Origin of the sequence: Bradyrhizobium sp. Bra78 (assembly GCF_024519855.1) — a bacterium.
Taxonomy (GTDB): domain Bacteria; phylum Pseudomonadota; class Alphaproteobacteria; order Rhizobiales; family Xanthobacteraceae; genus Bradyrhizobium; species Bradyrhizobium japonicum_G.
On record NZ_JALJRE010000002.1, the window covers coordinates 103,665 to 159,738 of the forward strand.

General features: G+C 65.2%; 52 protein-coding genes and 2 pseudogenes (1 of these 54 running past the window's edge). 25 read left to right on the forward strand and 29 right to left on the reverse strand.

Going from position 1 to position 56,074, the window contains the following annotated elements:
* Window positions 1-635, forward strand: a pseudogene (locus OC450_RS04505) (DNA-binding response regulator); the annotation flags it as partial.
* A 50-nt stretch (window positions 636-685) separates the two neighbouring features.
* A pseudogene (locus OC450_RS04510) lies at window positions 686-804 on the forward strand (sulfite exporter TauE/SafE family protein); the annotation flags it as partial.
* Window positions 805-1,401: 597 nt separating this feature from the next.
* On the opposite strand, the gene OC450_RS04515 reads toward OC450_RS04510, so the two are convergent.
* Entirely contained in the window at window positions 1,402-2,874 is a 1,473-nt protein-coding gene (locus OC450_RS04515; protein ID WP_410050493.1) for a winged helix-turn-helix domain-containing protein, read from the reverse strand.
* A 192-nt stretch (window positions 2,875-3,066) separates the two neighbouring features.
* On the opposite strand from OC450_RS04515, the gene OC450_RS04520 reads away from it, so the two are divergent.
* Window positions 3,067-3,528, forward strand: coding sequence for a cupin domain-containing protein (locus tag OC450_RS04520; RefSeq protein ID WP_262047265.1), 462 nt, complete (start codon window positions 3,067-3,069; stop codon window positions 3,526-3,528).
* Between the two features lie 52 nt (window positions 3,529-3,580).
* Here the strand turns inward: OC450_RS04520 and OC450_RS04525 are convergent, their stop codons facing one another.
* Both OC450_RS04525 and OC450_RS04530 read right to left on the reverse strand, forming a co-directional pair.
* On the reverse strand, window positions 3,581-3,826 hold the full coding sequence (locus OC450_RS04525; RefSeq protein ID WP_315986373.1) for a DUF3551 domain-containing protein: 246 nt from the start codon (window positions 3,824-3,826) through the stop codon (window positions 3,581-3,583).
* A gap of 233 nt (window positions 3,827-4,059) precedes the next feature.
* Window positions 4,060-4,416 (reverse strand): hypothetical protein, encoded by a 357-nt coding sequence (locus OC450_RS04530; RefSeq protein ID WP_211386827.1) that lies wholly within the window; start codon window positions 4,414-4,416, stop codon window positions 4,060-4,062.
* Window positions 4,417-4,634: 218 nt separating this feature from the next.
* Here OC450_RS04530 and OC450_RS04535 point away from each other — a divergent pair, with 218 nt between their 5' ends.
* On the forward strand, window positions 4,635-4,970 hold the full coding sequence (locus OC450_RS04535) for a hypothetical protein (RefSeq protein WP_211386826.1): 336 nt from the start codon (window positions 4,635-4,637) through the stop codon (window positions 4,968-4,970).
* A 196-nt stretch (window positions 4,971-5,166) separates the two neighbouring features.
* Window positions 5,167-5,343, forward strand: coding sequence for a hypothetical protein (locus OC450_RS04540; protein ID WP_211386825.1), 177 nt, complete (start codon window positions 5,167-5,169; stop codon window positions 5,341-5,343).
* Window positions 5,344-5,561: 218 nt separating this feature from the next.
* On the opposite strand, the gene OC450_RS04545 is transcribed toward OC450_RS04540, so the two are convergent.
* From OC450_RS04545 to OC450_RS04570, 6 genes are all read right to left on the reverse strand, one after another.
* Window positions 5,562-5,774: a DUF2158 domain-containing protein gene (locus tag OC450_RS04545; protein ID WP_211386824.1), complete on the reverse strand. Its 213-nt coding sequence runs from the start codon at window positions 5,772-5,774 to the stop codon at window positions 5,562-5,564.
* A 366-nt stretch (window positions 5,775-6,140) separates the two neighbouring features.
* On the reverse strand, window positions 6,141-6,899 hold the full coding sequence (locus tag OC450_RS04550; protein ID WP_256807917.1) for an HAD family hydrolase: 759 nt from the start codon (window positions 6,897-6,899) through the stop codon (window positions 6,141-6,143).
* Window positions 6,890-7,777 carry an oxygen-dependent coproporphyrinogen oxidase gene (gene hemF, locus OC450_RS04555; protein WP_262047267.1) on the reverse strand — a complete coding sequence of 296 codons (888 nt, stop codon included), beginning with the start codon at window positions 7,775-7,777 and terminating at the stop codon, window positions 6,890-6,892. The genes OC450_RS04550 and hemF overlap by 10 nt, the downstream gene beginning before the upstream one ends.
* A gap of 8 nt (window positions 7,778-7,785) precedes the next feature.
* The gene (locus OC450_RS04560) at window positions 7,786-8,160 is read right to left on the reverse strand and encodes a 6-pyruvoyl trahydropterin synthase family protein (RefSeq protein WP_211386834.1); all 375 of its coding nucleotides are present in this window, start codon (window positions 8,158-8,160) and stop codon (window positions 7,786-7,788) included.
* Window positions 8,161-8,177: 17 nt separating this feature from the next.
* Complete coding sequence (queE, locus tag OC450_RS04565) at window positions 8,178-8,810, reverse strand: 7-carboxy-7-deazaguanine synthase (RefSeq protein WP_211386822.1); 633 nt, start codon at window positions 8,808-8,810, stop codon at window positions 8,178-8,180.
* Window positions 8,807-9,301, reverse strand: coding sequence for a tRNA (cytidine(34)-2'-O)-methyltransferase (locus OC450_RS04570; RefSeq protein WP_256807918.1), 495 nt, complete (start codon window positions 9,299-9,301; stop codon window positions 8,807-8,809). The genes queE and OC450_RS04570 overlap by 4 nt, the downstream gene beginning before the upstream one ends.
* Before the next feature lie 289 nt (window positions 9,302-9,590).
* Between OC450_RS04570 and petA the strand changes: the two genes are divergently transcribed.
* The 6 genes from petA to OC450_RS04600 all read left to right on the forward strand — a co-directional run bounded on the left by petA (window position 9,591) and on the right by OC450_RS04600 (window position 17,306).
* Complete coding sequence (petA, locus tag OC450_RS04575; protein ID WP_128924114.1) at window positions 9,591-10,121, forward strand: ubiquinol-cytochrome c reductase iron-sulfur subunit; 531 nt, start codon at window positions 9,591-9,593, stop codon at window positions 10,119-10,121.
* A 61-nt stretch (window positions 10,122-10,182) separates the two neighbouring features.
* Window positions 10,183-12,246, forward strand: coding sequence for a cytochrome b/c1 (gene fbcH, locus OC450_RS04580; RefSeq protein WP_262047268.1), 2,064 nt, complete (start codon window positions 10,183-10,185; stop codon window positions 12,244-12,246).
* Between the two features lie 149 nt (window positions 12,247-12,395).
* The gene (locus OC450_RS04585; protein ID WP_262047269.1) at window positions 12,396-13,070 is read left to right on the forward strand and encodes a dienelactone hydrolase family protein; all 675 of its coding nucleotides are present in this window, start codon (window positions 12,396-12,398) and stop codon (window positions 13,068-13,070) included.
* A gap of 137 nt (window positions 13,071-13,207) precedes the next feature.
* Window positions 13,208-14,341 (forward strand): DMP19 family protein, encoded by a 1,134-nt coding sequence (locus tag OC450_RS04590; RefSeq protein WP_262047270.1) that lies wholly within the window; start codon window positions 13,208-13,210, stop codon window positions 14,339-14,341.
* Between the two features lie 250 nt (window positions 14,342-14,591).
* Window positions 14,592-16,757 carry an anthranilate synthase component I gene (locus tag OC450_RS04595; protein ID WP_211386817.1) on the forward strand — a complete coding sequence of 722 codons (2,166 nt, stop codon included), beginning with the start codon at window positions 14,592-14,594 and terminating at the stop codon, window positions 16,755-16,757.
* Window positions 16,758-16,766: 9 nt separating this feature from the next.
* The gene (locus tag OC450_RS04600) at window positions 16,767-17,306 is read left to right on the forward strand and encodes an adenine phosphoribosyltransferase (protein WP_211386816.1); all 540 of its coding nucleotides are present in this window, start codon (window positions 16,767-16,769) and stop codon (window positions 17,304-17,306) included.
* Between the two features lie 5 nt (window positions 17,307-17,311).
* On the opposite strand, the gene OC450_RS04605 is transcribed toward OC450_RS04600, so the two are convergent.
* From OC450_RS04605 to OC450_RS04645, 9 genes are all read right to left on the reverse strand, one after another.
* Window positions 17,312-17,644, reverse strand: a complete 333-nt coding sequence (locus tag OC450_RS04605) for a GIY-YIG nuclease family protein (protein ID WP_211386815.1) — start codon at window positions 17,642-17,644, stop codon at window positions 17,312-17,314.
* 82 nt (window positions 17,645-17,726) lie between these two features.
* Entirely contained in the window at window positions 17,727-18,395 is a 669-nt protein-coding gene (locus OC450_RS04610; protein ID WP_211386814.1) for a hypothetical protein, read from the reverse strand.
* A gap of 60 nt (window positions 18,396-18,455) precedes the next feature.
* The gene (locus OC450_RS04615) at window positions 18,456-19,208 is read right to left on the reverse strand and encodes a hypothetical protein (RefSeq protein ID WP_211386813.1); all 753 of its coding nucleotides are present in this window, start codon (window positions 19,206-19,208) and stop codon (window positions 18,456-18,458) included.
* 206 nt (window positions 19,209-19,414) lie between these two features.
* Window positions 19,415-20,632: a M48 family metallopeptidase gene (locus OC450_RS04620; protein WP_211386812.1), complete on the reverse strand. Its 1,218-nt coding sequence runs from the start codon at window positions 20,630-20,632 to the stop codon at window positions 19,415-19,417.
* 32 nt (window positions 20,633-20,664) lie between these two features.
* Entirely contained in the window at window positions 20,665-21,225 is a 561-nt protein-coding gene (locus OC450_RS04625) for a LemA family protein (protein WP_211386811.1), read from the reverse strand.
* A 138-nt stretch (window positions 21,226-21,363) separates the two neighbouring features.
* Window positions 21,364-22,341, reverse strand: coding sequence for a small ribosomal subunit Rsm22 family protein (locus OC450_RS04630; RefSeq protein WP_262047271.1), 978 nt, complete (start codon window positions 22,339-22,341; stop codon window positions 21,364-21,366).
* A 32-nt stretch (window positions 22,342-22,373) separates the two neighbouring features.
* A complete protein-coding gene (locus tag OC450_RS04635; protein ID WP_211386809.1) occupies window positions 22,374-25,838 on the reverse strand; it encodes a chromosome segregation SMC family protein in 3,465 nt (1,154 codons plus the stop codon).
* A 218-nt stretch (window positions 25,839-26,056) separates the two neighbouring features.
* On the reverse strand, window positions 26,057-26,713 hold the full coding sequence (locus OC450_RS04640) for a DsbA family protein (RefSeq protein ID WP_256807929.1): 657 nt from the start codon (window positions 26,711-26,713) through the stop codon (window positions 26,057-26,059).
* A gap of 136 nt (window positions 26,714-26,849) precedes the next feature.
* Window positions 26,850-27,341 (reverse strand): DUF721 domain-containing protein, encoded by a 492-nt coding sequence (locus OC450_RS04645; protein ID WP_211386807.1) that lies wholly within the window; start codon window positions 27,339-27,341, stop codon window positions 26,850-26,852.
* A gap of 122 nt (window positions 27,342-27,463) precedes the next feature.
* Between OC450_RS04645 and mutY the strand changes: the two genes are divergently transcribed.
* On the forward strand, window positions 27,464-28,561 hold the full coding sequence (gene mutY / locus OC450_RS04650) for an A/G-specific adenine glycosylase (RefSeq protein ID WP_211386806.1): 1,098 nt from the start codon (window positions 27,464-27,466) through the stop codon (window positions 28,559-28,561).
* 6 nt (window positions 28,562-28,567) lie between these two features.
* On the opposite strand, the gene OC450_RS04655 is transcribed toward mutY, so the two are convergent.
* Window positions 28,568-30,313: a sensor domain-containing diguanylate cyclase gene (locus OC450_RS04655; protein ID WP_211386805.1), complete on the reverse strand. Its 1,746-nt coding sequence runs from the start codon at window positions 30,311-30,313 to the stop codon at window positions 28,568-28,570.
* Between the two features lie 244 nt (window positions 30,314-30,557).
* Between OC450_RS04655 and OC450_RS04660 the strand changes: the two genes are divergently transcribed.
* Window positions 30,558-30,977 carry a PaaI family thioesterase gene (locus OC450_RS04660; RefSeq protein ID WP_211386804.1) on the forward strand — a complete coding sequence of 140 codons (420 nt, stop codon included), beginning with the start codon at window positions 30,558-30,560 and terminating at the stop codon, window positions 30,975-30,977.
* 82 nt (window positions 30,978-31,059) lie between these two features.
* Here the strand turns inward: OC450_RS04660 and OC450_RS04665 are convergent, their stop codons facing one another.
* A complete protein-coding gene (locus OC450_RS04665) occupies window positions 31,060-32,340 on the reverse strand; it encodes a flavin-dependent oxidoreductase (protein WP_211386803.1) in 1,281 nt (426 codons plus the stop codon).
* A 128-nt stretch (window positions 32,341-32,468) separates the two neighbouring features.
* On the opposite strand from OC450_RS04665, the gene OC450_RS04670 reads away from it, so the two are divergent.
* Window positions 32,469-33,089, forward strand: a complete 621-nt coding sequence (locus OC450_RS04670; protein ID WP_211386802.1) for a glutathione S-transferase family protein — start codon at window positions 32,469-32,471, stop codon at window positions 33,087-33,089.
* Between the two features lie 83 nt (window positions 33,090-33,172).
* On the opposite strand, the gene OC450_RS04675 is transcribed toward OC450_RS04670, so the two are convergent.
* On the reverse strand, window positions 33,173-34,093 hold the full coding sequence (locus OC450_RS04675; RefSeq protein ID WP_262047272.1) for a LysR family transcriptional regulator: 921 nt from the start codon (window positions 34,091-34,093) through the stop codon (window positions 33,173-33,175).
* A gap of 93 nt (window positions 34,094-34,186) precedes the next feature.
* On the opposite strand from OC450_RS04675, the gene OC450_RS04680 reads away from it, so the two are divergent.
* The 4 genes from OC450_RS04680 to OC450_RS04695 all read left to right on the forward strand — a co-directional run bounded on the left by OC450_RS04680 (window position 34,187) and on the right by OC450_RS04695 (window position 40,250).
* Window positions 34,187-34,630 (forward strand): nuclear transport factor 2 family protein, encoded by a 444-nt coding sequence (locus tag OC450_RS04680; RefSeq protein WP_211386800.1) that lies wholly within the window; start codon window positions 34,187-34,189, stop codon window positions 34,628-34,630.
* 198 nt (window positions 34,631-34,828) lie between these two features.
* Entirely contained in the window at window positions 34,829-35,413 is a 585-nt protein-coding gene (locus tag OC450_RS04685) for a biliverdin-producing heme oxygenase (RefSeq protein WP_211386799.1), read from the forward strand.
* A complete protein-coding gene (locus OC450_RS04690) occupies window positions 35,410-37,956 on the forward strand; it encodes an HWE histidine kinase domain-containing protein (RefSeq protein ID WP_211386798.1) in 2,547 nt (848 codons plus the stop codon). The genes OC450_RS04685 and OC450_RS04690 overlap by 4 nt, the downstream gene beginning before the upstream one ends.
* Before the next feature lie 284 nt (window positions 37,957-38,240).
* Window positions 38,241-40,250 (forward strand): methyl-accepting chemotaxis protein, encoded by a 2,010-nt coding sequence (locus tag OC450_RS04695; RefSeq protein WP_262047273.1) that lies wholly within the window; start codon window positions 38,241-38,243, stop codon window positions 40,248-40,250.
* A 51-nt stretch (window positions 40,251-40,301) separates the two neighbouring features.
* Here OC450_RS04695 and OC450_RS04700 read toward each other — a convergent pair whose 3' ends face one another.
* From OC450_RS04700 to OC450_RS04710, 3 genes are all read right to left on the reverse strand, one after another.
* Complete coding sequence (locus OC450_RS04700) at window positions 40,302-40,988, reverse strand: glutathione S-transferase family protein (protein WP_262047274.1); 687 nt, start codon at window positions 40,986-40,988, stop codon at window positions 40,302-40,304.
* Between the two features lie 130 nt (window positions 40,989-41,118).
* Window positions 41,119-41,445, reverse strand: coding sequence for a hypothetical protein (locus OC450_RS04705; protein ID WP_211386795.1), 327 nt, complete (start codon window positions 41,443-41,445; stop codon window positions 41,119-41,121).
* A gap of 121 nt (window positions 41,446-41,566) precedes the next feature.
* Window positions 41,567-42,697, reverse strand: coding sequence for a site-specific DNA-methyltransferase (locus OC450_RS04710; RefSeq protein ID WP_283814105.1), 1,131 nt, complete (start codon window positions 42,695-42,697; stop codon window positions 41,567-41,569).
* Between the two features lie 409 nt (window positions 42,698-43,106).
* Between OC450_RS04710 and OC450_RS04715 the strand changes: the two genes are divergently transcribed.
* Both OC450_RS04715 and moaB read left to right on the forward strand, forming a co-directional pair.
* A complete protein-coding gene (locus OC450_RS04715; protein WP_211386793.1) occupies window positions 43,107-44,042 on the forward strand; it encodes a neutral zinc metallopeptidase in 936 nt (311 codons plus the stop codon).
* A gap of 191 nt (window positions 44,043-44,233) precedes the next feature.
* On the forward strand, window positions 44,234-44,797 hold the full coding sequence (gene moaB / locus OC450_RS04720; RefSeq protein WP_262047275.1) for a molybdenum cofactor biosynthesis protein B: 564 nt from the start codon (window positions 44,234-44,236) through the stop codon (window positions 44,795-44,797).
* A 192-nt stretch (window positions 44,798-44,989) separates the two neighbouring features.
* Here the strand turns inward: moaB and OC450_RS04725 are convergent, their stop codons facing one another.
* Together OC450_RS04725 and OC450_RS04730 are read right to left on the reverse strand one after the other, a co-directional pair.
* Complete coding sequence (locus tag OC450_RS04725; protein ID WP_262047276.1) at window positions 44,990-45,919, reverse strand: helix-turn-helix domain-containing GNAT family N-acetyltransferase; 930 nt, start codon at window positions 45,917-45,919, stop codon at window positions 44,990-44,992.
* A 62-nt stretch (window positions 45,920-45,981) separates the two neighbouring features.
* A complete protein-coding gene (locus OC450_RS04730) occupies window positions 45,982-46,557 on the reverse strand; it encodes a glycosyl transferase (RefSeq protein WP_262047277.1) in 576 nt (191 codons plus the stop codon).
* A 324-nt stretch (window positions 46,558-46,881) separates the two neighbouring features.
* Here OC450_RS04730 and OC450_RS04735 point away from each other — a divergent pair, with 324 nt between their 5' ends.
* Entirely contained in the window at window positions 46,882-47,721 is an 840-nt protein-coding gene (locus OC450_RS04735) for an RMD1 family protein (protein ID WP_211386789.1), read from the forward strand.
* On the opposite strand, the gene OC450_RS04740 is transcribed toward OC450_RS04735, so the two are convergent.
* Together OC450_RS04740 and OC450_RS04745 are read right to left on the reverse strand one after the other, a co-directional pair.
* Window positions 47,715-48,905 carry an acetate/propionate family kinase gene (locus OC450_RS04740; protein ID WP_262047278.1) on the reverse strand — a complete coding sequence of 397 codons (1,191 nt, stop codon included), beginning with the start codon at window positions 48,903-48,905 and terminating at the stop codon, window positions 47,715-47,717. The genes OC450_RS04735 and OC450_RS04740 overlap by 7 nt on opposite strands.
* A gap of 4 nt (window positions 48,906-48,909) precedes the next feature.
* Window positions 48,910-51,297, reverse strand: coding sequence for a phosphoketolase (locus tag OC450_RS04745; protein WP_262047555.1), 2,388 nt, complete (start codon window positions 51,295-51,297; stop codon window positions 48,910-48,912).
* Between the two features lie 210 nt (window positions 51,298-51,507).
* On the opposite strand from OC450_RS04745, the gene OC450_RS04750 reads away from it, so the two are divergent.
* The 4 genes from OC450_RS04750 to OC450_RS04765 all read left to right on the forward strand — a co-directional run bounded on the left by OC450_RS04750 (window position 51,508) and on the right by OC450_RS04765 (window position 55,585).
* Window positions 51,508-52,671 (forward strand): PA0069 family radical SAM protein, encoded by a 1,164-nt coding sequence (locus tag OC450_RS04750; protein WP_262047279.1) that lies wholly within the window; start codon window positions 51,508-51,510, stop codon window positions 52,669-52,671.
* Window positions 52,672-52,695: 24 nt separating this feature from the next.
* A complete protein-coding gene (locus tag OC450_RS04755; protein ID WP_262047280.1) occupies window positions 52,696-53,151 on the forward strand; it encodes a VOC family protein in 456 nt (151 codons plus the stop codon).
* A gap of 77 nt (window positions 53,152-53,228) precedes the next feature.
* Window positions 53,229-53,978: a ribonuclease HII gene (locus OC450_RS04760; protein ID WP_211386785.1), complete on the forward strand. Its 750-nt coding sequence runs from the start codon at window positions 53,229-53,231 to the stop codon at window positions 53,976-53,978.
* Between the two features lie 98 nt (window positions 53,979-54,076).
* The gene (locus tag OC450_RS04765) at window positions 54,077-55,585 is read left to right on the forward strand and encodes a glycosyltransferase family 39 protein (protein ID WP_262047281.1); all 1,509 of its coding nucleotides are present in this window, start codon (window positions 54,077-54,079) and stop codon (window positions 55,583-55,585) included.
* Window positions 55,586-55,637: 52 nt separating this feature from the next.
* Here OC450_RS04765 and OC450_RS04770 read toward each other — a convergent pair whose 3' ends face one another.
* Window positions 55,638-56,074, reverse strand: partial view of a uracil-DNA glycosylase family protein gene (locus tag OC450_RS04770; protein WP_262047282.1) — the 3' portion only. It continues 373 nt past the right edge of the window; the window shows 437 of its 810 coding nt (coding positions 374-810); its start codon lies off the right edge, out of view — the gene reads right to left on this strand; the stop codon is at window positions 55,638-55,640.

A 56,074-nucleotide genomic window follows, 5' to 3' on the forward strand; every position in this document is an offset into this window, starting at 1 on the left:
AAGGCGCCGAGAACCAAGCTGCGGCTTCGGACGCTGCGAGCGTGTCAGCGGCAGTGCAGGCGACAGAGCCGGCCGTCGTGGCGCACGGCAATTCGGGGCACGATTTATCCTCGACCTCAGCAAACGCATCGGAAGCAGCCGAGATCGTCCAACCGAGCGTCGCAACGGCCGACAGCGCGGGCCACGGTAACTCGGAGCACGCTTCGGAGCCAGGGTCTGCAAAGGCTGCAGCCACGGAGTCGGCTGAAGCTGATTCCGCACCGGGCAACGGCGTCGGCAAGGGCACCGAGAACCACGCTGCGGCTTCGGACACTGCGAGCGTGTCAGCGGCAGTGCAGACCACAGAGCCGGCCGTCGTGGCGCACGGCAATTCGGGGCACGATTTACCCTCGACCTCAGCAAACGCCGCGGATCAAGAACTGGTATTCCGCTTCGATAGCGAGGTAACTCCCTCCACTCCCGTCGCGGTAGCTGAGCCTGAAGAGCTGAATCATCCGCACGTTCCGCCCGGTCAGGAGAACCTCGAGGTCATCGTCAATATACTCCCCAATGCACTGGACGGACACGCGGCCGACCACGGCAATAGCGGTCTGCATCATGTCGTTATAGCTACGCCTCATGACTTGCTGATTTGAACTGTTGCATTGTCATTGACCGGAAATGGCAATTGTCAGTGACAATGCGCGCGTTCCTGGCAAAAGCTTTCGTCGGGCGAATGCCGGTGCATGTTCACTCCGCGATCCTCGACGTCGCCATGTCACCGGCGGGCTGGCGATAATCTCGGTGGCGGCGAGGCAACTCATCGCCTGGATGAGCCGGCTCCAATCGGAATTCGTGCCCCGGCCGCGGAGCGTCAACGCACCTGACAGATCGCCCCGAGGTCTTCTCTCGAAGGTATCGCCGACGAGATGTTGGTGATTTGCCGGCTACGGGCGTTCATGGGCTGAATACACTGTGGAGAAAGCGCTCCTTTTCGCCCGGCGCGTAACCCTGCGAAGCGCCAAAATACGGTTCACTTTGGCCTTGGTCGGGTGCGGGCCCGTAGTGTATCGGCGGCGCGGATTGTGCGTAGGCCGAACTCCAGGCGGGGTCCGAGGCGGGACGAACAACAACATGCGACCGGTGCGAATGGTGCACCGTGGCCGCGTTCGCAGCGCCCGCGAGGCTAATCAAAAGGCTCAACGCCAAAATAGAACGCATTGCTTCTTCTCCAATCGAGAGCCGCCCCCTGCCTAGATAGGAAACAGGTCACGTCGCTCCAGCGATGAGCGGGTTCACGATTGGTCACATCGTTGGCATCACGCGCGCGGGGTCCCATGCCAACCTTTGGCTGTCATCCCCTGGCTATTGGCGGATCGACCGGATTTTGCCTCCAAGCGGTCATCGCATTCCCACTTCACGTTACTCCGGGAGCCCGGCCGTCTTCAGCGCATCGCCAAGAGTTTCCGCAAGCGCCGGGGCACAGTTCACGCCCGCGAACTGGCGGCTGTAGCGAAAGGTCGGTTGAAGTTCGAGCACCCGCTCCGCGGCCGCCCTCGCTTCATCCAGCCGTCCGAGTTTGGCAAGCGCAGCGGCCAGTTGGACATAGGTGATGCTGTGTGCGGGATTGGCCTGAACGGACTTGTAGGCGGCGCGACAGGCCTCTTCGTAGCGGCCGCGCAGCAAATGACTCATCGCCTGCGCGTCGAATGCGGCGAAAGCCCACGGGTCGAACGGGCTGAGCCGCATGCCTCGCTCGCTCCACTCGATGGCGCGCTCGGGTTCTCCGCTCCATCCGAGAATGACGCTGCCGAGGATGTAGGTCAGCGCCGAGGAGGGGCTGACGGCAAGCGCGGCTTCGAATGCGGTGAAAGCCGCGTCGCGATCATGCCCATCCATGCCGATTGAAAAACCCGCAAGCGCCAGCGCAGTCGCGTCGTCCTGGCCGTGAAGGATCGCCGAACGGGCATGTCGGATCGAAGCGGCACGATTCGTCTCCCGCAAGCCGACGCGAAGGAAGAGGCAATGGTGGCACATCGCCGCGTTGCCATGTGCCAGCGCGTAGGTGGAATCGAGTTCAATGGCACGTTCGAGCAGCACGAGCGCTCGAGACACCTGCTCTGGCATCCCGGAATCGACGTCGAGCTGGGCCCGCAGAACGAGATCGTAGGCATCCAGGCTGTCGGGGCGCTTCCGCTTGACCCTGTCGATTTCGGCACGGCGCAAGCTCGGCGCAATCGCGCCCACCGCCGAGAGCGCAATCTCATCCTGGAGTGCGAAAATATCGTCGGAGCTGCGGTCGTAGCGCTCGGCCCATACATGAGCGCCGGTCGAGGCGTCGATCATCTGGCCCGTCACGCGCACGCTGCCTTCGGCCTTGCGCACGCTGCCTTCGAGAACGTAGCGCACGCCGAGCTCGCGGCCGACCTGCTTCACGTCCACGGCACGGTCCCTGTAGGTCAAGGTCGAGTTTCGCGCAATGACGAACAACCACTTGATGCGGGCCAGGCCGGTGATGATGTCTTCGACCATCCCGTCGGCGAAGTAGTCCTGCTGGGGATCGCCGCTCAAGTTCGAAAACGGCAGAACCGCGACGGACGGCTTGTCGGGCAACGTCGGTGCGTACGCCGCACGGGCGGCAGGTGACGCATCCGGACCATGGGTGGCGACGGGCGGTCCGACATAGCGATAGCCGCGGCGCGGCAGCGTTTCGATCCAGCTATCGGCCTTCTCGTCGGCGAGCACCCGGCGGAGGGCGGCGATCTGCACCGTGAGATTGTTGTCGGCAACGGCCAGTCCGCCCCAGCCGGCCTCGACCAGCGCATCCTTGGAAACCGGTACGCCCGCGTTCTCCAGCAGCAGCCGCAGCAGCGCGACGGCGCGCTGCCCGAGCATGGTGGGCCTGGCCCCATGGTAGAGAATGCCCGCCTCCGGGTCGAGGCGGAACGGGCCGAACTGGTAGAGATCCGCCGTTGCCATTCGATGCTTTTAGCAAATTTTTGGGAACTGTTTCACGACTTCCGACACAGATGGGCGATGTTGCTTCAGTGCCCGTGGGAGCACGCACCTGGACGATGGAGGAATGTCATGAGCGCCGATGCTGTCATTCGTATGCCTGACGAGAAGAAGGGCGTCATGCTCCGTGGTCATCCCATGGTTTTCCTCGTCACTGGCGAGGATACCAAATACACGAGCATGTTCGACTGGACGATCCCGGCGGGCTTCGCCACCGGGCTGCATGTTCATCGGGTGCATGAGGAGACCTTCTATCTACTCGAGGGGGAGTGTGAGTGGCATGTTGGCGACAAGACGCTGCGCGCAAGCCCGGGGACCTATTTGTTCATCCCGCCGGGGGTCCCTCACAACATCACCAATGTCAGTGACAAACCGGCCCGCGTGCTGATGACCGTCTCCCCGCCCGGCCACGAGCACTATTTCCAACAGCTTGCGAAACTCGCGGCGCAGGGTGCGCCGGATCCAGGGGTTCTCTCCGACCTCCGCGACCGTTACGACACCGATCAGTTGTCGACTTTGACAACACGGGCGTAAGCCTTGGTCGCTTGAGTTCGGCCGTGCTCAGCGCGTCGCGGCGTTCGTGTGATCAGCGCGCCCGGGGCGGAGCCGGCGGTCTGAACCTCACGCGCGGGTTCACAGCGCAAGAGGTGTTCCACCGCCCGGATGCCGAGGCCATGCACTGTTCTCGGGTCTCATACATGCACTCGCCGGAAGCGCCGAGCTCTCCGCCAAAGACGCACCAGGGGTAGTCGCGCTCGGCGTGTGCCGCGGGAGCAAGCCCCGCCACCATGAAGGCAACCAGCACGGCGATTCGCATGAGATACTCCATCATGTCAGCCGAACGGCGCCGGAAAAAGCTGGCGCCTGGAAAAGGGAGCCGGTCGCTGAATGGCTAGCGAATTGCTGCCCCAACGGCAAGCACCAATCCGGCATTGCGCGATATCGTTCCTATCGTATTGCAGAAGTTTGTCATCAGCTCCTGGGAGGTCCGAGTGACCCGAAGCGGGCATACGGCTTGCCCCGCCTTCCCGCGTCGTTCGGTTGCCGCTGCCTGTTCTATCACTGCTATTCAATCGTTGCGTTCACCGTCATGACCGATCTGCCCGAGCCGTACGGACCTTTTCCTTCGCCATATATGGCAAAGGTGTCGTTGCCCCTGTATCCGGATGTCGCCGTGTATCTGAACGTCGTTACGTTAAGCTGCCTCAGCGTCCCGTGTGCAGGCTTGCGGGAAACGCCCGAGCTATTCATCACGCCTGGAATTCGCATCGGGAAATTGCACGTTTCGCCCGTCTTGACCGCGACGTAGGCAGTCATGTCGACACCGAACGCTGATGGATGGCCTGTGACCCGGCAGTCAGAGACGGCAAAAGCCGAAACCGGCGTAAAGCTCAGCGCAGCCGCTATGACCCGCAACCACATGTGACTCTCCCGTCCGGGTGACATCGCCAGCAGTTGACTTCGAAGCGGTTGGACAACAATTGATTTGAATCAACATGCCGACCTGCGTCGGCGAAACGGTCGGAGGACGAATCGGCTTGGTTCCGCCCGTGGGCTCGTCGCGTCGGTGAAGAATTACGGCGAGAGTGCCGCGTCATTGCGGGGCGGTTGTTTCAGGGTTGCAGCCGTGAGAGCAGACGTTGTCGATCCTGATCGCGACGTCGCTGATCTATGCGCATCCGTTCAAGTTCGCCTTCTGCTTTGGTTGTCTCCTGGTTCTGGCGCTTCATCTCGATAATCAGCGCCTCTTGCTCTGCGAGTCGCCGTTCTCCTTCGACGACATCGCGCTCTATCTGGCTCAGCTCATCGTATATCGCAGTCGTGTACATCACGATCCTCGTGCGGCGGTGCCGCGCACGCTGGAGAGCATATTCCGCCCCTTGCTGGACCTCGACCAGGCCCGCGCGGTGCGGCCTTGTCCGGAGTGCGAGGCGCATGACTTTCAACTCAGCGAGCTTCTTGAACGTTCCTGTTGATGCCATTTTTTCCCGAGCTTTGATCGAGAGGCTATCTTGGTGACCGGAACTATCTTGGCACTATCTTGACGAAAGCGGCCCGCCTGACACGGCGACAGCCGTCACTGCCCCGGAACGAACCTCGTCAACCGAACGGACCCGTTGCTGACGACCTGTACAACGCGTACCGTCGCCGATGCCGATGCAAGGAACCCCAATGACTGATCGAGAAAAGATTCTAATTGCCCTGCGCGAAAAGCCTCTGAAGACTTTCGAAATCATGAAGCGTGTGAACATAAAAAATCAAGACGACTGTCAATCGCTCCTGCTGAAGATGCGTGACGACGGCGCCGTGAAGTTCGATATTCACAAGGGGCATTGGCGCGTTGCGTGACGACGTTCGCTTCGTCGCCAGCGGCCGGTGGAAATGCTTCCAGTTCCTTTCAGTGGAGAGAACGACTGGCTGTCTCCGGGCCGTATTTTCCTTCGGCGGTAACTTCCGTGGGGGGTGGCCGATGTCCGCTATCGCGCCGTTCTCGGCGGATAAGCGGACATCGCGCGTCGGAGGTAGTACTCCGTTTCGATCCAATCAGGACGCGGCGTTAGGCGTGCCTACTCCTCGTCTTCATCGTCCTCGTCTTCATCCTCGTCGTCTTCGTCCAGTTCTTCCAGTCGCTCGAGCACGGCGAGCGGCAGCGTCTCGCGAAACAAGTCGCCTTCGACGCCCATCCAGAGGCAGATGACGTCGTCGCCTTTGACGTCCGCGACGGTCAGCGGCTGGCCGCCGGATTTCAGCATGACGATATCGCCGGCTTTCAGTTCCATGGATGGTCCTTTCGGGTTGATTGACTTAAGAAGCTAGCAGGCCGGCATGACACGCCGATCACGGATCGCCGGATCAGTCGATGTGCTGCGGCAGCGCGCATCCGCCACCAGACTGCTGAAACGCCGATGATGGAGCCTCAGGCCGGGAGCGGGACCATGACGGAGACAAGGTACCTGCTCGATGGGTTGCGCAGGGGCTTTTCCGTCCCATGCGCCGCGATGATGGCATCATGCGCCTGTTTTGCCCGACGGGTCAAATGATTTCGCAAAATCCGCAATCTGCCGCGTTTGCGGCAAGCCGTTGATTTTGCAGCAGCCGGCTACTGTGCATGGGGTTGTTTTCGAAATTGTTTCTTCGCGCACCAGTTAGAGCCGGTCCGGCACCAGCTCGGTCAGCGAGCGGATGATGCGGTCGGGCTTGACGGTCGAGCCTTCGGGCAGGCCGTCGCCGTGCACGTCGATCCAGATCGAGTAGATGCCGAGGCGCTGCGGCGTCACGACCTCCCACTCCAGATTGTCGCCGATCATCCAGGTGTCCTGGGCGGTGACGCCGAGCGCCTCCATCGCGTGCAGATAGGCGCGCTCCTCGGGCTTGCCGAAACCGTGCTCGCCCTCGATCTGGATGTGATGGAAGCGGTGCGCCAGCTCGAAGCGCTCGACCTTGGCGCGCTGGGTGTCGGCGGCGCCGTTGGTCACCAGCGCGAGCTTGATGCCGAGCGCCTTCAATTGGTCGATCGCCTCATGCGCGCCGGGGAAGACGAACATCTCCTCCTCACGATAGGTGGTGAAGCGGTCGGCGAGGCGAATGGCGAGGTCGTCGGGCAGGGCGCGGTGGCCGGCCGCCGCGAGCGCGGCGAAGCCGCCCTTGACGGTGATGTGCCGGGCCTCGGCAAGCTTCAGCCGCCACGCAGCTTCCGCATTGGCCCAGAAGTTTCGCGCGAAGGCCAGCACCGCGGTGGCGACCTGATGCGGCGGCAGCGGCGCGAGCTCCTCGGCGAACTCGGCCGTGATCGTATTCCACGCGATCTCGGGCCGGCCATAGGCCGACAGGATGGTGTCGTCCATGTCGATCAGCATGGCGCGCGGCAGCGGCGTCATGGCGGGCTTCATCGCGGTCATGGCCATTTCACCTCCGGCGGCAGCGACGACAGGATCGAATCGACATTGCCGCCGGTCTTGAGCCCGAAGATGGTGCCGCGGTCGTAGAGCAGGTTGAATTCGACATAGCGTCCGCGCCGGACCAGTTGCTCCTCGCGGTCATCAGCGGTCCAGGCGCTCGCGAAATTGCGCCGCACGATCTCGGGGTAGATCTTCCGGAAAGCACGGCCGACGTCCTGGGTGAAAGCGAGGTCGGCGTCCCAGTCGCCGCTGTCGTGCCAGTCGTAGAAGATGCCGCCGATGCCGCGCGCCTCTTTGCGGTGCGGCAGATGGAAATACTCGTCGCACCATTTTTTGTACTTGTCGTAATCGGCGATGCCGTTCGGTTGCGCGCAGGCCTGTTTCATCGCGGCGTGGAAGGCGATGCTGTCGGCGTCGTCCTGCGTGCGCCGGCGGTCGAGCACCGGCGTCAGATCGGCGCCGCCGCCGAACCATGCTTTCGTGGTGACGACGAAGCGCGTGTTCATGTGCACGGCGGGGACGTGCGGATTGCGCAAGTGGGCGATCAGTGAGATGCCGGAGGCCCAGAACCTCGGGTCTTCCGCCGCGCCCGGAATCTGCGCGCGAAACTCGGGCGCGAACTCGCCGTGCACCGTCGAGCAATGCACGCCGACCTTCTCGAACAGGCGGCCATGCATCATCGACATCACACCGCCGCCGCCGGCCGCGCCGGTGTGATCGGTGCGCTGCCAGGGTGTCCGCAGGAAGCGGCCGGCCTTGCCCGGATAAAGGCTTTGCGGCGCGTCATCCTCCAGCCGCTCGAAGCTCGCGCAGATGTCGTCGCGCAAGGCTTCGAACCATGTTCGTGCGCGGCTCTTGCGGTCTTCGATCAAATTGGGGTCCATTGCAGATGTCATCGCGTCAACCCTTGCGGACCGTAATAGCTGCAGCTCTCGTTGCAACTGTCGCGATGGATGCTGACTCGGGTGAGCTTGCCGATATGGGCCAGCCGCTCCCAGACGAAGCGCGACAGATTCTCCAGCGTCGGCGTGCCCAGCGCCTCGATCTTGTTGAGGTACTTGTGGTCGAGCGTCAGCCTGACGTCCTCGATCGCGCGCTGGACGAGACCGAGATCGACCACCATCCCGGTTTTGGGATCGGGCGTGCCGCGCACCGTCACCTCGGCGCGGAAGGAGTGGCCGTGGATCTCTTCGCTGGCGGCGCCGAACGTCGTTCCCGACAGTGAGTGCGCCGCCTCGAAGCGGAACGATTTCGTCAATTCCCACATCTGTTCGAAAACCAATCCTATCTGATGCCGAGCGATTTATGCGTCTGCACGCTCAGCCGCCATTGCGGATGATTGAGGCAGTAATCGATCGCGCGCGCGGTGTTCTCGGTGACCTCCGGTCCGTCCATCGGCTGCAGCGAGAAGCGCTCGAAGGCGAGATCCTCGAAAGTCTCCGGCGCGGCGAGGGCCTGCGGATAGACCAGCTTCAGCTCGTGGCCGCGCCGGATCACCAGATCGCTGCCGCCCTTGGGGCTGACGCAGATCCAGTCGAGCCCCGCGGGCGGGGCGATCGTGCCATTGGTCTCGACGCCGATCTCGAAGCCATTGGCGTGGAGTGCGTCGATCAGCGCGTCGTCGACCTGGAGCAGCGGCTCGCCGCCGGTGAGCACCACGTAGCGGTTGGCGGTGGAGGCCGTCCATTGCGCGGCGATGGTGTCGGCAAGTTCCACGGCCGAGGCATAGCGCCCGCCGAGCGTTCCGTCGGTGCCGACGAAATCCGTATCGCAGAATTTGCAGGTGGCATCCATACGGTCGGCCTCGCGCCCGCTCCAGAGATTGCAGCCGGCAAAACGGCAAAACACCGACGCGCGCCCGGCATGGGCGCCTTCGCCTTGCAGGGTCAGGAAGATTTCCTTGACCGCGTAACTCAACCGTCTCTCCTCAATCCTGTGGGCCCTTCCTGTGGGCCCTTGGGGTTCCGGAGCTGCCGCAGCGCTTCGCCGGCGGCCATGGCCGCGGACATTGCGACATTGAGCGACCGCAGCCCGGCCGTGATCGGGATCACCAGCCGCGCATCGGCGGCCTCGACCACCGCGTCGGTGACGCCGGCGCTCTCGCGCCCGAATAGCAGGATGTCCGCCGTCTGGTAACGGAAATCGCGATAGTCGGTGGCCCCTTTGGTGGTGAACAGCAGCAGGCGGCAGCCCTGGGCCGCACGCCACGCCTCGAATTTCGACCAGGAATCGTGGCGGGTGATGCTGACCTGATCGAGGTAATCCATTCCCGCCCGGCGGAAATGCCGGTCGGAGACCGGGAAGCCTGCCGGTTCGATGATATGGGCGGCCACGCCCAGACAGGCACAGAGCCTGAGAATCGTGCCGGTGTTCTGGGGGATGTCGGGTTGGAAAAGCGCTATCTGCATGGGCTGTGCTTAGGCTGTATCGGGGTCGGTGCGGGCCGGAAATGTCTCAATAAAACATCGCTAGCGCGGGAATTCGTGCATTGCACGCTTCCCCGCCGTTAGCGGGCTTGCGCTCGCCCGGCAAGGGTGCCAATAGAACGATTCTGGACTGCTGTTTTCGCCTTGTTTTGGCGGGGACGAGTGAAGTTCTGCCGCCGCGGGGGGCCGCGGGCGCCGGCAGGCTGTTCTGGGGACCTTGGGGGCTCCCGGAGCGGTTCCGCCGGCAGCATAAGAAGAAAGGGTTGGAATCGTGACGACAGCGTCTTCGGCGGACCATCCGACACGCCGTGATTTCTTATTCGTTGCAACGGGGGCGGCTGCAGCAGTAGGGGGCGCAGCTGCGCTCTGGCCCTTCATCTCCCAGATGAATCCTGATGCGTCGACCATCGCCGCCGGTGCGCCGATCGAGGTCGATCTCAGCCCGGTCGCCGAGGGACAGGACATCAAGGTGTTCTGGCGCGGCAAGCCGATCTACATCAGCCACCGCACCAAGAAGCAGATCGACGAGGCGCGCGCCGTCAACGTGGCGAGCCTGCCCGATCCGCAGACCGACGAGGCTCGGGTCAAGTCCGGCCATGAGCAATGGCTGGTCGTGATCGGCATCTGCACCCATCTCGGCTGCATCCCGATCGCTCATGAGGGCAATTACGACGGGTTCTTCTGCCCCTGTCATGGTTCGCAGTACGATTCGTCCGGCCGCATCCGCCAGGGGCCCGCGCCCGCGAACCTGCCGGTGCCGCCGTACCAGTTCGTTTCCGACACCAAAATCCAGATCGGCTGAGCTTCGGACCGCCGTCCGAAGCTTCGCGCCGTCTCGCCGTACATTTCCTCAGGATCGCATCATGAGCGGACCATCCGACTACCAGCCGAGCAATCCGGCCCTGCAATGGATCGAGCGGCGTCTGCCGATCCTCGGCCTCATGCACTCCTCTTTCGTCGTCTACCCCACCCCGCGCAATCTGAACTACTGGTGGACGTTCGGCGCCATCCTCTCCTTCATGCTGGGGATGCAGATCCTGACCGGCGTGATCCTGGCGATGCACTACACGCCGCATGCCGATCTCGCCTTCAAGTCGGTCGAGCTTCTGGTCCGTGACGTCAATTACGGCTGGCTGCTGCGCAACATGCACGCCTGCGGCGCGTCGATGTTCTTCTTCGCGGTCTACGTCCACATGCTGCGCGGCCTCTATTACGGCTCCTACAAGGAGCCGCGCGAGGTGCTGTGGATCCTCGGCGTCATCATCTACCTCTTGATGATGGCGACCGGCTTCATGGGCTACGTGCTGCCGTGGGGCCAGATGAGCTTCTGGGGCGCCACCGTCATCACCAACCTGTTCTCCGCCATTCCCTATGTCGGCGAGAGCATCGTGACGCTGCTGTGGGGCGGCTATTCGGTCGGCAATCCGACGCTGAACCGCTTCTTCTCGCTGCACTATCTGCTGCCGTTCCTGATCGCGGGCGTTGTCGTGCTGCACGTCTGGGCGCTGCATGTCGCCGGCCAGAACAATCCTGACGGCGTCGAGCCGAAGACGGAAAAGGACACGGTCCCGTTCACGCCCCACGCGACCATCAAGGACGGCTTCGGCGTCGCCTGCTTCCTGCTGCTCTATGCCTGGTTCATCTTCTACATGCCGAACTATCTCGGCGACGCCGACAACTACATTCCGGCGAACCCGGGCGTGACGCCGCCGCACATCGTGCCGGAATGGTATTACCTGCCGTTCTACGCGATCCTGCGCTCGATCCCGAACAAGCTCGCGGGCGTGATCGGGATGTTCTCGGCGATCATCATCCTGTGCTTCCTGCCCTGGCTCGATGCCGCCAAGACCAAATCGTCGAAGTACCGGCCGCTGGCAAAACAGTTCTTCTGGATCTTCGTCGCGGTCTGCATCCTGCTCGGCTATCTCGGCGCGCAGCCGCCGGAAGGCATCTACGTGATCGCCGGCCGGGTCCTGACGGTCTGCTACTTCGCCTACTTCCTGATCGTGCTGCCGCTGCTCGCGCGCATCGAGAAGCCGCGGCCGGTGCCGAATTCGATCTCGGAGGCGATCCTCGCCAAGAGCGGCAAGGCGGTGGCCTCCGTCGCCATCGCGCTCGTCGCCGCCGGTGCGCTGTTCCTCGGCAGCCTGCAGGATGCGCGCGCCTCCGAAGGCAGCGACAAGCCGCCGGGCAACAAATGGTCGTTTGCCGGTCCCTTCGGCAAGTACGATCGCGGCGCATTGCAGCGCGGCCTGAAGGTCTACAAGGAAGTCTGTTCCAACTGCCACGGCCTGTCCTACGTCGCCTTCCGCAATCTCGCGGAAGCCGGCGGCCCCGGCTATTCGGTGGCGCAGGCTGCGGCCTTCGCCTCCGACTACAAGGTCAAGGATGGTCCGAACGATGCCGGCGACATGTTCGAGCGCGCGGGCCGGCCGGCCGACTATTTCCCCTCGCCGTTCCCGAACGAGCAGGCCGCGCGTGCGGCGAACGGCGGCGCGGCGCCGCCGGATCTGTCGCTGATCACCAAGGCGCGGTCCTACGGCCGCGGCTTCCCGATGTTCATCTTCGACTTCTTCACCCAGTATCAGGAGCAGGGCCCGGACTACGTCTCGGCTGTGCTCCAGGGGTTTGAGGACAAGGTGCCGGAAGGCGTGACCATCCCGGAGGGCTCCTACTACAACAAGTACTTCCCGGGCCACGCCATCAAGATGCCGAAGCCGCTCAGCGACGGCCAGGTGACCTATGACGACGGCTCGCCGACCACGATCGCGCAATATTCCAAGGACGTCACCACGTTCCTGATGTGGACCGCCGAGCCGCACATGGAAGCGCGCAAGCGCATGGGCTTCCAGGTGTTCATTTTCCTGATCATCTTCGCCGGCCTGATGTACTTCACCAAGAAGAAGGTCTGGGCCGACTCCCACTGAGGGGCCGGAGGCGAGACGAGAATGAAGAGGCCCCCGCAAGGGGGCTTTTTTGTTGCACACGCGCGTGTGTTGTCTGGCGCGATTGCCTATCGCGCTCGCAGCGGCCAAAATGCCGCCAACCGCTCCCCAGAAACTCGTCGGAGGACACCATGGGAACCGCCATCACCTTCAAGCGCCCGGACGGCAAGGACGCCTCGGGCTATCTTGCCAACGCCGCGCGCGGCAATGCGCCGGGCGTGGTCGTGATCCAGGAATGGTGGGGCCTGTCGGACCAGATCAAGGGCCTCTGCGATCGCTTCGCGCTGGCCGGTTTCGATGCGCTCGCGCCCGATCTCTACAAGGGCAAGGTGGTGCCGTATCACGACACGGACGCGGCCGGCAAGGAAATGAACTCGCTCGACTTCATGGATGCCACCACGCAGACCGTGCGCGGCGCCACGCAATATCTGTCGCGCAACGGTGCCAAGGTCGGGCTGACAGGCTTCTGCCTCGGCGGCGCCGTCACCATCATCGGCTCGGTGCATGTGCCGGAGCTCTCGGCTGGCGTCGTGTTCTACGGCATCCCGCCGGAGCAGGCGGCCAAGCCGGCCGACGTCAAGATCCCGCTCCAGGCCCACTTCGCCAACAAGGACGATTGGTGCACGCCGGAATTGGTCAACGGTTTCGAAAAGGCCATGAAGGCCGCCGGCAAGTCGCTCGAGCTGTTCCGCTATGACGCCGAGCACGCCTTCGTCAACGAGCAGCGCCAGGCCGTGCACGACCGCGAAGCCGCCGAGCTCGCCTGGGGCAGGGCGACGGAGTTTTTCCGGAAGCATCTGGGATAGGGGCTGCGGGGCGCGCGTCGGTCATCAACGCTCTTGCCGCGTCGCTATTGAAACGAGCCTGATGCAATTATAGGCTGTAGTCGCGTGGCGTGTCGCCATGGCGACTGTGGGGGTGGTTGATGATTGTAGAGGGACGCTTGACGACGGTTGTCGTGCCTCGCAAGGCGCTGGAAGCGGCTCTGGACCCCGCGGAGGCCAAATATCTGACTGGCGCTGTGGTCGACTACGTCAACGAAATTCAACGTGTCGGCGTTTACTCGGGACGTGAGCTACCGGCCGTGGCTATACAAGCCTATCACGCGGACTTTTATCTCGCTCAGGTCAACAATGGCGGTCACAGTCAGTTCATCGGCAACACGGGCATCGCGATGCTGCAGACGACATCCGGCGATGCGGTCGCTGGATTGAAGGCCATGGGAGCGAGCGCGCAACACCAGATATTGCAGGAGATGATCGCGTGGGTGGAGGCACACCCCGGCGAGGCTGCGCTACAAAACGGTTTCGAAAATCGCGCTGCGGAACTCAACGCGCTTGACACTCGCTTCTATGAGGCCGAGCGACTTAAGCCGATGACGCCACTCGCGGCCCGATGGATCGCGAACTGGCCCGAATTGCGCGCCGTAGCAAAGGAGCAATACGCCTCCGAAATCGAGCGGCTTGCGCAGCTCAATCCGCATCTGTCGCAACGCCGGATCTGGCTGGGTGTTCGCCAGATCAGCTACCAGATGACCGACCGCCTGGAGCTGACCGTCGCCGCGGCGTGTGGGGCCGTGATGCCTGACCCGGAACTCAATCTCATGATTCTTCCGGGATTCGACATGGATGTGGAGGGAGAGCCATGCAGGGCCTTCGGCATTAAGACCAACAAGGGCTCGCGGCTATGCGTCTTTGACGAGGCGGGTGGACGACTTTATGAACTTGCCACGCGCAGTCCGCTAGTGGGCGCGCGGCTGTCAACTGTGGGGGCTGACACAATCCGGAATTTCTCGAGAATCGCCGAGCAAAACTTTGCGGCCGAAGCGATCGATCTGCTGTTGCGGAAGTCAGGTCTGGATCCGGCGGCGATGATCACGGCATTGAACGTGAGCGACGACCGGGCGGCATGGTATGCGGTCACAGGGAATACCTGCGTTTTGATTGAAACCTTGAGCGACCGCGCCAACATGATTGGATCTGACGGCAAGGCCGCGCTCATAGTGACGCGAGCCGAAATCGAACGACATGCCGCCGAGGCGGCTGTGGGGCGCGACAGCCTGCAGATCCGGGCATAATCCGCAACGCGGTCAGCGCCATTTTGGTGATCGAGGCGGTCTGGCCACCCTTGACGCCATCCCCGGGCCATGGTGAGTATCCGCCCTATGAGCACCGCCGTCCGCCCAGCCCGTCTTTGGTGGCGCACCTCCTGAGAGGTGGCCGGTGCGATTTCTTTTCCCAAAATCGTCCAAGGTCGCCCACGCAGTGCGGCGGCCTGATCGTTTGTCCTGTGTGGCGTTCCCTCGGCAAGTTTCGTAAGAGGACGACATGAACAGGACAGTCTTTGCCCTCCCGCCCAAAAGCGATTACGTGACCCGCGCCGGTCTGGCGATCACGCGCGTGGCGGAGCAATTTACCGGCGGTGCCAACAGGCTCGACGACCTCGTCAACCTGCTCGACCGCCGCCGCGGCGTGGTGCTGTCGTCGGGCACGACTGTGCCGGGTCGATACGAGAGCTTCGATCTCGGCTTTTCCGATCCGCCGCTCAAGCTCGAGACCACGGGCTTCAATTTTGCGCTGGAGGCGCTCAACGAGCGCGGGCAGGTGCTGATCGCATTCCTCGCCGACGTGTTGCGCGATCCCTGCGTGGTGATCTCCGAGAAGACTGCCACGCGCCTTGGCGGCCATATCATCCGGGGCGACGCGCCGATCGAAGAGGACCAGCGCACGCGGCGCGCCAGCGTGATGTCGCTGGTGCGCGATCTCGTCGCCGCCTTCTCCGCCAATGACGACGGGCTGCTCGGCCTGTTCGGCGCCTTCGCCTACGACCTCGTGTTCCAGATCGAGGACCTCGTGCAGAAGCGCGCGCGTGAGAGCGACCAGCGCGACATCGTGCTCTACGTTCCTGATCGCCTGCTCGCCTATGACCGCGCCACCGGCCGCGGCGTCGTGCTCACCTACGATTTCGCCTGGAAGGGCAAATCCACCGCAGGCCTGCCGCACGAGACCGCGGAGAGCCCGTACCTCAAGACGCCGCGTCAAGGCTTTGCCGATCACGCGCCCGGCGAATATCAGGCCACCGTCGAGACCGCGCGCGCGGCTTTTGCCCGCGGCGACCTGTTCGAGGCGGTGCCGGGCCAGCTCTTCGCCGAGCCCTGCGACCGCTCGCCGGCCGAAGTGTTCCAGCGGCTCTGCGTCATCAACCCCTCGCCCTACGGCGCGCTGATGAATCTCGGCGACGGCGAGTTTCTCGTCTCGGCGTCGCCCGAAATGTTCGTGCGCTCCGACGGACGCCGCGTCGAGACCTGCCCGATCTCGGGCACGATCGCGCGCGGCACCGATGCGATCGGCGATGCCGAGCAGATCCGCCAGCTCCTGAACTCGGAGAAGGACGAGTTCGAGCTCAACATGTGCACCGACGTCGACCGCAACGACAAGGCGCGCGTCTGCGTTCCCGGCACGATCAAGGTGCTGGCGCGGCGGCAGATCGAGACCTATTCAAAGCTGTTCCACACAGTCGATCATGTCGAGGGCATGCTGCGCCCCGGCTTCGACGCGCTCGATGCGTTCCTCACCCATGCCTGGGCCGTCACCGTCACGGGCGCACCCAAACTCTGGGCGATGCAGTTCGTCGAGGATCACGAGCGTTCGCCGCGGCGCTGGTATGCCGGCGCGATCGGCGCGGTGAATTTCGACGGCAGCATCAACACCGGCCTCACCATCCGCACCATCCGCATGAAGGACGGTCTGGCCGAAGTGCGGGTCGGTGCGACCTGCCTGTTCGATTCCGATCCGGCGGCGGAGGACCGCGAATGCCAGGTCAAGGCGGCGGCCCTGTTCCAGGCGCTGCGCGGCGATCCGCCGAAGCCGCTGTCGGCCTTTGCACCCGATGCGACCGGAAGCGGCAAGCGAGTGCTGCTGATCGATCATGACGACAGTTTTGTGCACATGCTGGCGGATTATTTCCGCCAGGTCGGTGCCGACGTCACTGTGGTCCGCCATGTGCATGCGCTCGACATGCTCAAGCGAAAGACGTGGGATTTGCTGGTGCTGTCACCCGGACCCGGACGCCCTGAGGACTTTGGGATCAAGAAGACGATCGATGCCGCGCTGGAAAACAAGCTGCCGGTGTTCGGTGTCTGCCTCGGCGTGCAGGCGATCGGCGAATATTTCGGCGGCGAGCTCGGCCAGCTCACGCATCCCGCCCACGGCCGGCCCTCGCGGGTGCAGGTCCGCGGCGGGCGGCTGATGCGCAATCTGCCGAACGAGATCGTCATCGGCCGCTATCACTCGCTCTTTGTCGAGCGCGACAGCATGCCCGACGTGCTGAACGTGACGGCCAGCACCGAGGACGGCGTCGCCATGGCGCTGGAGCACAAGACCCTGCCGGTCGCCGGCGTGCAATTCCACCCGGAATCGCTGATGTCGCTCAGTGGCGAGGTGGGCTTGAGGATTGTCGAGAATGCGTTCCGGCTGGACGCACGCGTTGATTGAGAGGCACCAATGACCTTTGACCACGATCTGAAGGCGAGCGTCCGTACCATTCCCGATTATCCAAAACCGGGGATCATGTTCCGCGACATCACGACCTTGCTCGCGGACGCGCGCGCGTTCCGCCGCGCGGTCGACGAGCTGGTCAATCCCTGGGCCGGCAACAAGATCGACAAGGTCGCCGGCATGGAGGCGCGCGGCTTCATCATCGGCGGCGCGGTGGCGCACCAGCTCTCGGCCGGCTTCGTGCCGATCCGCAAGAAAGGCAAGCTGCCGCACACCACCGTGCGCATCGCCTACTCGCTCGAATACGGCATCGACGAGATGGAGATGCATGTCGACGCCATTTCGCCCGGCGAGCGCGTCATCCTGGTCGACGACCTCATTGCCACCGGCGGCACTGCGGAAGGCGCGGTGAAGCTGCTGCGCCAGATCGGCGCCAATGTCGTCGCTGCCTGCTTCATCATCGACCTGCCCGAGCTCGGCGGCGCCGCCAAGCTGCGCTCCATGGACGTGCCGGTGCGCACGCTGATGACGTTCGAAGGGCACTGAGAGGTTCAGATCGCTTCGGCCTTCAGCTCGGCCCGCCAGTGCAGCGCGCGCTCCTTCAGCAGCGCGTTCCTGACATAGGCCGTCTCCTCGTCCTCCAGACGCTCGCATTCGCCAAACGTCAGTCCCGCCACGCCATGCGCGTTCCACGCGGCCTGGAGGCTGCGGCAGGTGTGGCTGCCCTGGCGCAGCGCGAACCAGATGCGGTTCTGAATCGTCTCGAGGTTCGGGGCTTGGCCGACCCAGGCCTGGCCTGAGGCCGCGCAGCGGACGACGTAGATGCCCGCAACGGTCTTGCGCTCCTTGTAGGCGGCGATCGCAGCTTTCCGGTCGATGCTCACGGTGAAGGGCCTTGCTGAGGGACGCTGATGCGCACTCAGTACGGCTTGGGACGCCAGACGTCAATATTGCCCGGGTAAATATTCAGGACCGTTGCAGGATCAGGCTGAGCTCGAGCTCGCGGAAAGCAAGGTAATTGCGCCGGGTCCACTGGTGCAGCTCGGTCGAGGCGTCCTTCTCCTGGCGCAGATAGCCGGTGAAGGAAAAGTTGAGCCGGTCGACATAGGTCTTCAGGAAGCCGGGCAGCGCTGGCAGGCGGAATACCCGCCCGGTAGCCATCGCGACCGGCAGCTCGCCGCGCACGATGTACTCATTGTCCACGGTGATCAGGTTCATCCGCGGGATCTGGTCGCGCAGCATCTCGTGGGCGCGGGCCGAGACGCGGTCGGTGTCGGCAACGAACAGGATCATCGGCGCGACATGGCGGCGCGCGGCCTCCTTCAACAGGCCGATCTCGCCGGCCATCTTGAAGAACTCGTCGAAGGCGTGGAAGCCGAGGTCGATCACCTTGGCAAGGCCGTCATCGACGATGACGCGGTCCATCAGCTGCATCTTGCCGTAGGTGTCGATCACGTCGGCGGTTTCCGTGATCTTCGGCAGATAGTCGAGCAGTGACGGCTCCTTCAGGTTGACGTCGAAGGCCGCGACGTTGCCGTTCTTGAGCAGCAGGAATTCGGCGAGCAGCCGCGCCAGCAGGGTCTTGCCGACCTGCGGGCGGGGCGAGCAAATGATGTAGACGGGTGTCGCGGGCATCGACAGCTATATCAGGCCAACTTGCCGCCCAATCCAGCCGCATCCGCCCGGCTTGCGCAACTATTTTTCGCTGTTGCGGGAGCTGGGCTTGGATCCGACGATGTCAGTCAGGTGGATGCGGTCGAACTCGCTCCAGACGTTGGCGAGCCAGTGCCGGACATAACCGCGCAGCACGAACGAATAATTCGCGGCCTCGTCGTTGATGCCCTTGTTGGCGACGAATTTCAGGAACGGGACGGAGGACACCTCGACCTGCTCATAGGCCATTTCGTTGAGCTTGGGGATGGTCAGTTCGGTGGCGTCCTTGATGCGGTGGAAGTAGGAATTGTAGGTCGCCTGGTCCCATTGGAAGAACTGGGTGTCGTTGATGAAGTTCTTCACCAGGAAATATTTTGCGCCGGTCATGAAACCCGCAGTCTCGGCGATCTCGTCCAGCGAGGCGATCGAGGGTCCGAGAATGTGGAATACGGCAAAGGTGATCTGGCCGGCCTTGGCGGCGTCGAGGAAACCGATGTCACGCAGCGAGGCGAGCGCCGGCGAGAGCAGGCCGGCGCGGACGTCGATCACGGTGACCGACGGGCTCGTCGCGTTGAGCGTATCGAAGATCTTCATCTGATCGGCCGTCGTCGTCATGTCGACGATCTCGGTGATGTCAGGGTGGAAGCGCTTCAGGGTTCCGCGCGGCGACTCCGTGTCGAAGGCGCGGGTCGGCACGTTGTTGGCGGAAAAATAATCGAGCAAGGTGCGCGACACCGTGGTCTTGCCGACCCCGCCCTTGTCTGCGCCCACCACAACCACTGCCGGCTTTGCCATTGCTGTCCCCTAACGCGCGCCCCCGATCGCGAGGTCGCAATCGGCCGGGCTCCAAATCGATGTCCCAAAGATGTCCCAAGTCTGCTGTTGGGCGCGAACATGGCAGAAACAAGGGAGAATTCAATTCCGGAGGCCCCGGTTGCGGCAATTCCCGAGGTTTTTCCCAACCGCGGTGAAACTGTCGCGCGTGGCGGGAAATCGCCTGCTCAATGACGGCCCCAGGGACCCATGGGATTGTCCACCGGATTACCGCCCGCGGTTCCGGCGGAGCTGGGTGCAGGCACGGGCGGTGGACTGGCTGAGCCGCCTGTATCGTCCCAAGGCCCTTGGCGCAGCGGCGGCGGACCGTCCTGCTCGTTGGCCTGAGCCTCAGGCTCGTCCGGCTCGTCCGCAGGCGGCGGCAGCGGACCGGGATCGTGGCCGCCGGCAAACTTGACCAGCGCATCGACCCGTGACTGCACCGAGGGGTGGGTCGCGAACAGATCGGCAAAGCCCTCGCGCGGGTTGTCGACGCACAGTTCCATGACCGCCGAGGTCGCGCCCGGCAACTCGCCGCGGTTCTCGATCTTGCGCAGCGCCGAGATCATGGCATCAGGATCTTTCGTCAGCTCGACCGAGCCTGCGTCGGCGAGGTATTCGCGCGAGCGCGACAGTGCGAGCTTCACCACCTGCGACAGCAGCCAGGCCACCACGATCAGGACGACCGCGATGATGATGACGATCACGGCGCCGCCACCTGAGCTCTTGCTGTCGCTCGACGAAGAGGACGATCGCGACGACGAGGAGGACCCCGACGACCACGAGCCGCCGGAGCTCCAGCTCAAATTCGTGAACACGCGGAAGAACAATTCGCCGAAGAAGCCGACCACGCCAGCGATGATGACGGCGACGACCATCAGCTGCACGTCGCCGTTCCTGATGTGGGTCAGCTCGTGGCCCAGCACCGCCTCGATCTCCTTGTCGTTCAGCGCATCGAGGAGACCGGTGGTGACAGTGACCGAATACTGCCGCGGGTTCAGGCCGGTCGCGAACGCGTTCAGCGCCGGGCTCTCCATGATCTTCAGCTTCGGCATGGTGATGCCGCGCGAGATGCAGAGATTTTCGAGCAGGTTGTAGAGCCGCGGCTCTTCCTGCCGGGTGACGTCGTGGCCGCCGGTCACCGCGTCGATCATCGACTGGTGGAAGAAATAGGCGATCACGACCCAGACGGCCGCTGCGATCGTCGCGAACGGCGCGGCCTTAAGCAGGTCGTAGAAGGCCCGGTTCAGATAATAAGCGACGGTCCCGTTGCCGTTGATGACGACTTCGGCGACCAGCGCACCCGCGTAGACCAGCACGTAGACCAGCGCGAACAGGCCGGCGAGCAGCAGCGTCGAACGAAACTTGTTCGAGGCGATGTGCGTGTAGAGACCATACGCGGCCATGACGCGATGCCCTGCCGGCCTATCGGCTCAACTCAGAATTTCACCTGCGGCGTCGCCTCGACCTCAGTGCGGCTGGCGCCGAGATCGAAGAAGTCCTTCCTGGTGAAGCCGAACATGCCGGCGAACAACGCGGCCGGCATCTGCTGGATGCCGGTGTTGTATTCCTGGACCGCGCTGTTGAAGAAGCGGCGGCTTGCCGCGATCTTGTTCTCGAGGTCGGAAAGCTCGCTGGCGAGCTGCTGGAAATTGGCGTTGGCCTTGAGGTCGGGATAGGCCTCGGACAGCGCGATCAGCCGGCCGAGCGCGCCGGAGAGCTGGTTCTCGGCCGCCGACACCTGCGCCGGGCCCTGCGCCGACATCGCCGAATTGCGCGCCTTGATGACGTCGTCGAGCGTGCCGCGCTCATGCGAGGCATAGCCCTTCACGGTCTCGACCAGGTTCGGGATGAGGTCGTGGCGCTGCTTGAGCTGCACGTCGATGTCGGCAAAGGCCTGGCCGACGCGCTGGCCCAGCGCCACCAGGCGGTTGTAGGCGCTGAAGGCCAAGAACACGAGTACGACGATGACGCCGAGAACGATCCAGCCGGTCGACATGGAGAACTCCTGATGGGGGAAGAAGGCGAGCCTAGCCTAGACCAAAATGGCGCAGGGCGAGAGCCCCGGCGCGGAGGGGAGGTAGGATTTGGTCGGATGGAGAGCCATCCGAGTTCAAGGCAAAAGCGGGTGACGAGGTTAACTTTCGGACAGGACGGCATCGCCCCAGCGCCAGCGTCGGGCGCTTGCATAAGCGGCCCTGTCGCGGCGCGGCACCTTCGTCGTGGCGATGCCGCCCTCGGTGCAGAGCTTCGCCGAGATCTCGGCCTTGCCGAGATCCGGCGGCGCCAGCACGCGCGACGCGCGGTTTTCGGGCGGCGTGCGGGTCAGGGCGACGTAGACGAAGCGTTCGTCCTCGAACGGCACGTCGGCTCCCTTGATCTGGCGGTGCGCCTGTGAGCGTGGCAGGCGCTGGCTGAAATGGCACCAATCCGGCGCCGTGAGCGGGCATGGCTTTTCGTGCGGGCAGGGGGCGGCGACGAAGGCGCCGGCTGTGATCAGTTGCTGGCGGAGCGCGAGGATGCGCGCGTAGCCGGCCGGCGTGCCGGGCTCGATCACGACCAGCGCGTGGCGCGCCTTCGTCCACATCGCATCGGCGAGGCTGCGTTGATCGCCCTCGCTGAGCTCGCCGATGATATAGCTCGCGATGACGAGATCGGCTTGCGAGGCTTGGGCGAGGTTTGCGCCGGCATCGCCCGGCAGATAGCGACATTCCGCCAGACGCGTGCTGTCACGCGCGAGTTCGAGCGCAAGCCGGCTCAGGGTCGCGTTGGCGTCGAGCAGGGTGAAGTCCTGCAGCGAGGGAAACGCCTCCGCGGCGGCCCAGCTTGCGGTGCCCGGACCGGCTCCGACGTCGAGCAGTGTCTCCGGGACGAGGTCCGGCGCGATCTCGGTCAAAGCGTTCAGGCTCGCGGCCACGGCCGCGTAGGTCGCCGGCATCCGCGCAAGCGCGTAGGCGAGCGCATCGGCTTCGGACCTGATCGTGCCGGAGCCGCCGCCGGCGCGATAGGTGGTCGAGATTTTCTGCGATCGCTGTGCGGCGTCGGTGCGCGAAAAACCCTGGAGCTTGCCGTCGAGGGCGGCCTTCAGTTCAAAGGGGAGTGTGGGCGAGATCATGTCCGCCCACCGTCATTTCTGGGCCAGCCGTATCACGCCACGTTCTGGTCGAGAATGTCCACCGCCTCTGACAGGCTCACCGACACCAGCTGCGACACGCCGCGCTCGGCCATGGTGACGCCGAACAAGCGGTTCATCCGCGCCATCGTGATCGGGTTGTGGGTGATGATGACGAAGCGCGTGTCGGTCGAGCTGGTCATCTCGTTGAGCAGGTTGCAGTAGCGCTCGACATTGTGGTCGTCGAGCGGCGCGTCGACTTCGTCCAGCACGCAGATCGGGGAAGGGTTGGTGAGGAACACCGCGAAGATCAGCGCCATCGCGGTCAGTGCCTGCTCGCCGCCCGAGAGCAGCGACAGCGTCTGCGGCTTCTTGCCCGGGGGCTTTGCGATGATCTCGAGACCGGCTTCCAGCGGGTCGTCGCTCTCGATCAGATGCAGCGCCGCCTCGCCGCCGCCGAACAGCTCGACGAACAGGCGCTTGAAATGGTTGTTGACGACCTCGAACGAGGTCAGGAGCCGCTCGCGTGCTTCCTTGTTGAGGCTCTGGATGCCCTGGCGCAGCCGCTTGATGGCTTCGACGAGGTCGTCGCGCTCGGTGACGAGGCCGGTGTGCTGGGTCTCGACCTCGCGCAGCTCCTCTTCGGCGCGCAGGTTCACCGCGCCCAGGCGCTCGCGATCGCGGCGCATTTTTTCGAGGTCTTCCTCGATGTCGTGCAGCGGCGGCAGCTCCGCGCCGGGCTCGATCTCGGCAAGGCCGGCCACGGCCTGCGGCTCGACTTCCAGCATGTCGCGGATCTCGCGCTCGATGTCCTCGAGCCGGCGCCTTGCGCCTTCCATGCGCTCCTCGGCGCGGGCGGTGGCCTCGCGGGAGCTGGAGAGCGCCTCGAGCGTCAGCTTGGCGACGCGATCGGTCTCCGCCATCGCGGTTTCCGCGGTGGCGAGCGCGTCGGCGGCCATGCGGCGGTCGTTCTCGGCGTATTCGATCTCGGTGATCAGCGCACTGCGCTTCTCGGCGAACACGGCGGGGGCGTTCTCGAGATCGCTGCGTTCGATCGTGAGTTCGGCAATGCGGGCCTGGATGGTGTCGATGTGCGAGGCCGCGCTCTCCTTGCGGTTCTGCCACTCGGTGCGTTCGGCGAGGATCGCCTGCACGCGGCGGTCGGCGAGCTCGGCTTCGCGCGCCAGCGCCTGCGCCTCGGCGCGGACCTGGGCGGCCATGCGCCGGTGGCCTTCGATGTCGCTGCGGACGGCGGCGAGACGGGTCTCGGTGTCCTCGCTCGACGGCAGCTCGGAGATGCCGGCTTCGGCATATTCGTAGGCGGCTTCGGCCTCGGCGCGGTCGGCGGCGAGACGGCTGTGCGCCTCCGACAGCGTGGCCTTGCGCGCGGCGCGGCGGCTGATCTCGCGCTCGGCGGTGGCATGGCGCTCGCGCGCGACGTTGAGCTCGCGCTGCGCGGCGCGCCAGGCTTCGCGGCTGGCGCCTTCGGTGCTCGCCGCCATCTGCAGCTCGGACTCGGCGTTGTCCAGCGCCTGGCGCTTGATCTGCGCGTCGATGCGGGCCTGCTCCAGCTCGTTCTCGATGTCGACGAGGCGGGCGCGCTCGGCAAGGCGCCGCGCCGCGCCGGTCGGTGCGTGAGCCGCGGCGACGAAACCGTCCCAGCGCCAGACGTCGCCTTCGGGCGAAACCAGCCGCTGGCCGGTCTTGAGCTGCGAGACCAGCTCGGCGCCGCGCTCGCGCGGCACCACGCCGATCTGCGCCAGGCGGCGGGTCAGCTCGGCCGGGGCCTGCACGTGGCTCGCGAGCGGAACGACGCCTTCGGGCAGCTCCGGATCGCCGTCGGTGATGCCGACATTGGTCCAGCGCATCGGCGCCGACGGGTCGATCGGCGCATCGAGATCGTCGCCGAGCGCGGCACCGATCGCCTTCTCGAAGCCCTTGTCGACGGTGATGCCGTCGATGATCGGCGGCCACAGGTTCTTGGTCTCGCCGTTGACGATCTTGGAGATCGTGCGCGCCTCGGTCTCGAGCCGCTGCACGCGCTTGTCGGCCTCGACCAGCGGCGAACGCGAGGATTCCAGCGTCTGGCGCGCGGCGACGTGGGCCGCTTCGCTCGCCTGCGCCGCGGCTTCCGAAGCCGCGAGTGTCTGCTCGGCGGTCTCGACCGTCGCGGTCAGCTCGTCGAGATCGCCGAAGCCGCCGGTCTCGTCGGCAAGCTTCTGCTCTTCCGCAGTGACATTCGCGATTTCCTGGTCGAGCCGGGCGAGCTTGTCGCGGTGGGTGCGGACGTTGGCTTCGAGTTGATTGCGCTTGGCGGTGAGGTCGGCGAGCGCGGTGGTGAGCTCGGCGAACTGCTGCTCGGTTTCGGTCAGCACGGCCTCGGCCTCCGCGACACGCTCATCGACGCCGGAGCGCTTCTCGACGCGCGACTTGATTTCTTCCTTCAGCTCAGCGTCCTCGGCGTCGAGCCGCTGCAGCGCGACATCGGCGTCCATGGTCTGCTGCTGGGCGCGCGAGATGTCGCCTTCGAACTGGGCGAGGCGGCGCTCGAGCTCGGCGACGCGCTCCTTGGCGCGCTCTTCCTCGCGGTCGAGCAGCTCGCGGGCATTGGTCAGGCGCTGAAGGCCTGCCGCGGCGCGTGCTTCGGCATCGCGCAGCGCCGGCATTTCGGCGGCGCGAATGGCCTGGATGCGGGCGGCCTCGGCCTGGTGCTGGGTGCGCTCGGCCATCTCGCGGACCGCAAGATCGTGAGTCTGGCCGGATTCGTTGACGTCGGCATGGGCGCCGATCCAGCGCAGATGGAACAGGGTGGCTTCGGCCTTGCGGACCTTGGCCGCGACCTCGCGATAACGCACGGCCTGGCGGGCCTGCTTCTTCAGGCCTTCCATCTGGCCTGCGAGCTGGCCGATCACGTCCTCGACGCGGGTGAGGTTGGTTTCGGCCGCCTTGAGCCGCAGCTCGGCCTCGTGGCGGCGGGCATGCAGGCCGGCGACGCCGGCGGCGTCTTCCAGCACGCGGCGGCGCTGCTCGGGCTTGGCCTGGATGATCTCGCCGATCTTGCCCTGGTGGACGAGGGCCGGCGAGCGCGCACCGGTGGCGGCGTCCGCGAACAGGATCTGCACGTCGCGCGCGCGCACGTCGCGGCCGTTGATGCGATAGACCGAACCGGCCTCGCGCTCGATGCGGCGCGAGATTTCGAGCAGCTGGCTGTCGTTCATCGCCGCCGGCGCGGTGCGATCGGCATTGTCGATCGTCATCGTCACTTCGGCGTGGTTGCGCGCCGGACGATTGCCGGAGCCGGCGAAGATCACCGCGTCCATGTCGGCGGCGCGCAACGACTTGTACGAGGTCTCGCCCATCGCCCAGCGCAGCGCCTCGACGAGATTCGACTTGCCGCAGCCGTTGGGTCCGACCACGCCGGTCAGGCCGGGCTCGATGACGAAGTCGGTCGGCTCAACGAAGGACTTGAAGCCGTGAAGGCGCAGGCGGGTGATTTTCATAAGCACGCATCTCTGTTGGCAGGCGCGAATCCCCCTGCCGGGACAATACCATGGAAGGCAGTGTCACTCTCTGGGTGAGTCGCGCGAGGCGCCTCATGCGGCTGGACAATGGCCGCGGTGCGCCGCGAGGGCAACCGGCGAAAGCCGCTTTTCCCAAGGGATTTACGCCGGGAAAGATACGGCTTTGAGATGCGCGAATCAGGATTGTGGCGTGCGAATCAGCTCTTGAGCAGCGGATTGATCTTCTTGGCGAATTCCTCGAACGAGGTTTCGCCCTTGATCTTCTCGCCATTGACGAAGAACGTCGGCGTCGAATCCACCTTCAAGACCTCGCTGGCATATTTCTGGTCGGCGGCGATCTTGTCGAGCAGCGCCTGATCCTTCAGGCAGGCCTCGACCTGCTGCTGGGTGAGGCCGGCCTGCTTGCCGATCCGCGTCAGGGTCTCGGTGGTGTTCTTCATCACCCAGTCGCTCTGCTGGCGGAACAGCATGTCGGTGACCGCGAAGTATTTCGGCGCGTCGTCCTTGGCGATGCAGCGCGACAGCATCGAGCCGGCGGCGGCTTTGATGTCGAGCGGGAACTCGCGGAAGATGTAACGCACCTTGCCGGTGTCGATGTATTCCGACTTGATCTTCGGGAACACCTGCTCGTTGAACGCCGCACAGTGCGGGCAGGTCATCGAGGCGTATTCGGTGATGGTGACGGCGGCATCCTTCGAGCCGAGCATCATGTCGGGGAGCGACACCGGCTTGGCGACATCGGTGGCGGCCTGCGCCATTGCTTCGGAGATGAACCGCAGCGGCGAGAGCCCGGCGAGCGCGGCAAGCCCGGTCAGCGACAGCATCGTGGTGAAGGCGCGGCGGGTGATGGTCAAGGTCGGCTCCCGAATTGGCGTGGTCTCGCCCAGGGATCCCAACAAGGTCCTCCGGGCGGCCTGTCGCTAGCTTGAAACGACGTTTGAGGCAATGGCGAGCGGCGAGGGCGGGTCCAGATTAGCGGCGGAATGAGGCTCAATTTCGCTTGATGGCAGCCCCGAGCCGCGCCAGCGCCGACTTGAGCTGTTCATCTTCGATGTCGCCCAGGCTCCCCGCCACCTCCGCCACCGATTTGGCGTCCGGCGGGCCGGGACGGACCGGTCGCCGGGCGCGCGACAGCGGAGCCTGACGGAACGCCAGCTTGCCGACCGCGCTCCAGCCGAAGAAGCGGTTGACCCGCTCCAGGATGACGTCGGCGGAGTGCTGGATCTCCAGCGCCATCGGGCCTTCGACCCGCAGCACCAGCGTCGCCGGCTCCTGCGGCTGGCCCTCGACCGGCCGCGGCCATTGCATCTTCAGGGGCTCGGCATGGGCCGCGATCTCGGGTCCTGCGATCTGCGCCCAGCGCGTCACCAGCTCGCGCGCGGCAAAACCCTGCTTGGCATAGGCCTCGGCAAAGACGTCGTCGAGCAGGACCGCGAGCGGCTTGGCGCTGATGGGACCGGGTTTGGGGGGAAACTTCGACATGGACTCTTATAGCACTTCGGCGCGCGGACCACAGGCTCGTGGGGGCGAAGAAAAGCGTGGATGCCGGCGGCGAGCGCGGGCATGACGTGGAGAGATCGGTGCGACGCCGCTACAGTGACAGCATGAGCCCCAAAGCCGCCCTGAAGGCAAAATCGGAACCTCCTCAGCCGGGGAGCACGGCACGCCCGCAGGCGCTCCTCCAATGGTACGACCGCCACCGCCGCCGGTTGCCCTGGCGCGCCGCGCCCGGGGAGGCCTCGGACGCGTATCGAGTCTGGCTGTCGGAGATCATGCTCCAGCAGACCACGGTGAAGGCGGTCGGCCCTTACTTCGAAAAATTCGTCGCGCGCTGGCCGGATGTCGCGGCGCTGGGGCGGGCCTCGCAGGACGACGTGCTGCGGATGTGGGCCGGGCTCGGCTATTACTCTCGCGCGCGAAACCTTTATGCCTGCGCGGTCGCTGTGACGCGCGAGCACGGCGGCGTGTTTCCCGATACCGAGGAAGGCCTGCGCGCGCTGCCGGGGATCGGGCCCTACACGGCGGCGGCGATCGCGGCGATTGCCTTCGACCGCCGCACCATGCCGGTCGACGGCAATATCGAGCGGGTGGTGTCGCGCCTGTTCGCGGTCGAGGAGGAATTGCCGCAGGCAAAGCCGCGGATCCAGCAATTGGCGGCAACTCTGCTTGGCGACTCTCGCGCCGGCGACAGCGCGCAGGCATTGATGGATCTCGGCGCCTCGATCTGCACGCCGAAGAAGCCGGCCTGCTCGCTGTGCCCGTTGAACGAGGACTGCACGGCGCTCGCACAGGGAACGCAGGAGACCTTTCCGCGCAAGGCGCCGAAGAAAAGCGGGACGCTGCGGCGCGGCGCCGCCTTCGTCGTGACGCGCGGCGACGAGTTGCTCGTCCGCTCAAGGCCCGAAAAAGGCCTGCTCGGCGGCATGACCGAAGTGCCGGGTTCGGACTGGCTGGCCGGCCAAGACGACGCCCGGGCAAAACGGCAGGCGCCCGCGCTGAAGGGGCTGTCGCGCTGGCAGCGCAAGGTGGGCGTGGTCACCCACGTCTTCACGCATTTTCCGCTGGAGCTGGTGGTCTACAGGGCGAGGGCCGAGGCGCGCACGCGCGCGCCGGAAGGCATGCGCTGGGTGCCGGTCGCGACCCTTGCCGGCGAAGCGCTGCCCAACGTCATGCGCAAGGTGATCGCGCACGCGCTGGGCTGAAAATCGTCAGGCGGCGCGCGCGGCGCGCTCGTCTTCCGCCGGCATCAGGAAGATGCGGTTGCGCCCCGTTTTCTTGGCGACATAGAGGCCCTGATCGGCGCGCTCGATGACGTCCTGGACGTCGCGGTCGCTCTCGTCGAACAGCGCGAGCCCGACGGACACGGTGACGGGGATGACGGTGTCGCCATGGCGCACCGTCGCGCTCTCGATCGACGTCCTGATGCGATCGGCCAGCAGCACGGCGGTCTCCTGGTCGATCTCGCGCAAGAGCACCACGAACTCCTCGCCGCCGAAGCGGGCCGCCTTGTCGGTGGTCCGGATCGACTGGCTGATGATCTCGGCGATGCTCTTGATCGCGTCGTCGCCGGCGGCGTGGCCATGGCTGTCGTTGATCTTCTTGAAATGATCGATGTCGATCATCAAGGTCGCCATGTTGCGCTTGTAGCGGCGACAGAACGCCACCGCGTCGTCGGCGACGGCCAGGAACGAGCGGCGGTTCATCAGGCCGGTCATGAAATCGGTGTCGGCGAGCTGGCGCAGCTTCAGCAGGTCTTCCTGGAGCTGCATCGCGTTCTCGGTCGCGCGCAATTCGGCCTCCTTGGTGCGCTCCTCGGCAAGGCCGATGCGGCGCAGCAGCGAGCGCAGGGCGCGCGAGAGCTGGACGACTTCGGCAGAACCGCTCTGCCGCGCCAGCATGGTCGGACCGTGTGCGCGCCCGATGCGGTCCGCTTCCTGCGTGATGGCGATGATCGGGGCGGCGATCCGGCGCGAGACCAGCATGGCCAGCGACAGCGCAATCACGGCGGTGACGACGCCGATCGCCAGGATCGTCTGCGCCGACGAGATCGCCGTCGCCAGCGCTACGCTCGCCGGCTGGCTCGCGGTGACGATCCAGTTCAGCCCCTGATAATCGCGATAGCCGCTGCCGACGTGGAACGCCGTCAGGGTCTGCCGTCCCTCCGTCGTTTCGCGGAAGGTGCCGTCGCGGGCCTTCAAAATGCCGGTAAGCTCGTCGCCGCCATAACGGATGGTTTCCTGTCGAGGCCCGACCAGGACCATTCCGCCCTTGCTCAGGATCGAGAGCCGGGTGTCGGTGTTGCCGTCATTGGCTTCGACGTCCTTGATCAAATTGCTGGCCCAATTCCAGTCCAGATGCCCGCCGAGCACGCCGAGCAGCCGGCCGGAGGCGTCACGTACGGGAACGGCGATGTCGACGAAGCGATAAGGCTCGTTGTTGGCGCGCTGCGTCAGCAGCGAGGCCAACAGCATGGCCTCGTGCACGTCGCCAACGGCAATTCTCTCGAGACCTTGCTTGAACCAGGGGCGGGCGGCCACGGATTTGCCTTGCAGCAGGCCGCCGGTTGAGGCCACGACGTTGCCGTCGAGATCGGCAAACCCGATCCAGGTGAAATCGAAGGAGTGCTGGAGCGCCTCGAGCGCGCTGCGCAATTCATCGGGATTCCCCTGCCACAGCCGCTGCATCGGCTCGAGCTCCGCGAACAGCTTCATCTCCTGCTGCCGCGTCGCCATGAAGCGGTCGAGCCGGGCGGAGGTGCTGGACGCGATCCCGGCAAGGTTGCTCTCGATAAGGGAGGCAGTGTGCTTGTAGCTGATGAGAGCTGCGCCGGCGGCGAGCGTGCCCACCAGCACGATGGACATCGCGGCGAGGGCCGCAGCGATCTGCGTCCGAACGGTCAGTCGATCTTCGATCGCGTGCAGGCGATCTGCTGCCCGCTGCAAAAGGGCTCTCATGGAAGGCTCCGGTTTCGCCGCCGCTTGTCCCATGAGGTAACTTCCAACCGCTTACCGGCGGATAGGCCAATTGGATCGTATTGAATCGGTCGTGAAAACGCTTGGTTGAAGTGTGCTTAACGGGGTGCGGAATGCCTTGAATCCGTGCAATTTTCCGTAGTTCCCTGGAGCGATGCGGCGTGGCGCTGCTGCCACCATGGTGTCAGCAGGCCTGATCTATTGGTTGGCCGCACCGGAGGTTTGCATGGTCAAGACCGCGCTCGACAACTTTCCAAGGCCACCCTGCGCCGAGCTGCTCGGATGGCGCCTGCTCGATGCCCGCCCCCAGGAAGGCTGGATCAAGCTCGCCTTCGACGGCAAGCCGGAGTTCTGCAATCCGGCCGGATTCATCCAGGGCGGCATGCTCTCGGCCATGCTCGACGACACGATGGGCCCCGCCGTGCTGGTGATGAGCGAGGGCCGACTCTACACCACCACCATCAGCATGACCGTGAATTTCCTGGCCCCCGCAAAGCCCGGACCGATCATCGGCGAGGCCAGGGTGACGCAGCTCGGCAAGACGATTGCGTTCGTCGAGGCCAGGCTGACGGCGGAAGACGGGACTCTGCTGGCGACGGCAAGCGCCACCGAGCGATTGCTCGAAGCGGCGAGGGTGGTGCGGTGAGGCGAGCACCGGTCTCTCGCTCCCTCGCCCCGTTCTTACGGGGAGAGGTGAAGAGGACCCCGCGGCTCGACGGGCGGCTTGCTCAACCGCCCGCCCGCTTCGCACCCGCGCTCACGATCGCAGGCTTCGCATTCAGCGCCTCGACCTGGAAGCCGGCGACGCGCTTGTAGTTGGCAGCGATGTCTTCCAGCTCCTTCTGCGACAGCACGTCGGTGACGACCTCGAAGCCGTCGGGCGCGCGCTCCTCGACGAGCTGCATCACCTGCTCAGGCCCGTTCTTGCGGTTGAGCAGCACGAGGTCCGTGGTCGCCGGGCGCCGCTCGGCCTCATACGCAAGCAGGGCGGCCTGCGTCGGCCCGTGCGTCAGGATCTCGCGGGTGATGGTGCGGGCATCGAGGATCGCCTGGGACGCGCCGTTGGAGCCGATCGGATACATCGGATGTGCGGCATCGCCCATCAGCGTGACGCGCCCAAAGGTCCATTGCGACACCGGATCGCGGTCGACCAGCGGATATTCATAGGCGTGCGGGCAGTTCTTGATCAGGCCGGGCACATCGAGCCAGTCGAACTGCCAGCTCTCGAACCAGGGCAGAAACTCCTCCAGCCGCGCGGTGCGGTTATAGTCCTCGCGACGCCATTGATAGGTCGGGGGCATGTGGCGCTCGGCGACCCAGTTGATCAGATGATTGCCCGCCGCATCCGGCTGCTTCGAAATCGGGTAGCAGACGAATTTCAGGATCTCATGCCCGGCCATGATCATGGTGCGGCCGGTAAGGAACGCCTTTGCCGGCGTGACGCCGCGCCAGAGGATGCGGCCGTTCCAGATCGGTGGGCCTTCGTTGGGATAGAGTTTTTCGCGCGCGGCGGAATGGATGCCGTCGGCCGCGATCAGGATGGTGCCGTCGTAGGTCCCGGCGGCCTTGCCGGTCGCCCTGTCGATGAAATCGGCGCGCACGCCGTCAGCGGTTTCGCTCCAGCCGGTCAGATGATGGCTGGTCAGGATGTTGTCGCGGCCGAGGCGTTCGACTGCGGCGTCGAGCAGGAGTTGCTGGAGCGTGCCGCGATGGATCGAAAACTGCGGCCATTTATAACCGGCCTCCAGCCCGCGCGGCTCGCTCCAGATCGGCTTGCCGCGCTTGGAGAAGTAGGCGAGCTCCCGGGTGCGCACGCCGCTGGCGTCGAGCTTGTCCATCAGCCCGAGCTCGATCAGCTCGCGCACCGCGTGCGGCAGCACGTTGATGCCGACGCCGAGCGGCCTCAGCTCGGCGACGCTCTCGAACACTTTTACGGGAACGCCGATTCCGTGCAGGCTGAGCGCAAGCGTCAGCCCGCCGATGCCGCCACCGGCGATGAGTACCGTCATGACAAAACCCCTCCGACCGCGAGCGTCTTGGCACAGGCGGGCGGATGTGGGCAACTGCGAAGAGAATGTCGTGCTATGGACCTGAAGGCCCGCAGCCGTTAGTTTCCAATTTTCCCATGAGGTCCGACATGCTCAAGCTCTACTACGCCACCGGCACCTGCGCGCTCGCCACCTACATGGCCCTGGAGGAGGCCGGCGCCGACTACACGGCTGAACGGCTCAGCTTCAAGGACAACCAGCAGACCAGCCCGGACTATCTCGCGATCAACCCGAAGGGCCGCGTGCCGGCCCTGGTGACCGACCGTGGCGTCCTCACCGAGACGCCGGCGATGCTGGCCTATATCGCGCAGACCTTCCCCAAGGCGAAACTCGCGCCGCTCGACGATCCCTTCGACTTCGCCCAGGTGCAATCGTTCAACTCCTATCTCTGCTCGACCGTGCACATCAACCATGCGCACAAGATGCGTGGCGCGCGCTGGGCGACGCAAGAGAGCTCGTTCGCCGACATGAAGGCGATGATCCCGAAGACCATGGGCGCCTCCTTCTCCTTGATCGAGCAGAAGATGTTCAAGGGACCGTGGGTGATGGGCGATCAGTTCACGATTTGCGATCCCTATCTCCATACGATCTCGCACTGGCTCGAAGGCGACAGCGTCGACATCAACGCGACACCAAAGATCGCCGATCATTTCAAGCGCATGTCCGAGCGCCCCGCCGTGCGCAAGGTGATGGACGCCCAGAAGGCGTAAGAGCGCGGCCGCATATTCCCCTGTCGTCCCGGGCAAGCGTAAGCGCAGACCCGGGACGACACCATTTGCTTTGAAGCTGCGTCCTACCCAGCACGCCCCTTCTTCTCCAGCTCCCGTCCTGTTTCCAGCATCAGCCGCCGCAGCCAGATCGAGCCGGGGTCCATCTGCGCGCGGGTCGGATGGAACATGAACTGCTCGTCGATGCCGGGGTCGAGCGGCGGCGTCACCGTGACGAGGCCGAGCTGCTTCGACAGCGCCGCGATCAGCCGGCGCGGCACGAAGGCGACGAGGTCGGTGCGGGCGGCGACGTGCAGCGCCTCCAGATAGCCCGACACCACCAGCGAAATGTGCCGCTCGATGCCCTTGCTGCGCAGCCAGGTGTCGATCAGATCCTCGGGCTGGCCACGGATGATCACGCCGACATGGCGCGCGGCCAGGAAGGTTTCGCGCCGCTTCAGCTTCGCGCCCATGGGATGGCCGCGCCGCACCGCCAGTGCATCGCCGTCGGTGTAGAGCAATTGGCGGTGAAACCCCTTGAAGGCGTTGCCGATCGAGATCACGAGGTCGATGGTGCGGGCGAACTCGGCGTGGAAGATGGCCGGTCCCCGCCAAGGCACGACGTCGATGCGGACGTTGGGTGCGAGGCGCGTCACCTTTTCCATCAAGGGCGGCATCAACAGCTCCACCGCGAGATCCGGCATCATCAGCCGGAATTGCCGTTCGCTGCGTGCGGCGTCGAAATCATCCGGCACGAACAGCCCGCGCACCTGGTCGAGCGCCTGTGCCAGCGGCGTGCGCAGCGCTTGTGCCCGCGGGGTCAGCTCCATCCGCGCGCCGGTACGCACCAGCAGCGGGTCGCCGAAAATGTCGCGCAGGCGCTGCAGCGCGTGGCTCGCTGCCGGCTGCGACAGCCCGATCCGCAACGCGGCGCGGCTGACATTGGCCTCGCGCAGCAGCGCGTCGAGTGCGGTGAGGAGGTTGAGGTCAAGCGAATTCAAATTCATGAGGCGAATAGATATCATATCCTCTATCGATTTGAAGAATTCTCATCTCGCCGCGATGATCTCCCCGCGATGCCACCACAAGGAGATGCCGCCATGAGCGCGAGCGCCAACAAGCAACTGATGCAGGATATCTTTGCCGCTGCCGCCAGCCCCGATCCGTCCGTGCGCGACCGCGCTTTGTTCACCGCAAGCCTGGCCGACGACGCCAAATGGGTCGTGACCGGTCAATATTCATGGTCGCGCACGTTCGCGGGCAAGGAGGCGATCCTCAACGATCTGCACGGCTATGTGCGCACCCGCCTTCGCGACCGCACGCGCACGGTCGCCCATCGCTTCATCGCCGACGGCGACATCGTCGTGGTGGAAGCCAAGGGCGACAACGTCACGCCCGAGGACGTCCGCTACGACAACGACTATTGTCTGGTGTTTCGCCTTGAGGACGGCAAGATCAAGGAGATCCGCGAGTATTGCGACTCGATCCTGACCGAGAAGGCGCTGGGTCCTTTTCCGCAGGCAACGGTGAGGGCCGCGGGCTGACCCGATTGAACGACGTCGCGTCCGCCAGCCGATTTTGTCCGTCGCAGCCAGCGATGGTCGTGCGGGCCAGAGGAGTGGGCGCGAGCCGTCCTTCTTATGCCCGGTTTTTCCGGAGCTGGCGGAACCTTTGGATTCCCCCTGCGTTCCTTCGGCTCCGGGGCAATCGCGCGCCGGCTTTGCGCGCGTTTTGGGAATTTCATGCTGGCTGGGGCTTCGGACGTTTCGACACAGGTGGGCCGCAGCTTTCCCGGACTCCGCGAACGACTGAGAGATGAGACGGCTGCTGCGCACCGCGAGCTCGATGCGCAGCTTTCGTCGTTCGATCTCACCGTCTTTTCCGGCTACCGCCGCTTTCTGCAAGCCAGCGCCGGCGCGCTGCTGCCGCTCGAAGCCGCGCTCGACGAGGCCGGCGTTGCCCGGATGTTTCCGGACTGGCCGGAGCGGGTGCGCAGGGCCGCCATTGCGGCCGACCTCGGGCGGCTCGGCAGCGCCGTGCAATCCACCGTGTCGGTGCCGCCGCTGACGCGCAGTGGTGTGCTGGGCACCATGTACGTGCTGGAGGGCTCCCGGCTCGGGGCCAAGTTCCTGCTGAAGACGGTTGCGGATGCGGGCGATCCACGCATCGGCGAGGCCACCGCCTACCTCAATCACGGCGCCGGCAAGCGGCTCTGGCAGAGCTTTCTGGCAAGGCTCGCCAGCGAGGTGGCCTGCGACCAGGAAGAAGTGATCGAGGCGGCCCGCATCGCCTTCGCCGCGTTCGAGCAGGCGGCAGACCGGGCATGAACGAGGCCGTCAATCTCACCAATTGCGATCGCGAGCCGATCCACATTCCCGGCAGCGTGCAGCCGTTCGGCTTCCTGCTTACGGTGCTGTCGGATTTCACGATCTGCATGGCATCGGGCAACGTCGCGAGTTTTCTCGGCACTGACGCCGCCGACCTGCTGCAGCGACCGCTGTCGAGCGTCATCTCGGAAGCCGCCGTCGAGACCATTCGCAGCCGCGTCGACCATCTGAGCGGGCCGGACGCGACCGAACGCGTGTTCGGCGTCGAGCTCCGGTCGGGCAAGCCGCCTTTTGATCTCTCGATCCATTTTTCCGGCGCCTATCTGGTCGTGGAAGCCGAGCCGAGCGTCATCGAGCCCGGCGTCAATTCCGGCGAGCTCGTGCGCCTGATGCTGGAGCGGATCCGCAAGACGCGCGGCATGAACGAGCTCGCTCGGGAGGCCGCGCGGCAGCTCAAGGTGCTGACCGGTTTCGACCGCGTCATGGTCTATCAGTTTCATCCGGACGGATCGGGCGAGGTGATCGCGGAGGCTGCGGAAGCGGGGCTCGAACGGTTTCTCGGCCTGCATTATCCGGCGTCGGACATCCCGAGGCAGGCCCGCGTTCTCTATCAGCGCAACTGGCTGCGCATCATCGCGGACATCGATGCGCAGCCGGCCGCGCTGGTGTCGACGGCCACGCACAATGCGGCGCTGCTCGATCTCTCGATGAGCGTACTGCGCTCGGTGTCGCCGATCCACATCGAATATCTGCGCAACATGGGCGTCGGCGCCTCGATGTCGGTGTCGATCCTGCGTGACGGCAAGCTGTGGGGCCTGTTCGCTTGCCATCATTATTCGCCGCGCTACATCTCGTTCGAGAAGCGCACGGCATCAGAGCTGTTCGGGCAGATGTTCTCCTGGATCGTGGAGGGTCGCGAGCGCGAGGGCGACGTCGCCTACGAGACACGCGCCCACCAGGTGCAGGAGCGGCTGATCGAGACCGCGGCCCTGCACGAGCACAGCCGGCGCGCGATCGTCGATTTCCTCGGCGACTACGGGAACATGATCGATTGCGACGGCGTGGCGGTGTGGTCCGACAACAGGATTGCGCTTCAGGGCGAGACGCCGACCGAGGATGAGGTGAAGGAACTCGTTGCCTTCATCAACCGGACCACGCCGGGACGGATCTTCGCCAGCGCCGAGATCGCCAAGGTCTATGCCGCCGGCCAGTCCTTTCGCGACCGCGCGGCGGGCTTTCTCGCCATCCCGATCTCGCGCACGCCGCGCGATTGCCTGATCTTCTTCCGTCGCGAGGTCACACGCTCCGTCAATTGGGCCGGCGATCCCAACAAGGTCTACGACCAGGGTCCGAACGGGCCGCGCCTCACGCCGCGCAAGAGTTTCGAGCTGTGGCAGGAGACGGTGGCGGGCCAGTCCAAGCCGTGGTCGTCGGCCGACATCCGTATCGCCGAGAGCCTGCGGGTGACGCTGCTCGAGGTGATCCTGCAACTGTCCGATCTTGCCGCGCGCGAGCGGCGCGGCGCGCAGGAGCGGCAGGAGTTGATGATCGCCGAACTCAATCACCGCGTTCGCAACATCCTGAGCCTCGTCCGCGCTCTGGTGGCGCAGAGCAAGGACACCGCGGCCAGCGTCGAGGAGTTCGCCGGCGTGCTCGGCGGCCGCATCCAGGCCCTCGCCCGCGCTCACGACCAGATCACCAATCTGAACTGGGCGCCTGTCGCGTTGCGCTCGCTCCTCGAATCCGAGGCCGGCGCCTATCTGGGCGCGCGCGCAGACCGGGTGAAGATCGGCGGACCCGACGTAGCGCTCGATCCCAGGGCGTTCGCGACGCTGGCCCTCGTCGTGCACGAGATGATGACCAATTCCGCCAAATACGGCGCACTCGCCGATTCCACCGGCAGCGTCGAGGTGGCCTGGCGCCTCGATCCGTCGTCGAGCCTCGTCATCGACTGGAAGGAGAGCGGTGGCCCCCCGGTGCAGCCGCCGTCGCGGCGCGGCTTCGGGACCACGATCATCGAGCGCTCGGTCCCGTTCGACCTCAAGGGCGAAGCCGAAATCCGCTTCGACCTGCTGGGCGTGCAAGCGACGTTCATCATTCCCCCCAACTTCGTCCAACTCGTGTCATCAATCGCAGGAGCCGCCATGCGCATCGAAGAGCAGCAATCGTCCCGCCCGCGGATTTCCGACACGGCGCTGATCGTCGAGGACAATCTGATCATCGCGATGGCGGCGGAGGTCATCCTGCTCGACCTCGGCGCCCGCCACGTCGACACCGCCGCGAGCGTCGACCAGGCGCTGCGCTCGATCGAGCGCATGCGCCCGAGCTTTGCTCTGCTCGACCTCAACCTCGGCAGCGAGAGCAGCATCCGGGTGGCGCAGAAGCTCAAGGAGATCGGCGTGCCCTTCATCTTCGCGACCGGCTATGGCGAGCGCGCCCCGATTCCGGTGGAGCTGGCTTCGGCGCCTGTGGTTCAGAAGCCGTACACGCTGGAAGTGGTCGAGAACGCGCTCGGCAAATTGCAGCGAGAGAGCGCGCAATAGCCATTCGTCAGGCAACGCATGCTTTCAGGCAACGCATGCAGGACCCTGCATGCCGCCGCGGGCCACACCGCAATCTGTGCATGGCTGCCGATAAAATCAGCAGATTTCGGCGGGCGGATGCATTCGCACGCGAAAAATTGGAAGGTTCAATTAACAAGTGTCCCCCATTGTGCCGCGGTGCAGCGTGGGTCGCATGGATGCGACGCGCGGCTGCCAGGGTGGCCGGTGACGATCGCCGGACGTTCGGTCGCTCGAAGTGACATGCATCTGGGTGGATAGTGGGAATGCCGAAGTTTCGTTTGCGGATCAGGGGACGCCTGTACGCAGGCTTCATGGCCCTGGTGGCGGTCGGTCTCGTGATGGCGGTGGTTGCCGTCTGGAATTTGCGGGAGGTCCAGGATCAGGTCGGGCGACAATCGGCGCTTTCGGACAGCACCGCGCGGGTGCTGGAGATTTCGACCCACCTTCAGGCCATCCAGCGCGCCAATTTGCGATACATCTACGACGCCAGCGAGCCCGCGATGAAGGAGGCCGCGGAGCGGGAGACCGCAGCTACCGAGTTGTTGCAGGTCGGGGCGGAGGGTACGCTGTCGCAGGAGCGGCGAAAGCTTTACGAGGGGCTCATCGGCGACATCGCCAGGATGCGGAGCCTGCGCGACAATCTGAGTGACGCCGTCAACGAGGCGAGAACGGGCAAGGCGACGCTGCTGCCGAGTGGCGACGAACTGACCGTCAAGATGGCCAAGCTGGTCGACACGGCGCGTGCGGCCGTCGACGAAGACACCGCGTCCCTCGTCGCGGACCTCGAATCCAGGCTGCTTCTCGTCCAGATCGCGAACTGGCGTTTCCTGGCCCTGCGCGACGTCAAGGGGCCCGCGAACTTCAGGACCAACGTCGACAGGGCGATGCAGCGGCTCACGGCGATCGAAAAGAGCCCGCAGGCGACGGAATTGCGGACCACGCTCACGCCGGTGAAGACCTCGCTCGGAATCTACAAATCCGCGTTCGAGACGACATCCGCTGCGATGCTTCAGGCCGACGCGATCTATCACAAGAACCTCGCGCCGCTCATCGTCGAGAGCATCGGCAAGCTCAAGGTCGCGGAAACCACCTTGAAGAAGGACTATAAGGACTCGCGCAGCAATGCCGAAGCCGTGATTGCCGGAACGACGTCGATCCAGGAGATCGCGGGCGGCCTCGCCGTCCTGTTCGGCGGCCTCGTCGCCGTGCTGATCGCCCGCAGCATCGTCGGTCCCCTGACCTCGATGACCCGGGCGATGGGACTGCTTGCCGGCGGCAATCTCGCGGTCGAAATACCCGGTCGCGGCAGGGCCGACGAGATCGGCGACATGGCGATGGCGATCCAGGTGTTCAAGGACAACATGGTCGAGACCGAGCGCATGCGCCACGAGCAGACCGAGGTCGAGGCGCGGCAGGCCGGGCAGCGCAAAGCCGACATGGTCAAGCTGGCCGACCAGTTCGAGCAGGCCGTCGGCGAGATCGTGAACACCGTGTCGTCGGCGTCGAACGAGCTCGAAGCCTCCGCCGGCACCCTGACCACGACCGCCTCGCGTGCCCAGGATCTGTCGACGGAAGTCGCCTCCGCATCGCAGGAAGCCACGGCAAACGTGCAGGCCGTTGCCTCGGCCACCGAACAGCTGTCCTCATCGGTGACGGAGATCGCGCGACAGGTGCAGGAATCGGCCCGCATCGCCGGCGAAGCCGTCGGTCAGGCGAGCAGGACCAACGCGCGCGTCGGCGAGCTCTCCAAGGCCGCCGCCCGCATCGGTGACGTGGTCGAGCTGATCAGCACCATCGCCGGCCAGACCAACCTGCTGGCGCTGAACGCCACCATCGAGGCGGCGCGCGCGGGCGAAGCCGGCCGCGGCTTTGCCGTGGTGGCCTCGGAGGTCAAGGCTCTCGCCGAGCAGACCGCGAAGGCCACCGGCGAGATCGCTCAGCAGGTCTCCGGCATCCAGGCCGCGACGGAGGAATCGGTCGGTTCGATCAAGGAGATCAGCGGCACCATCGAGCGGCTGTCGGAAATCTCCTCGACGGTTGCCGCCGCCGTGGAGGAGCAGGGCGCGGCCACGCAGGAGATCTCCCGCAACGTCCAGCAGGCGGCCCGTGGCACGCAGCGCGTGTCGTCCAACATTGGTGACGTCCAGCGCGGCGCCTCCGAGACCGGTTCGGCCTCCTCGCAGGTGCTGTCGGCGGCGCGCTCGCTGTCGGCCGACAGCAACCGGTTGAAGCAGGAAGTCGCAAAATTCCTGAGCTCGGTCCACGCCGCGTAAAAGCAAAAGGCCACGCGCATGCGCGTGGCCTTCCAAAACAATCCAGTGCGATCAGGCGACCTTGGTCGTCATGTGCTTGAACATGTTGCCGCGGGCCTCGTCGTCCATCTCGGCCTTGAAGGTGAACTTGTCCTTCAGCGCGATCGCACGCGCCGCCGCCGGCCGCGCCGAGATCTCGTCGACCAGCCGCTTCACGTTCGGGTAGCGCGCAAAGGCCTCGTCGCCGAGCTTGAACGGCACCATCCGCGCCCAGCCCCACAGCGCCATGTCGACGATCGAATAGGCATCGCCGACCATGTAGCGGCGGCCTTCAAGGTGGCCGTCGAGGATCTTGTAGTGGCGATCGGTCTCGTACTGGTAGCGGTTATGGGCGTAGTCGTGGTTCTGGTCCTTCGGCGCAAAATGCTTGAAGTGCACGGCCTGGCCCGAATAGGGCCCGACACCGGTGGCGATGAACATCAGCCATGACAGCGTTTCGCCGCGAACGGCGGCCGCGGGCAGGAATTTTCCGGTCTTCTCGGCGAGGTAGAGCAGGATGGCGTTGCTGTCGAAAACAATGGTGCGGCCATCGTCGATCGCAGGCACCTTGGCGTTCGGATTGATTTTCAGGAATTCCGGCGTGAACTGCTCGCCCTTGCGGGTGTCGATCTTGACCGGCTCGAAGGGCAGACCGGACTCCTCGAGATAAAGCGCGACCTTGGTCGGGTTCGGCGATCCGTTGAAATAGAACTTGAGCATCGGGCATCTCCCCATTGTTGCCGGCCGAGAGCGAACGCAGCGTCACTGCCGCTGACGGCCTCTCTTGCCTGAACCTTGTCCGGGAGGGCAACCGGCGAGTTTGCCGGGCGGTATCTGCGCGCCGCGCAGATCAGCCGGCGTAACAAAGGCCGATCGCCGCCGTAATGACCATGGCCGCGCCCACGGCCTCCAGCCGCAGCCCGAGCCGCGCAGCCAGATGCATGTCGGAAGCCCGCGCCGCGCGCTCCGATCCCCGCGCATAGCCGTGAACGATGACGTCGTGATTGAAATTGTCGTGCGCCTCGTTGCTGCCGGCGAGCCCGACGCAGACCACCAGCACGCCGAACAAGGCGAGGCCGAAAAATCCCAATAGCGCGATCAGGAACATCGGAAACATGCCGACCAGGAAGATCGGCAGCAGCGGCACCAGCAGCAATGTTTCGGACTGTCGTCGCATGGGAGCCCGCCGGTCGGGACTGACCCGCTCAATCTAGTCCCGGCCGTCGCGTCATTCAAGGAGCCGCAGGGCGGGGCAAAGGCGCAAAGCGCCGTGCCCACCCTGCAAGATCGCGGAAAGCCTACCCTGCCGCCATGCCGGCACGGATCTCGGCGCGGAGCTCGTCGATCAGCTTGAGACCCTTCTTGGTCTCGACATGCCAGAAGGTCCAGCCGTTGCAGGCTTGCGCGCCTTGTGCGACCGCGCCCATGCGATGGATTGAGCCGACCTTGTCTCCCAGCATGATGGCGCCGTCGGCGCGCACGAGTGCGCCGAGCTTCTTCTTGGCGTCGAACAATTTCGTGCCGGGCATGATCATGCCGCGCTCGATCAGCTCGGAGAACGCCACCCGCGGCGCCTCGCGCGCGGTCATGAACGGGGCGAGGCTTGCTTCCGGCAGCGGCTCGACCGCGGCGATACGCGCTTCGGCAGCCTTGGCATAGGTCTTGTCGCGCTCGAACCCGATATAGGAGCGGCCGAGGCGCTTGGCGACAGCGCCGGTGGTGCCGGTGCCGTTGAAAGGATCGATCACGAGATCGCCGGGCTTGGAGGACGACAGCAGCACGCGCGCGAGCAGGCCTTCCGGCTTCTGCGTCGGATGCACTTTCTTGCCGTCGGCGCCCTTGAGACGCTCCTCGCCGGTGCAGAGCGGGATCAGCCAGTCGGACCGTGCCTGCACGTCCTCGTTGGCGGCCTTCAGCGCTTCGTAGTTGAACGTGTAGCCCTTGGCCTTCTCGTCGCGCGCGGCCCAGATCATGGTCTCGTGCGCGTTGGTGAAGCGGCGGCCACGGAAATTCGGCATCGGGTTGGTTTTGCGCCAGACGATGTCGTTCAGGAGCCAGAAGCCGAGGTCCTGCATGATCGCGCCGACGCGGAAGATGTTGTGATAGGAGCCGATCACCCAGATCGTCGCCGACGGCTTCATTGCGCGGCGGGCAGCGAGCAGCCACGCGCGGGTGAAATCGTCATAGGCGGAAAACGAATCGAACTTGTCCCAGTCGTCGTCGACGGCATCGACATGGGATTCGTCGGGGCGCTTGAGGTCGCCCTTGAGCTGGAGATTGTAGGGCGGATCGGCGAACACGAGGTCGACCGAACCAGCCTGAAGCTTCGACATCTCGGCGACGCAATCGCCGAGAATGATGCGATGCGCGGGAGACTCAAAATTTGTGCGGGGCGCCCTTGCAGACGCCCCGCGACGCGACTCTACCATGACTCAAGAACTCTGACTCAGGCGACGCTGTCGGCGACGCGGGACCAAACAACCGACTGACCGTTACATTGAAGCGGCAAAGTAAAAATCGACTTAACCCGCCGCTTTCGTGAGCAATTCTCGCATCGCGCGTGATGTGCGGTTTGTTGCGCGCAATCGCCGTGTTTTGCAGTGTATTTCGCGTGCCTTCGCGTTGCGGGAGCGGCCGGAGCGCAAAATGACTCCGGATTTCCCTCGGAAAAAAATGCACGACCCTCGGAAAAAATTGCTGGCATTGCCATGCTGTCGCACTAGGCAATAATTGCCGAGCGGGATATTGATTAACGCAATGGAAATTTTACGTGAGTGGCGCGTTGAGCTTCGGCGCCTTGCGCCCAAATGATGCCATCCAGGACCGAGGGAAGCCGCCATGCGCTATGATGATTTCCGCCGCAGCGACGATATCGAGGATCGTCGCGACGATGGCGGCGGGGGCGGTGGCGGAGGTGGGTTCGGCCTGCCGATGGGCGGCGGCGGGCTCGGCATCGGCACCATCATCGTGCTCGGCCTGGTCGGCTATGCCTTCGGCATCGACCCGCGCATCCTGATCGGGGGCGCCGAGATCCTCACCGGCGGTGGCCAGGCGCCGAGCTATCAGACCGATCGCCAGTCGACCTCTGCCAAGCGCGGCGCGCCAACCGACGAGATGGGCAGCATGATCTCCGGCATCCTCGGCGAGATCGACGACCGCTGGAGCGAGATCTTCCAGGCCTCGGGCCAGTCCTACACCGGTCCGAAGGTCGTGCTGTTCCGCAACGTCACCAACGGCGGCCGCTGCGGCCGGGCAGAGTCGGCGATGGGACCGTTCTATTGTCCGCCCGACAGGACCATCTTCCTCGACACCGGATTCTTCCGCGAGGTCGAGACGCGCTTCCGCGGCTGCTCCGGAAAGTCCGCCTGTAACTTCACCACCGCCTACATCATCGCGCATGAGGCCGGCCATCACATCCAGAACCTGCTCGGCATCATTCCGCGCGTGACGCGGCTGCAGCAGCAGGCCGGCAGCAAGGCCGAGTCCAATGCGCTGCAGGTGAAGGTCGAGTTGCAGGCCGACTGCCTGTCCGGCGTCTGGGTCAACCGCGAGGCGAAGAAGCGGCCGAATTTCCTGGAGGCGGGCGATATCGATGCTGCGCTGACCACGGCGAGCGCGATCGGCGACGACACGCTGCAACGCCAGGCCACCGGCCGCGTCGTGCCCGATTCCTTCACCCACGGCTCGGCGGCGCAGCGCAAGCAATGGTTCATGACCGGCTACCAGCAGGGCTCGGTCCAGGCCTGCAACACGTTCGGCGGCGGGCAGCAGTAGTTGTCCGACCTCGAGCCCCGGACCCAGCGCAGCGCTTCTTCAGCGGTGCGCTGCAGAGCCGGGGCCCACAACGCCGGTCTCCCAAGATCAGTGGGGTCCCGGCTATGCGCTGCACCGCCATAGCGCGTTGAAGACGCGCGTGAACGCGCTTATGACGCTGCATCGCGTCCGGGACACGTGAGGAAGCACCAATGGCCTCCATCGGCGAAGCAAAACAATTCATCCCGCTCAACATCGCGGTGCTCACGGTCTCCGACACGCGAGCGCTCGCCGATGACAAATCCGGCCAGACGCTGGCGGACCGTCTCGCCGCTGCGGGCCATCACCTTGCCGCGCGCGAAATCGTCACCGACGATGTCGAGGCGATCCGCGCCGTCATCCGCCGCTGGATTGCGGATGCCGGCATCGACGTCGTCATCACCACCGGCGGCACCGGCTTCACCGGGCGGGACGTCACGCCTGAGGCGATCGAGCCCCTGTTCGAGAAGCGCATGGACGGGTTCTCGATCGCATTCCACCTGCTGAGCCATGCCAAGATCGGCACGTCGACGATCCAGAGCCGCGCCACAGCAGGCGTTGCTGGCGCGACCTACATCTTCTGCCTGCCGGGTTCGCCCGGCGCCTGCCGCGACGGCTGGGACGGCATCTTGGCTGCCCAACTCGACTACCGGACGCGCCCCTGCAATTTCGTCGAGATCATGCCGCGCCTGGACGAGCATCTGCGAAGGCCGAAGGCGCAGGGCGCGACGGTGTAGCTTGCTCTTTCTTCCTTCCCCCCCTTGTGGGAGAAGGTGGCGCGAAGCGCGGGATGAGGGGTATCTATCTGCAAGCGCCGAAGTTCGCGGAGGCATACCCCTCACCCAAGTGAGGTCGCGTCTACCAGCGTCGCTGCCCTCTCCCGCAAGGGGCGAGGGCGCATTCACGCGCATCGCGCTTATCGCAAATCGTTACAGGTCCCGCTCCCAGGTCTCGCCCACCAGATCTGCACCGAAGCTGTGGTGCTTCTCTTCCTTCACGAGCTTGAAGCCGGCGCTCTGGTAGATGCCGCGGGCCGCCACCAGAATACTCTGCGTCCACAGCGTCATCTTGCCGTAGCCCCTCTCGCGTGCGCCCTGGATGCATTGCTCGACCAGCGCGCGGCCGACACCGAGCCCCCGTGCTTTCTTCTCCACCTGCAACAGGCGCAGCTTGGCGATCTCGTCGGTGGTCTTGACCAGGAATATCGAGCCGACCGCCTCGCCCCCCACTTCCGCGATCCAGCAGTGCTCGCGCATGGCGTCGTAGTTCTTGATGAATTGTGCGCAGATCTCGGCGACCAGCGCCTCGTAGCTGATATCCCAGTTGTAGTCGGCGGCGTAGGCGGCGGCCTGCCGGGAGATGACCCAGCCCATGTCACCGACGCGATGGCTGCGCAGCATGAAAGCCGCAGGCTGGCTTCGACGTTGCTCCAGCACAGCCTCGATGGTCCCCATGGCCTGCGTGAGCCGCGTTGCATCGCTGGCCGAAAGCTGAGCCAGCATTGCGGCGACCTCATTTTGCGAGCCCAGGTTCAGCTTGGCAAAGGTCTGGCGGCCCTTTGCGGTGAGGCTGAGCTGGTATTGCCTGCGATCCGCGGGCAGGGGCCTGCGGGTGATCAGCCCCTTTTCGTCGAAGCTTTGCACGATGCGGCTGAGATAGCCGGGGTCGAGGCCGAGCTCGTTGCCGATCTCCTTTGCCGCGAGGTCGTCTCGCTGCGCGAGCTCGTAGAGCACGCGGGCCTCGCTGAGCGAGAACGGGCTCTTTCCAAGGTGCTGGTCAAGCACGCCAAGCTTGCGGGTGTAGAAGCGGTTGAAGGCGCGGACCGCTGCGATGGGGTCGTCGGTACCGTTAGATGACATGAGGACACCTCGATACTTGCCATTGTCAAATAGTTATTTGACTTTGGCAAGTATCGGCGACCTTAGCCGATCATCACGATCCGGCTGCGCAGCATGATCCGGGACGAACGGCCGAGCCGCCGGAGCAGCCGCGCCTCGGAGCGGCGGGCCTGGGGCGGATACCCGCCGATCCGGTCGTAATGATCGCGGGCGATCAACAGCCCCTGATCGCCGAACGGACCGACCAGCTTGCGCGTCACGGCCTGGAGGATGTCGCGGAATCCGGTATTGGCGTATGGCGAGCGTGCATAGCGAAATACCGCTGCACGATCCTTGCCGCTGCTCGAGACGCTCTGGATGAACTGGGTGGTCTCATCGATCCAGCCGGTTTCCAGCACGGCGCCTGCGGGCAGGAACATCAGCCAGGGCGAACGGGCCTGGAGCGCGCCGGCGGCGAGCGCGGCACCCTGCGAGGATCCCTCGAAGCCGATGAAACGGCAGCCTGCGACGTCGGCAACCCGCTCGATGACGCCGTTGCGGGTGCCGTCGACCAGGAGCACTTCCCGGATGATGCCCGCAGCGGCACCGGGCACCAGCGCGGCCAGAGTTGCGACCGCCGTCTGCTCGACGCCTTCGGTCGGAATGATGACGCTCAGCATGATTACGGCTTCGATGTCTGCACTTCGGGAGAAGCGTAGCTTGTTGTGATGTTGTCATAAACACGAGGCGTCGCCGAGTGCAACTTTTCGGCCGTGCTTCGGTATTCGATGGTAAACCGCTGGAGCCATCGCATCCAAATATGTCTCGCGCGGGGTGGCGATATTTCCGAATGTTTCGGCGCCCAACGCGTCCTGACCGTATTAATCCGGAGATTTGCCGCGATATTGCGCGCCGCCCGGGGCCGTTCGCAATCCTGCAAAGCGAGGATGCGATAGAGAACGAGCACCGGATCAGGAAAAACGTGCAATCAGACGAGGCTTCGAATGAACGCCGATCAACTTGCTGTCAATGTGCCGGCCGCGTCTCCCAAGCCGGATGGTGCGCCGACCCTGCGGATTCGGGCCGTGATGCTCGGCGAACGCATCAATCCCTCCGGGCTCGAGATCGGTCCGCCCATCTCCTCGACGCCGGCTGCCTTTCGCGTCCATGCCGGCCTCGTTGTGATCTTCCGCTACGGCGTCGTCGTCCTGATCGGTCTCCTCCCCTCGGAGGAGAAGGTGCTGATCGACAGCCTGAAGCCCCGCGTCATCGGCGAGTTCAGCCCCCATGAGGAGGAGATCGCGCAGGCGCAGCTCTGCAAGGACGAAAGCAGTGAGGCGATCCAGCCGGGCGGCCCGATCCGCCTCGCCAAATTCTCCGACGACCGGCTGCTGCTGATCGCGGACGCACTCGCCAAGAGCACCTCGCTCGCGCGCGACGAGCGGCGCGTCGCCGCGGTCTTCGACGTGATCGAGCCCTTTGCGCGCACGCTTGCCGAGCAGGGCCGCACGCCGCCCCGGCGCAAGGGCATTCTGCAACTGATCGGCAATGCGCTTCTGGTCCAGCAGCGCGTCGCCGGCCGTGTCGCGGTGGCCGAGAAACCCGACGTGCTCTGGGAGAAGCCCGAGCTCGACCGGCTCTATGCCCGTCTCGAAGACGAGTACGAATTGAAGGAGCGCCTCGACACGCTCGAGCGCAAGCTCACGGCCGTGTCGGAAACCGCCAACGCGCTCACCGACATCATCGACACCCAGCGCTCGCTCCGCCTCGAAATCGCGGTGGTGGTGCTGATCGTGATCGAGGTCGCGATCGGCTGCTTCCAGATCTATACCGGCATTCACTGAGCCCGCTGCAGCGCCGCCGCGCAATGGCGCGCGATCATCAACTCCTCGTTCGTTGGGATGACGAAGATACCGACGGTGCTGTCGCCCGTGCTGATGCGCTCGCGCGACGCGTCGTTCGCCGCAGCCTCGATGCGGACGCCGAGCCATGCGAGCCGCTTGCCGATCTCGCTGCGGATTTCCTTCGCATGCTCGCCAATGCCGCCGGTGAAGACCAGGCAATCCAGTCCCTGGAGCGTGTTCGCCATCACCGCGACCTGCTGCGCCGCGCGGAAGGTGAAGAGATCGATAGCCTCGCGCGCGGCGGGTTCGCGGCTTGCGAGCAGTGTGCGCATGTCCGAGGAAAGCCCGGACACGCCGAGCAGGCCGGACTCGTGATAGAGCAGGTGCTGCACCGCCTCGGCCGACATCTTGTCGTGCTGTTGCAGATAGAGCAGCACGCCGGGATCGATCGTGCCGCAGCGTGTGCCCATCACGAGGCCATCGAGCGGCGTCAGTCCCATCGTGGTGTCGACGCTGCAGCCATCGCGCAGCGCGCACAGGCTCGCGCCATTGCCGAGATGTGCGATGACCGTGCGGCCGGCTGCGAGGTCCGGCGCGATCCCGGCGAGACGGCCCGCGACATATTCGAACGAGAGCCCATGGAAGCCGTAACGCCGGATGCCGCGCGCCTCGAAGCGCCTCGGGATGGCGAAGCGGCTCGCGGGCGGCGCGAGGCGGTGATGAAAGGCGGTATCGAAGCAGGCGATCTGCGCCAGCGCAGGTTGGATCGCTCTGATGGTGCGGACCGGCGCGAGGCAGCGGGGCTGATGCAATGGCGCCAGCGGCGTCAGCGCCGCCAGCTGCGCGGTGACCTCTTCCGTCAGCTCGACTGGCCCCGAATAATCCGGTCCGCCATGGACGATGCGATGGCCGACGGCACGCAAGCAGCCTTTGCCAAAATGGTCCTCGATGAAGCCGAGCACGTCGGCGAACAGATGACCGCTGTCCGTGTCCGACGCTTCCCTCAGCTTCTGGAACAGGACTTCGCCTGCCGGATTTTTCACGACGAGCCGGGGCTTGGCCTCGTGCTCGTCGAGCAGGCCGCTGCAGAGCAGGACGGGCTCGGCCGCCGAGATATCGAACAGGCCGAACTTGATGCTCGACGATCCGGAGTTGAGGACGAGAACTGAGGCCGACGCCGGCATGATGTCAGCCCGTCTTGCCCGGCCAGGCCCAGTCGCGGATCTCGGGCATGTCCTCGCCATGCTCGCGTATGTAGCGCGAATGCTCGATCAGCTTGTCGCGGAACTGCTGCTTCACAGGCGCGGCTCTGGTCGCAAGGCCCGGCACGCGTTCGATCGCCTCGATCGCGAGGTGATAGCGGTCGAGCTCGTTGAGCACGACCATGTCGAACGGCGTGGTCGTGGTGCCTTCTTCGATGAAGCCGCGGACGTGCAGGCCGGCATGGTTGGTGCGGTTATAGGTCAGCCGGTGGATCAGGTGAGGATAGCCGTGATAGGCGAACACCACCGGTTTGTCGCGCGTGAACAGGCTGTCGAAGTCGCGATCGGAAAGACCATGAGGATGCTGCTCCTTGGGCTGAAGCGTCATCAGGTCGACGACGTTGACGACCCGGATCTTCAAATCGGGCAGCGTCTTGCGCAGAAGGTCGACGGCGGCGAGCGTCTCCAGCGTCGGCACGTCGCCGGCGCAGGCCATCACCAAATCGGGCTCGCTGCTCGCGTCCTCCGTGCCGGCCCAGGTCCAGATGCCGATGCCGGCATCGCAATGGGGGGCCGCTGCTTCCATCGAGAGCCATTGCGGCGCGGGCTGCTTGCCGGCGACGATCACGTTGACGCGGTCATAGGTGCGCAGGCAGTGATCGGCGATCCAGAGCAGCGTATTGGCATCCGGCGGAAAATAGATGCGGACGATATCGGCCTTCTTGTTGGCGACGAAGTCGACGAAGCCGGGATCCTGATGGCTGAAGCCGTTGTGGTCCTGTCGCCAGACATGCGAGGTCAGCAGATAGTTGAGCGAGGCGATCGGGCGCCGCCACGGCAGATGCCGCGTCACCTTCAGCCATTTGGCGTGCTGGTTGAACATGGAATCCACGATGTGGATGAAGGCCTCGTAGCAGGAGAAGAAGCCGTGCCGGCCCGTGAGCAGATAGCCTTCCAGCCAACCCTGGCAGAGATGCTCGCTCAGGACTTCCATCACGCGTCCGTCCTGCGCGAGATGCACGTCGTAAGATTCGATCGGCTCCATCCAGACGCGTTCGGTCGCCTCGAACACCGCGTCCAGCCGGTTTGACGCGGTCTCGTCCGGGCCCATGATACGGAAGTTACGCGCCTCGGCGTTGAGGCGGATGACGTCGCGCAGGAATTTGCCGAGTTCGCGGGTTGCTTCGCCGGTAACGGCGCCGGGCTGCGGTACCTCGGCCGCAAAGCTGCGAAAATCCGGCAGCTTCAGCTCCTTCTTCAGGAGGCCGCCATTGGCGTGCGGGTTGGCGCCCATGCGGCGGATGCCTTCGGGCGCCAGTGCCTGGAGCTCGGGGATGAGTGCGCCGCCGGCATCGAACAGCTTTTCCGGCTCGTAGCTGCGCATCCAGTCTTCGAGGATATTCAGATGCGCCGGATTCTCGCGGCAGCCTGCGACCGGCACCTGATGCGCACGCCAGAAGCCTTCGACCTTCTTGCCTTCGACCTCTTTCGGGCCCGTCCAGCCCTTCGGGCTGCGCAGCACGATCATCGGCCAGCGCGGCCGCTCGACGCTGTTGCGGCCGTCGCGGGCGTGCTGCTGGATCGAGCGGATGCTGGCGAACGCGACATCGAGCGCATCGGCCATGGCCTGGTGCATCAGCCTGGGATCGTCGCCCTCGACGAATAGCGGCTCGTGGCCGAGCCCGCGGAACAGGTCGCGGATTTCTTCGTCGCGCATCCGCCCGAGCACAGTCGGGTTGGCGATCTTGTAGCCGTTGAGATGCAGGATCGGCAGCACCGCGCCGTCATGGACGGGATTGAGGAATTTGTTGGAGTGCCAGGAGGCCGCGAGCGGGCCGGTCTCGGCCTCGCCGTCACCAACGACACAGGCGACGATCAGGTCGGGATTGTCGAATGCCGCGCCATAGGCGTGCACCAGCGCGTAGCCAAGCTCGCCGCCTTCGTGGATCGACCCCGGCGTTTCCGGCGCTACGTGGCTCGGAATGCCGCCGGGGAAGGAGAACTGCCGGAACAGCTTGCGCAACCCGTCCGTATCGCGCGCGATATCAGGATAGATCTCGCTGTAGCTGCCCTCGAGATAGGTGTTGGCGACCATGCCCGGCCCGCCATGGCCGGGGCCGCAGACATAGAGCACGCTCAGGTCCAGCGCGCGGATGGCGCGGTTGAGATGGACGTAGATGAAGTTCAGGCCGGGCGTCGTGCCCCAATGGCCGAGCAAACGCGGCTTGATGTGCTCGGGCCGCAAGGGCTCGCGCAGCAGCGGGTTGTCGAGCAGGTAGATTTGCCCGACGGAGAGGTAGTTCGCGGCGCGCCAGTAGCGATCGAGTAGATCGAGGTCGCCGCTCGCCGCGGCCGATTGTCGTTGATTTGTCATGTTCTTGCCGACCTTCACCCAGCGATTGTCACCAACATTGATCTGCGGCGATTGATCCCTGGCCGGCATCAAACGAAATCGACACGACGGGCGTGTTGCGTGAGGTCAAGGACGCCCGCCGCAAATTTAGGCGGCTACTGTGCATGGGGTTGTTTTGCAGTTTTTTGTTTGTGTTCTTGATTTGTTCCTTTGGCGTGCTATCTTGGCTTCATGAGTCCAGCATCCTCTCATGCTCTCAAGCACCCGCCGGTCACGGCGCCCTCCGAGCCGACGGGTGCGCTTTCCGATTTCCCAGAGCTCGCTGTTGCCATCGACAAGCAGCGCAGGCGAGGGCGGGGCGCGCAGTCCAACGCCAGCGGCCGCTATGAGGCCGAGGCCCGCGTCGCCTTCGACGACGGCTGGCAGAGCCTGGAAGAGCTGCCGCCGTTCAAGACCATTGTCGGCGTCGACACCTCGCGCAAGGTGATCACCCGCAACGAATCCCCCGACATCGGCTTCGACCGCTCGATCAATCCCTATCGCGGCTGCGAGCACGGCTGCGTCTATTGCTTCGCGCGGCCGACCCATGCCTATCTCGGCCTGTCCCCGGGGCTCGACTTCGAGTCGAAGCTGTTCGTGAAGCCCGAGGCGCCTTCGCTGCTCGAGAAGGAGCTTGCGGCGCCCGGCTACGAGCCGCGGATGATCGCGATCGGCACCAACACCGATCCCTATCAGCCGATCGAGCGCGAGCGCAAAATCATGCGCGGCATTCTCGAGGTGCTGGAGCGCGCCGGCCATCCCGTCGGCATCGTCACCAAGTCGGCGCTGGTCGTGCGCGACATCGATATTCTCGCGCGCATGGCCAGGCGCAACCTCGCCAAGGTCGGGATCTCCGTCACCTCGCTCGATCCGAAGCTGGCGCGCACCATGGAGCCGCGGGCGTCGACGCCGCCGAAGCGGCTGGAGGCGCTGAAGCAGCTCTCCGAGGCCGGCATCCCGACAACGGTGATGGTCGCGCCCGTGATCCCCGCGCTGAACGACTCCGAGATCGAGCGCATCCTGGATGCCGCCGCCCATGCCGGCGTCAAGGAAGCCTCCTACGTGCTGCTGCGGCTGCCGCTGGAGGTGCGCGACCTCTTCCGCGAATGGCTGATGGCCAACTATCCGGACCGCTACCGCCACGTCTTCACCCTGATCCGCGATATGCGCGGCGGCCGCGACTACGATGCGAAATGGGGCGAGCGGATGAAGGGCACCGGACCGATGGCCTGGACCATCGGCCGCCGCTTCGAGATCGCCTGCGACAGGCTAGGTCTCAACAAGCGGCGCTCTAGGCTGACGACGGACCATTTTGCCAAGCCGAAGCGGAACGGCGATCAGCTCAGCCTGTTCTGAGCGGGAAGTGGACGGAGGCTCAGCGTGAGTCAAAAACTTCCGGCCCCGGTGCCGCGGCTCACCGTCATCACGCTCGGCGTCGGCGACATCCGCGCCAGCATCTCCTTTTACGATGCGCTCGGCTTCTCGCGCCGACTGAAGGCAACTGGCGATGCCGTTGCGTTCTACGATACCGGTGGCCCCGTGCTCGCGCTGTTTCCGTGGTGCGAGCTCGCGGCCGATGCCGAATTGCCGGACCAGCCGAGGCCATCGACCTTCCGAGGCATCACGCTCGCCTGGAACTGTCGCGCGCGCGACGAGGTGGACAGCGTGCTGGCCTTCGCCGTCGACAAGGGAGCGGTGCTGCTGAAGGCCGCACATGAGACCGACTATGGCGGCTATTCCGGCTATTTTGCCGATCCCGACGGCCATCCCTGGGAGGTCGTGGTCGCGCCCGGCATCGAGGTCGGCGAGGACCGGCGGGGGCATCTGGCCGAGTAGGGCGGCTGATCTGAATAACGGGAATTGTCCGAGGTTCCCCGTTGCGCAGGCCATGTCGCTTGCGCACGATCCCGGCCATGATTCGGGACAAGTCCGCCAACAAGCCAGTCAAGAAGGCCGCGCCAAGCTTCCGCCGCGAGCGGGCGCTGATCAAGCGCGGCGTCTGGCCGGTCGCCGGCTGCGACGAGGCCGGCCGCGGGCCGCTCGCCGGTCCCGTGGTGGCGGCCGCGGTAATTCTCGACCCCGACCGCATCCCGCGCGGCATCGACGATTCCAAGCGGCTGACGGCGGAGCAGCGCGAAAGGCTGTTCGACAAGATCTGCGCCACCGCGCAGGTCTCGGTCGCCGTCGCCTCGCGCTCGCGGATCGATCGCGACAACATTCTGCGCGCCTCGCTGTGGGCTCTGAAGCGTGCCGTGGGAGCGCTGCCCGAACCGCCTCGTCACGTCTTCGTCGACGGCCGCGACCGGCTCGACACCTCCTGCGACTGTGAGGCCGTGATCGGCGGCGACGGCATCGTGCTGTCGATCGCAGCGGCCTCGATTATCGCCAAGGTGACGCGGGACCGCCTGATGTGCGCCCTGGCGCAGGACTGCCCCGGCTACGGTTTCGAGCAGCACAAGGGCTACGCCGTTCCCGAGCACCTGGACGCGCTCGACCGCCTCGGTCCCACCGTCCACCACCGCAGCTTCTTTGCCCCGGTCGCGGCGGCGCGTGCCAAGCATATGCCCTGGACGGTCGAGCCCGTGCAGGACCTGTTCACCGTCACCGAAGTCGAGGTGCAGGTGGAGACGAGCGTGGAAGCCGACCTGCCGGCGAATCTCTAGACGAGACGCGGTTGCCACGACGCGCAGCGCCCTTTATCAAAACAGACATGAGCGAATAGAGCCGGCTGGACGGGTTGGCTGCATCTTTCAGGCAATGCATGCGGTTTACCTCCCTGGTCATCGAGCTCATTCGCGCCCGGCCGCGGCTGATCGTGTGGATCGCCGTGCTGCTCCAGGCCGCGATGTGGCTGTTCGTGGCGCTGGTGTTCTACCGCAGCCCGCCCGGCACCCTTGCGACCCTGCTGGCGTTCGGCCGGGAATACCAGGTCGGTACTGATCTGGGCCCGCCCTTGCCGGTCTGGCTCGCCGACATCGCCTATCGCGCCGCCGGTGGCCATATGTTCGGCGTCTATGTCCTGGCCGAGCTCTGCGAGATCGCGACCTTCGTCACGCTCTATCATCTCTCCCGCGCCGTGGTCGGTTCGCAGCAGGCGGTGCTCGCCGTGCTGCTGACCATGACGGTGCTGGCCTTCTCCTCGCCCGCGCTCGACTTCGGCCCCCTGGTGCTGGCGCGGCCGCTCTGGGCGCTGCTGCTGCTGCATTCCTGGCAGATCATCGGCCAGCGCCGCGGCAATGCGTGGTTCGCCTGGTCGATCGAGGCGGGCCTGTTGCTGCTGACGACGCCGGCCGCGATCTTCCTCCTGCTGCTGATCGTCGTCTTCGCGCTCTCGACCGCCGGCGGCCGGCGGACCCTGCGCGCGCTCGATCCGCTGTTCGCGCTGATCGTCGTCGCCGTGCTGGCGCTGCCCTATGCGGTCTGGCTGATGCGCGCCGAGACGCTCGTGATGCCGAGCTTGCCCGAGGTCGCTGAGCTGAACGCCCGCGCACTGCACGCGGCCTGGCTGCTCGGCGGGCTCGCGCTCGGCGCCGCGGCGATCCCGGCGCTGACTTTCCTCAACACCGGGCTGTTCGTTCCGAAGAGTGAGGAGGCGCCGATCATCTACCGCCCACCGGTCGAGCCGCTCGCGCGCAACTTCGTCTATTTCTTCGCTCTGGCGCCGGCGCTCGGTGCGGTCCTGATCTCCGGCCTGCTCGGTCTCGAATCCGTCGTTGGCGGCGCCGGCGTCGTGCTCGTGATGTCGGGACTTGCCGTGGTCGTAATGGCCGGCGATCTCATCGCGATGCGCCGCGCGCGCATGCTGCGGATGGTGTGGGCCGCCGCCGTCGTGGCGCCCGCCATCGGCGTCGTGCTTGCCGTGCTGTTTCTGCCCTGGACGGGCGCCAATGAGATCGCGACCTCGATGCCGGCGCGCGCGATCTCGGATTTCTTCGACGAGAGCTTTGCCCGCCGCACCAACCATCGCCTGCGCGCGGTCGCCGGCGAGACCCAGCTTGCGAGCCTGATCACGCTGCATTCCGGCCGGCCGCATCTCTTCATCGATGCCCAGCCCGCGCGCACGCCGTGGATGAATCAGGCCAAATTCAGCGAGACCGGCGGCGTTGTGGTCTGGCGTGCCTCCGACACGGCCGGCACTCCGCCGCCCGAAATCCTCGCGCGCTTTCCCGGCATCGTCCCGGAAGTCCCCCGCGCCTTCGAATGGCTGGTGACCGGACGCCAGCAGCTCCTGCGCATCGGCTGGGCCATCGTGCGGCCGAAGGGGGCCTGAGCCGCTCGCGTGCTCTCTCGCCCGCAATGACGGGGACAGGGCATGCTGCCCCTCACGCGCCCGCCAGCACCTTCGCGACCGCGCGCAGATCCTGCCAGGCCAGCCGCTTGTACGAAGGCGAGCGCAACAGGTAGGCGGGGTGGAACGTCGGCAGCGCGCGAATGGTGCGCCCGCCCGTCTCGTAGTCGAACCAGCGTCCGCGGGTGCGCATGATGCCTTCGCGCGTTCCGAGCAGCGTCTGCGTCGAGGGATTGCCGAGCGTCACCAGCACGTCGGGATTCACCAGCTCGATCTGGCGCTGGATGAAGGGCAGGCAGATTTGCGTTTCCTGCGGTGTCGGCGTGCGGTTGCCCGGCGGCCGCCACGGAATGACGTTGGCGATATAGGCGGTGGTGCGGTTGAGGCCTATGGCTCCTATCATCAAATCGAGCAGCTTGCCGCTGCGTCCGACGAAGGGAAGCCCCTCGATGTCCTCGTCGCGCCCCGGCG

Bases quoted from the DNA above. Each gene is read 5' to 3' on its own strand.
- OC450_RS04515 (WP_410050493.1), bottom strand. From the start codon at position 2,874: ATGCTCGGGCAGCGCGCCGTCGCGCTGCTGCGGCTGCTGCTGGAGAAC.
- OC450_RS04520 (WP_262047265.1), top strand. From the start codon at position 3,067: ATGAGCGCCGATGCTGTCATTCGTATGCCTGACGAGAAGAAGGGCGTC.
- OC450_RS04525 (WP_315986373.1), bottom strand. From the start codon at position 3,826: ATGATGGAGTATCTCATGCGAATCGCCGTGCTGGTTGCCTTCATGGTG.
- OC450_RS04530 (WP_211386827.1), bottom strand. From the start codon at position 4,416: ATGTGGTTGCGGGTCATAGCGGCTGCGCTGAGCTTTACGCCGGTTTCG.
- OC450_RS04540 (WP_211386825.1), top strand. From the start codon at position 5,167: ATGACTGATCGAGAAAAGATTCTAATTGCCCTGCGCGAAAAGCCTCTG.
- OC450_RS04545 (WP_211386824.1), bottom strand. From the start codon at position 5,774: ATGGAACTGAAAGCCGGCGATATCGTCATGCTGAAATCCGGCGGCCAG.
- OC450_RS04550 (WP_256807917.1), bottom strand. From the start codon at position 6,899: ATGGCCATGACCGCGATGAAGCCCGCCATGACGCCGCTGCCGCGCGCC.
- hemF (WP_262047267.1), bottom strand. From the start codon at position 7,777: ATGGACCCCAATTTGATCGAAGACCGCAAGAGCCGCGCACGAACATGG.
- OC450_RS04560 (WP_211386834.1), bottom strand. From the start codon at position 8,160: ATGTGGGAATTGACGAAATCGTTCCGCTTCGAGGCGGCGCACTCACTG.
- OC450_RS04570 (WP_256807918.1), bottom strand. From the start codon at position 9,301: ATGCAGATAGCGCTTTTCCAACCCGACATCCCCCAGAACACCGGCACG.
- fbcH (WP_262047268.1), top strand. From the start codon at position 10,183: ATGAGCGGACCATCCGACTACCAGCCGAGCAATCCGGCCCTGCAATGG.
- OC450_RS04585 (WP_262047269.1), top strand. From the start codon at position 12,396: ATGGGAACCGCCATCACCTTCAAGCGCCCGGACGGCAAGGACGCCTCG.
- OC450_RS04595 (WP_211386817.1), top strand. From the start codon at position 14,592: ATGAACAGGACAGTCTTTGCCCTCCCGCCCAAAAGCGATTACGTGACC.
- OC450_RS04600 (WP_211386816.1), top strand. From the start codon at position 16,767: ATGACCTTTGACCACGATCTGAAGGCGAGCGTCCGTACCATTCCCGAT.
- OC450_RS04610 (WP_211386814.1), bottom strand. From the start codon at position 18,395: ATGCCCGCGACACCCGTCTACATCATTTGCTCGCCCCGCCCGCAGGTC.
- OC450_RS04615 (WP_211386813.1), bottom strand. From the start codon at position 19,208: ATGGCAAAGCCGGCAGTGGTTGTGGTGGGCGCAGACAAGGGCGGGGTC.
- OC450_RS04620 (WP_211386812.1), bottom strand. From the start codon at position 20,632: ATGGCCGCGTATGGTCTCTACACGCACATCGCCTCGAACAAGTTTCGT.
- OC450_RS04625 (WP_211386811.1), bottom strand. From the start codon at position 21,225: ATGTCGACCGGCTGGATCGTTCTCGGCGTCATCGTCGTACTCGTGTTC.
- OC450_RS04630 (WP_262047271.1), bottom strand. From the start codon at position 22,341: ATGATCTCGCCCACACTCCCCTTTGAACTGAAGGCCGCCCTCGACGGC.
- OC450_RS04635 (WP_211386809.1), bottom strand. From the start codon at position 25,838: ATGAAAATCACCCGCCTGCGCCTTCACGGCTTCAAGTCCTTCGTTGAG.
- OC450_RS04645 (WP_211386807.1), bottom strand. From the start codon at position 27,341: ATGTCGAAGTTTCCCCCCAAACCCGGTCCCATCAGCGCCAAGCCGCTC.
- mutY (WP_211386806.1), top strand. From the start codon at position 27,464: ATGAGCCCCAAAGCCGCCCTGAAGGCAAAATCGGAACCTCCTCAGCCG.
- OC450_RS04655 (WP_211386805.1), bottom strand. From the start codon at position 30,313: ATGAGAGCCCTTTTGCAGCGGGCAGCAGATCGCCTGCACGCGATCGAA.
- OC450_RS04660 (WP_211386804.1), top strand. From the start codon at position 30,558: ATGGTCAAGACCGCGCTCGACAACTTTCCAAGGCCACCCTGCGCCGAG.
- OC450_RS04665 (WP_211386803.1), bottom strand. From the start codon at position 32,340: ATGACGGTACTCATCGCCGGTGGCGGCATCGGCGGGCTGACGCTTGCG.
- OC450_RS04670 (WP_211386802.1), top strand. From the start codon at position 32,469: ATGCTCAAGCTCTACTACGCCACCGGCACCTGCGCGCTCGCCACCTAC.
- OC450_RS04675 (WP_262047272.1), bottom strand. From the start codon at position 34,093: ATGAATTTGAATTCGCTTGACCTCAACCTCCTCACCGCACTCGACGCG.
- OC450_RS04680 (WP_211386800.1), top strand. From the start codon at position 34,187: ATGAGCGCGAGCGCCAACAAGCAACTGATGCAGGATATCTTTGCCGCT.
- OC450_RS04685 (WP_211386799.1), top strand. From the start codon at position 34,829: ATGCTGGCTGGGGCTTCGGACGTTTCGACACAGGTGGGCCGCAGCTTT.
- OC450_RS04690 (WP_211386798.1), top strand. From the start codon at position 35,410: ATGAACGAGGCCGTCAATCTCACCAATTGCGATCGCGAGCCGATCCAC.
- OC450_RS04695 (WP_262047273.1), top strand. From the start codon at position 38,241: ATGCCGAAGTTTCGTTTGCGGATCAGGGGACGCCTGTACGCAGGCTTC.
- OC450_RS04700 (WP_262047274.1), bottom strand. From the start codon at position 40,988: ATGCTCAAGTTCTATTTCAACGGATCGCCGAACCCGACCAAGGTCGCG.
- OC450_RS04705 (WP_211386795.1), bottom strand. From the start codon at position 41,445: ATGCGACGACAGTCCGAAACATTGCTGCTGGTGCCGCTGCTGCCGATC.
- OC450_RS04710 (WP_283814105.1), bottom strand. From the start codon at position 42,697: ATGGTAGAGTCGCGTCGCGGGGCGTCTGCAAGGGCGCCCCGCACAAAT.
- OC450_RS04715 (WP_211386793.1), top strand. From the start codon at position 43,107: ATGCGCTATGATGATTTCCGCCGCAGCGACGATATCGAGGATCGTCGC.
- moaB (WP_262047275.1), top strand. From the start codon at position 44,234: ATGGCCTCCATCGGCGAAGCAAAACAATTCATCCCGCTCAACATCGCG.
- OC450_RS04725 (WP_262047276.1), bottom strand. From the start codon at position 45,919: ATGTCATCTAACGGTACCGACGACCCCATCGCAGCGGTCCGCGCCTTC.
- OC450_RS04730 (WP_262047277.1), bottom strand. From the start codon at position 46,557: ATGCTGAGCGTCATCATTCCGACCGAAGGCGTCGAGCAGACGGCGGTC.
- OC450_RS04735 (WP_211386789.1), top strand. From the start codon at position 46,882: ATGAACGCCGATCAACTTGCTGTCAATGTGCCGGCCGCGTCTCCCAAG.
- OC450_RS04740 (WP_262047278.1), bottom strand. From the start codon at position 48,905: ATGCCGGCGTCGGCCTCAGTTCTCGTCCTCAACTCCGGATCGTCGAGC.
- OC450_RS04745 (WP_262047555.1), bottom strand. From the start codon at position 51,297: ATGACAAATCAACGACAATCGGCCGCGGCGAGCGGCGACCTCGATCTA.
- OC450_RS04750 (WP_262047279.1), top strand. From the start codon at position 51,508: ATGAGTCCAGCATCCTCTCATGCTCTCAAGCACCCGCCGGTCACGGCG.
- OC450_RS04760 (WP_211386785.1), top strand. From the start codon at position 53,229: ATGATTCGGGACAAGTCCGCCAACAAGCCAGTCAAGAAGGCCGCGCCA.
- OC450_RS04765 (WP_262047281.1), top strand. From the start codon at position 54,077: ATGCGGTTTACCTCCCTGGTCATCGAGCTCATTCGCGCCCGGCCGCGG.